Source organism: Roseobacter sp. (assembly GCF_045106495.1).
GTDB lineage: Bacteria > Pseudomonadota > Alphaproteobacteria > Rhodobacterales > Rhodobacteraceae > Roseobacter.
On the sequence record NZ_JBGCEQ010000005.1, the window covers coordinates 1 to 57671 of the forward strand.

General features: G+C 56.1%; 52 protein-coding genes (1 of these 52 running past the window's edge). 33 read left to right on the forward strand and 19 right to left on the reverse strand.

Annotated elements, in window-relative coordinates; translation table 11 throughout:
- Positions 1–166: 166 nt before the first annotated feature.
- Positions 167–403: a DUF1127 domain-containing protein gene (locus tag AB8B75_RS04900; protein ID WP_405360286.1), complete on the reverse strand. Its 237-nt coding sequence runs from the start codon at positions 401–403 to the stop codon at positions 167–169.
- Positions 404–626: 223 nt separating this feature from the next.
- On the opposite strand from AB8B75_RS04900, the gene AB8B75_RS04905 reads away from it, so the two are divergent.
- On the forward strand, positions 627–1700 hold the full coding sequence (locus AB8B75_RS04905; RefSeq protein WP_405360288.1) for an Mrp/NBP35 family ATP-binding protein: 1074 nt from the start codon (positions 627–629) through the stop codon (positions 1698–1700).
- On the opposite strand, the gene AB8B75_RS04910 is transcribed toward AB8B75_RS04905, so the two are convergent.
- A complete protein-coding gene (locus AB8B75_RS04910; RefSeq protein ID WP_405360289.1) occupies positions 1697–2467 on the reverse strand; it encodes a hypothetical protein in 771 nt (256 codons plus the stop codon). The genes AB8B75_RS04905 and AB8B75_RS04910 overlap by 4 nt on opposite strands.
- Before the next feature lie 730 nt (positions 2468–3197).
- Between AB8B75_RS04910 and mraZ the strand changes: the two genes are divergently transcribed.
- The 8 genes from mraZ to murD all read left to right on the forward strand — a co-directional run bounded on the left by mraZ (position 3198) and on the right by murD (position 12489).
- Positions 3198–3701 (forward strand): division/cell wall cluster transcriptional repressor MraZ, encoded by a 504-nt coding sequence (gene mraZ / locus AB8B75_RS04915; protein ID WP_405360291.1) that lies wholly within the window; start codon positions 3198–3200, stop codon positions 3699–3701.
- 3 nt (positions 3702–3704) lie between these two features.
- Entirely contained in the window at positions 3705–4697 is a 993-nt protein-coding gene (gene rsmH / locus AB8B75_RS04920; RefSeq protein WP_405360292.1) for a 16S rRNA (cytosine(1402)-N(4))-methyltransferase RsmH, read from the forward strand.
- Positions 4697–5059 (forward strand): cell division protein FtsL, encoded by a 363-nt coding sequence (locus AB8B75_RS04925; protein WP_405360293.1) that lies wholly within the window; start codon positions 4697–4699, stop codon positions 5057–5059. The genes rsmH and AB8B75_RS04925 overlap by 1 nt, the downstream gene beginning before the upstream one ends.
- Positions 5056–6837 carry a peptidoglycan D,D-transpeptidase FtsI family protein gene (locus AB8B75_RS04930; RefSeq protein WP_405360295.1) on the forward strand — a complete coding sequence of 594 codons (1782 nt, stop codon included), beginning with the start codon at positions 5056–5058 and terminating at the stop codon, positions 6835–6837. The genes AB8B75_RS04925 and AB8B75_RS04930 overlap by 4 nt, the downstream gene beginning before the upstream one ends.
- Positions 6838–6855: 18 nt before the next feature.
- Positions 6856–8337, forward strand: a complete 1482-nt coding sequence (locus tag AB8B75_RS04935) for a UDP-N-acetylmuramoyl-L-alanyl-D-glutamate--2,6-diaminopimelate ligase (protein ID WP_405360296.1) — start codon at positions 6856–6858, stop codon at positions 8335–8337.
- On the forward strand, positions 8334–9770 hold the full coding sequence (murF, locus tag AB8B75_RS04940) for a UDP-N-acetylmuramoyl-tripeptide--D-alanyl-D-alanine ligase (RefSeq protein WP_405360298.1): 1437 nt from the start codon (positions 8334–8336) through the stop codon (positions 9768–9770). The genes AB8B75_RS04935 and murF overlap by 4 nt, the downstream gene beginning before the upstream one ends.
- A gap of 3 nt (positions 9771–9773) precedes the next feature.
- Positions 9774–10856 carry a phospho-N-acetylmuramoyl-pentapeptide-transferase gene (gene mraY, locus AB8B75_RS04945; protein WP_405360300.1) on the forward strand — a complete coding sequence of 361 codons (1083 nt, stop codon included), beginning with the start codon at positions 9774–9776 and terminating at the stop codon, positions 10854–10856.
- A gap of 241 nt (positions 10857–11097) precedes the next feature.
- Entirely contained in the window at positions 11098–12489 is a 1392-nt protein-coding gene (gene murD / locus AB8B75_RS04950) for a UDP-N-acetylmuramoyl-L-alanine--D-glutamate ligase (RefSeq protein ID WP_405360301.1), read from the forward strand.
- A 32-nt stretch (positions 12490–12521) separates the two neighbouring features.
- On the opposite strand, the gene AB8B75_RS04955 is transcribed toward murD, so the two are convergent.
- Positions 12522–13691: an NAD(P)/FAD-dependent oxidoreductase gene (locus AB8B75_RS04955; protein ID WP_405360302.1), complete on the reverse strand. Its 1170-nt coding sequence runs from the start codon at positions 13689–13691 to the stop codon at positions 12522–12524.
- A gap of 135 nt (positions 13692–13826) precedes the next feature.
- Here AB8B75_RS04955 and ftsW point away from each other — a divergent pair, with 135 nt between their 5' ends.
- The 13 genes from ftsW (at position 13827) to AB8B75_RS05020 (ending at position 29746) form a co-directional block, all read left to right on the forward strand.
- Positions 13827–14996, forward strand: a complete 1170-nt coding sequence (gene ftsW / locus AB8B75_RS04960) for a putative lipid II flippase FtsW (protein WP_405360304.1) — start codon at positions 13827–13829, stop codon at positions 14994–14996.
- Positions 14993–16096: a UDP-N-acetylglucosamine--N-acetylmuramyl-(pentapeptide) pyrophosphoryl-undecaprenol N-acetylglucosamine transferase gene (locus AB8B75_RS04965; protein ID WP_405360305.1), complete on the forward strand. Its 1104-nt coding sequence runs from the start codon at positions 14993–14995 to the stop codon at positions 16094–16096. The genes ftsW and AB8B75_RS04965 overlap by 4 nt, the downstream gene beginning before the upstream one ends.
- The gene (gene murC, locus AB8B75_RS04970; protein WP_405360307.1) at positions 16093–17499 is read left to right on the forward strand and encodes a UDP-N-acetylmuramate--L-alanine ligase; all 1407 of its coding nucleotides are present in this window, start codon (positions 16093–16095) and stop codon (positions 17497–17499) included. Before AB8B75_RS04965 ends, murC begins: the two co-directional genes overlap by 4 nt.
- A gap of 244 nt (positions 17500–17743) precedes the next feature.
- Entirely contained in the window at positions 17744–17992 is a 249-nt protein-coding gene (locus tag AB8B75_RS04975; protein WP_405360308.1) for a DUF2484 family protein, read from the forward strand.
- Between the two features lie 9 nt (positions 17993–18001).
- Positions 18002–18919, forward strand: coding sequence for a UDP-N-acetylmuramate dehydrogenase (gene murB, locus AB8B75_RS04980; protein ID WP_405360310.1), 918 nt, complete (start codon positions 18002–18004; stop codon positions 18917–18919).
- Positions 18920–19039: 120 nt separating this feature from the next.
- Positions 19040–19960 (forward strand): D-alanine--D-alanine ligase, encoded by a 921-nt coding sequence (locus AB8B75_RS04985; protein ID WP_405360311.1) that lies wholly within the window; start codon positions 19040–19042, stop codon positions 19958–19960.
- Entirely contained in the window at positions 19948–20823 is an 876-nt protein-coding gene (locus tag AB8B75_RS04990) for a cell division protein FtsQ/DivIB (RefSeq protein ID WP_405360313.1), read from the forward strand. The genes AB8B75_RS04985 and AB8B75_RS04990 overlap by 13 nt, the downstream gene beginning before the upstream one ends.
- Positions 20824–20855: 32 nt before the next feature.
- Positions 20856–22160 carry a cell division protein FtsA gene (gene ftsA, locus AB8B75_RS04995; protein WP_405360464.1) on the forward strand — a complete coding sequence of 435 codons (1305 nt, stop codon included), beginning with the start codon at positions 20856–20858 and terminating at the stop codon, positions 22158–22160.
- 364 nt (positions 22161–22524) lie between these two features.
- Positions 22525–24156: a cell division protein FtsZ gene (gene ftsZ, locus AB8B75_RS05000; protein WP_405360315.1), complete on the forward strand. Its 1632-nt coding sequence runs from the start codon at positions 22525–22527 to the stop codon at positions 24154–24156.
- Between the two features lie 204 nt (positions 24157–24360).
- Entirely contained in the window at positions 24361–25284 is a 924-nt protein-coding gene (gene lpxC / locus AB8B75_RS05005) for a UDP-3-O-acyl-N-acetylglucosamine deacetylase (protein WP_405360317.1), read from the forward strand.
- A gap of 165 nt (positions 25285–25449) precedes the next feature.
- Complete coding sequence (locus AB8B75_RS05010) at positions 25450–26319, forward strand: outer membrane protein assembly factor BamD (RefSeq protein ID WP_405360319.1); 870 nt, start codon at positions 25450–25452, stop codon at positions 26317–26319.
- Positions 26320–26345: 26 nt separating this feature from the next.
- Positions 26346–27995, forward strand: a complete 1650-nt coding sequence (gene recN / locus AB8B75_RS05015; protein ID WP_405360321.1) for a DNA repair protein RecN — start codon at positions 26346–26348, stop codon at positions 27993–27995.
- 65 nt (positions 27996–28060) lie between these two features.
- Positions 28061–29746, forward strand: coding sequence for a chloride channel protein (locus tag AB8B75_RS05020; RefSeq protein ID WP_405360323.1), 1686 nt, complete (start codon positions 28061–28063; stop codon positions 29744–29746).
- A 4-nt stretch (positions 29747–29750) separates the two neighbouring features.
- Here AB8B75_RS05020 and AB8B75_RS05025 read toward each other — a convergent pair whose 3' ends face one another.
- The 6 genes from AB8B75_RS05025 to AB8B75_RS05050 all read right to left on the reverse strand — a co-directional run bounded on the left by AB8B75_RS05025 (position 29751) and on the right by AB8B75_RS05050 (position 36339).
- The gene (locus AB8B75_RS05025; RefSeq protein ID WP_405360325.1) at positions 29751–30095 is read right to left on the reverse strand and encodes a DUF427 domain-containing protein; all 345 of its coding nucleotides are present in this window, start codon (positions 30093–30095) and stop codon (positions 29751–29753) included.
- 77 nt (positions 30096–30172) lie between these two features.
- The gene (locus tag AB8B75_RS05030; protein WP_405360327.1) at positions 30173–31963 is read right to left on the reverse strand and encodes an aminopeptidase P family protein; all 1791 of its coding nucleotides are present in this window, start codon (positions 31961–31963) and stop codon (positions 30173–30175) included.
- A 54-nt stretch (positions 31964–32017) separates the two neighbouring features.
- A complete protein-coding gene (gene cobT, locus AB8B75_RS05035; protein ID WP_405360328.1) occupies positions 32018–33895 on the reverse strand; it encodes a cobaltochelatase subunit CobT in 1878 nt (625 codons plus the stop codon).
- The gene (locus tag AB8B75_RS05040; RefSeq protein WP_405360329.1) at positions 33892–34599 is read right to left on the reverse strand and encodes an aspartate/glutamate racemase family protein; all 708 of its coding nucleotides are present in this window, start codon (positions 34597–34599) and stop codon (positions 33892–33894) included. The genes cobT and AB8B75_RS05040 overlap by 4 nt, the downstream gene beginning before the upstream one ends.
- Positions 34600–34603: 4 nt before the next feature.
- The gene (gene cobS / locus AB8B75_RS05045) at positions 34604–35590 is read right to left on the reverse strand and encodes a cobaltochelatase subunit CobS (RefSeq protein WP_405360331.1); all 987 of its coding nucleotides are present in this window, start codon (positions 35588–35590) and stop codon (positions 34604–34606) included.
- A 122-nt stretch (positions 35591–35712) separates the two neighbouring features.
- A complete protein-coding gene (locus AB8B75_RS05050; protein WP_405360332.1) occupies positions 35713–36339 on the reverse strand; it encodes a DnaJ domain-containing protein in 627 nt (208 codons plus the stop codon).
- 74 nt (positions 36340–36413) lie between these two features.
- On the opposite strand from AB8B75_RS05050, the gene AB8B75_RS05055 reads away from it, so the two are divergent.
- Positions 36414–36671 carry a BolA family protein gene (locus tag AB8B75_RS05055; protein WP_405360334.1) on the forward strand — a complete coding sequence of 86 codons (258 nt, stop codon included), beginning with the start codon at positions 36414–36416 and terminating at the stop codon, positions 36669–36671.
- A 9-nt stretch (positions 36672–36680) separates the two neighbouring features.
- Here the strand turns inward: AB8B75_RS05055 and AB8B75_RS05060 are convergent, their stop codons facing one another.
- From AB8B75_RS05060 to AB8B75_RS05075, 4 genes are all read right to left on the reverse strand, one after another.
- Positions 36681–37154, reverse strand: a complete 474-nt coding sequence (locus AB8B75_RS05060; RefSeq protein ID WP_405360336.1) for a DUF4177 domain-containing protein — start codon at positions 37152–37154, stop codon at positions 36681–36683.
- Positions 37155–37270: 116 nt separating this feature from the next.
- The gene (gene gatB, locus AB8B75_RS05065; RefSeq protein WP_405360338.1) at positions 37271–38782 is read right to left on the reverse strand and encodes an Asp-tRNA(Asn)/Glu-tRNA(Gln) amidotransferase subunit GatB; all 1512 of its coding nucleotides are present in this window, start codon (positions 38780–38782) and stop codon (positions 37271–37273) included.
- An 80-nt stretch (positions 38783–38862) separates the two neighbouring features.
- Positions 38863–39345 carry a hypothetical protein gene (locus tag AB8B75_RS05070; protein WP_405360340.1) on the reverse strand — a complete coding sequence of 161 codons (483 nt, stop codon included), beginning with the start codon at positions 39343–39345 and terminating at the stop codon, positions 38863–38865.
- Between the two features lie 13 nt (positions 39346–39358).
- On the reverse strand, positions 39359–40651 hold the full coding sequence (locus AB8B75_RS05075; RefSeq protein WP_405360342.1) for a hypothetical protein: 1293 nt from the start codon (positions 40649–40651) through the stop codon (positions 39359–39361).
- 236 nt (positions 40652–40887) lie between these two features.
- On the opposite strand from AB8B75_RS05075, the gene AB8B75_RS05080 reads away from it, so the two are divergent.
- Entirely contained in the window at positions 40888–41526 is a 639-nt protein-coding gene (locus AB8B75_RS05080; RefSeq protein ID WP_405360343.1) for a transglycosylase SLT domain-containing protein, read from the forward strand.
- Positions 41527–41534: 8 nt separating this feature from the next.
- Here AB8B75_RS05080 and AB8B75_RS05085 read toward each other — a convergent pair whose 3' ends face one another.
- Genes AB8B75_RS05085 through pepN form a run of 3 tightly spaced genes read right to left on the reverse strand, consistent with a single transcriptional unit; the run spans position 41535 to position 45254 of the window.
- Positions 41535–41972 carry a hypothetical protein gene (locus tag AB8B75_RS05085; protein WP_405360344.1) on the reverse strand — a complete coding sequence of 146 codons (438 nt, stop codon included), beginning with the start codon at positions 41970–41972 and terminating at the stop codon, positions 41535–41537.
- The gene (locus tag AB8B75_RS05090) at positions 41962–42702 is read right to left on the reverse strand and encodes an SDR family oxidoreductase (protein WP_405360345.1); all 741 of its coding nucleotides are present in this window, start codon (positions 42700–42702) and stop codon (positions 41962–41964) included. The genes AB8B75_RS05085 and AB8B75_RS05090 overlap by 11 nt, the downstream gene beginning before the upstream one ends.
- On the reverse strand, positions 42699–45254 hold the full coding sequence (gene pepN / locus AB8B75_RS05095) for an aminopeptidase N (RefSeq protein WP_405360346.1): 2556 nt from the start codon (positions 45252–45254) through the stop codon (positions 42699–42701). Before pepN ends, AB8B75_RS05090 begins: the two co-directional genes overlap by 4 nt.
- A gap of 265 nt (positions 45255–45519) precedes the next feature.
- Between pepN and AB8B75_RS05100 the strand changes: the two genes are divergently transcribed.
- The 4 genes from AB8B75_RS05100 to AB8B75_RS05115 all read left to right on the forward strand — a co-directional run bounded on the left by AB8B75_RS05100 (position 45520) and on the right by AB8B75_RS05115 (position 49294).
- Positions 45520–45657: a DUF2256 domain-containing protein gene (locus AB8B75_RS05100; protein ID WP_405360466.1), complete on the forward strand. Its 138-nt coding sequence runs from the start codon at positions 45520–45522 to the stop codon at positions 45655–45657.
- Positions 45658–45766: 109 nt separating this feature from the next.
- Positions 45767–47908, forward strand: a complete 2142-nt coding sequence (locus AB8B75_RS05105) for a malate synthase G (RefSeq protein ID WP_405360347.1) — start codon at positions 45767–45769, stop codon at positions 47906–47908.
- A 65-nt stretch (positions 47909–47973) separates the two neighbouring features.
- Positions 47974–48399 (forward strand): heme-binding protein, encoded by a 426-nt coding sequence (locus tag AB8B75_RS05110; RefSeq protein ID WP_405360349.1) that lies wholly within the window; start codon positions 47974–47976, stop codon positions 48397–48399.
- A 118-nt stretch (positions 48400–48517) separates the two neighbouring features.
- Positions 48518–49294 (forward strand): gamma-glutamyl-gamma-aminobutyrate hydrolase family protein, encoded by a 777-nt coding sequence (locus AB8B75_RS05115; protein ID WP_405360350.1) that lies wholly within the window; start codon positions 48518–48520, stop codon positions 49292–49294.
- A 13-nt stretch (positions 49295–49307) separates the two neighbouring features.
- Here the strand turns inward: AB8B75_RS05115 and AB8B75_RS05120 are convergent, their stop codons facing one another.
- Both AB8B75_RS05120 and AB8B75_RS05125 read right to left on the reverse strand, forming a co-directional pair.
- A complete protein-coding gene (locus tag AB8B75_RS05120) occupies positions 49308–49853 on the reverse strand; it encodes an REP-associated tyrosine transposase (protein WP_405360352.1) in 546 nt (181 codons plus the stop codon).
- A 69-nt stretch (positions 49854–49922) separates the two neighbouring features.
- Entirely contained in the window at positions 49923–50675 is a 753-nt protein-coding gene (locus tag AB8B75_RS05125) for an SDR family NAD(P)-dependent oxidoreductase (RefSeq protein ID WP_405360353.1), read from the reverse strand.
- Positions 50676–50797: 122 nt separating this feature from the next.
- Here AB8B75_RS05125 and AB8B75_RS05130 point away from each other — a divergent pair, with 122 nt between their 5' ends.
- The 5 genes from AB8B75_RS05130 to AB8B75_RS05150 all read left to right on the forward strand — a co-directional run bounded on the left by AB8B75_RS05130 (position 50798) and on the right by AB8B75_RS05150 (position 56941).
- Positions 50798–51178, forward strand: a complete 381-nt coding sequence (locus AB8B75_RS05130; RefSeq protein WP_405360354.1) for a VOC family protein — start codon at positions 50798–50800, stop codon at positions 51176–51178.
- Positions 51175–51624: a methyltransferase family protein gene (locus tag AB8B75_RS05135; protein WP_405360355.1), complete on the forward strand. Its 450-nt coding sequence runs from the start codon at positions 51175–51177 to the stop codon at positions 51622–51624. Before AB8B75_RS05130 ends, AB8B75_RS05135 begins: the two co-directional genes overlap by 4 nt.
- Positions 51625–51749: 125 nt before the next feature.
- Positions 51750–53324, forward strand: a complete 1575-nt coding sequence (locus tag AB8B75_RS05140) for a Re/Si-specific NAD(P)(+) transhydrogenase subunit alpha (protein ID WP_405360356.1) — start codon at positions 51750–51752, stop codon at positions 53322–53324.
- Positions 53325–53337: 13 nt separating this feature from the next.
- Positions 53338–54771, forward strand: coding sequence for an NAD(P)(+) transhydrogenase (Re/Si-specific) subunit beta (locus tag AB8B75_RS05145; RefSeq protein WP_405360358.1), 1434 nt, complete (start codon positions 53338–53340; stop codon positions 54769–54771).
- A gap of 886 nt (positions 54772–55657) precedes the next feature.
- Positions 55658–56941 (forward strand): DUF3422 family protein, encoded by a 1284-nt coding sequence (locus AB8B75_RS05150; protein ID WP_405360360.1) that lies wholly within the window; start codon positions 55658–55660, stop codon positions 56939–56941.
- A gap of 229 nt (positions 56942–57170) precedes the next feature.
- Here AB8B75_RS05150 and AB8B75_RS05155 read toward each other — a convergent pair whose 3' ends face one another.
- A protein-coding gene (locus AB8B75_RS05155) for an ABC transporter permease (RefSeq protein WP_405360362.1) crosses the window boundary here: on the reverse strand, positions 57171–57671 show its 3' portion. It continues 486 nt past the right edge of the window; 501 of the gene's 987 nt are visible here — the last part of the coding sequence; the start codon falls outside the window, past its right edge — the gene reads right to left on this strand; its stop codon occupies positions 57171–57173.

The following is a 57671-nucleotide window of genomic DNA, read 5'->3' on the forward strand; positions in this document are numbered from 1 at the left end:
GTGCATCTGATCTGGTAACCGGCCTGCGGCGACTTGGTGTCGGAGAAGGCTGGCGCGCTGTTGAGCGCTTTGTTCAGGGCGGCGGCACTCGGGAGGAGGTGAATGCCGCCGCTATGTTACAGATACCCCAGGGAGGAGGATTGGTGCATCTGATCTGGTAACCGGCTTATTTGCCCGAATAATTTTCCGCAGCTTCCATGGCCAGGCTCCGTATCATCGAACGGGATATGCCGAGATCAGCCAGGTCGCGATCCGTCAGCTGCGCCAATTCGCTATATGTTTGACGAAACACGCGATACCGCGCATAGCGAGCCGATGTGTCTTGGAGAAGGGACGCGGATTGCAGCAATGCGCGCTCAATCAGGCTGGCGGAACTGTATTTTGTTTCTGTGTAGTAGGCCATTTTCAGTGCCTCACTTTCTTTCGTTTTCTATCTCACGGCCTATATTTAAGAATATGCTGCAGTTGCACAATACATAGATAAACAATGCTGCTATGCAGCAATTGCATAGAGGTCGTAGCGTAATTTTGTGCGTGTTGCTATAGGGTTAAGCAGTATACACCCCTGGATTATGTTAGCGGAAACAGGCGCTTAAGAATGTAGCGCATATGAGGAGAAATTGAGCATGTCTGTAACGAAGGCCGAAATAGAGGCGGTGCTGGCGCGGGTCACGCTTCCAGATGGCAAAAGTATCCTTGCGCATGATTTGATTCGTGCTTTGACGATTGATGGGGGCGTTATCCGCTTTGTCATTGAGGCTCCAAGTCCCGAAGTGGCACGGCAAATGACCCCGTTGCGCGATGTGGCAGAAAAAGTCGTGGCCGAGCTGCCTGGGGTGGATACGGTTTCTGTTGCCCTGACGGCGCATGGGCCGGTGGAAAAAAAACCCGCGCCTCCAAGTCTGAAAATTGGCGGGCATCCCAAGCCACAGGACGGTCCGAGCAAACCCAGCGGTGTTCAACGCATTTTGGCAATTGGATCGGGCAAAGGTGGTGTCGGCAAATCAACAGTGTCGTCAAACCTTGCGGTGGCATTGGCACAGGCAGGCCGCAAAGTGGGTCTGTTGGATGCGGATATATATGGTCCAAGCCAACCACGCATGATGGGTGTCAACAAACGGCCCGCATCGCCAGACGGTAAGACGATCATTCCGCTGCACGCGCATGGCGTCACATTGATGTCGATCGGTTTCATGATGGAAGAGGGTAAAGCTGTCGTTTGGCGGGGTCCGATGTTGATGGGCGCGCTGCAACAGATGCTGGGGCAGGTGGAATGGGGTGAGCTTGATGTGTTGCTCGTCGATTTACCGCCGGGAACCGGTGATGTGCAACTGACGCTTTGCACCAAGTCCGAGTTGACAGGCGCAATCGTGGTCAGCACGCCGCAGGATGTCGCTTTGATTGACGCACGTAAGGCGCTCGATATGTTTGATACGCTCAAAACACCCGTGCTGGGATTGATCGAGAACATGTCGATGTTTGTTTGCCCTGATTGTGGTTCCGAGCATCAGATTTTCGGGCAGGGCGGTGTGGCGGCGGAAGCCGAGAAAATGGGCGTGCCTTTGCTGGGTGTGCTGCCCATCGACCTTGATACCCGTTTGGCAGGCGACGGCGGCACGCCGATCGCGGCGCAAGGTGGCGCTATGGCTGAGGCTTACGCGCGCATCGCCGATGGGTTGATCAAGGGCGGCATGGCCTAGGTCAGCGACCGGCCCTGTATAAGGTGCCCATAAAGTGTGCTGAGTACGCTGACGTAGATCAGAGCTTGAATGGCATCACTCGCGACCTGGAAGAACAGTGCAGCGGAGGGCACGGCCGTCGCCAACCCGGCGGCAAGCTGCTCTACCACCGCGCTCATGAACGCCAGCAGTATGGCAATCCAGAAGATATCTCGCGAAATGGGTCGCGTCGCCTGCCAACTCTCGCCAAAGCTCATGACCTGCCCTGTGGCCGCGGCGAGCAGGATCAAGCTGATCCGCAGCAATATCCATGAGAGCGCAACAATGAAAAGCAGGCTGATTCCCATAGTGGCATATTCTCCGATCACTGGACCCGTCGCTGCCAGCAAGGCAAAAGCGCCAAAAATGACCAGCACAGCACCTCCGAACGCGAGGGCAAAGAGAATCAGCGTGATCATCAGGGCACATTTGAAATACTGACCAAACACCGCCCTTCCGGGCCGCATCACGTGCGCTCGCCGGTCCCCTTCCAACAATGCATGCCTATGCCACAGGATCGCAAAACACATCCAGGCGAGCATCACGACAACTATCGCGCCCCCAACCAACGGGTAGCTTAAGATCAAATCTGACCCGTCCGCGCCACCGCCCGTCTCGAAGCCCATGTAAGCCAAGAAGGCGGCGACCATATAAAGTGCCGCACCCGGTGCGATTACCGTCAGTGTTCTAAGGGGCTCGGCCAGAATCAGCCGAAACGATCGGCTCAGAATGTCGATGGGGATATTCACGCGACTGTCTTCTACCATTTAACTTCAACACCGCTACCATGCCGGGGCGTGGAGAATACATCAGCAACTAAAATTTTGGTTAATTTTTACGGTTGGGATTTGATGGGACCGGTTTTGGGAATTTTGAGATAGGGCGAGATTGGCGGGTAAGACTTCAGGATTCTTCGTTTGATTCGAAGCTGATGGCGTGATCTGATAAGCGCAGCTTCGAGAACAAAGAGTGAATATCTGCGCGCCCAAATCCTTAGTCGTCTTTTTTTGGGAAATCACGGGAAAAAACTTCCGAGATTGCATCTTCTATATATTGTGGTTTGGTGATCTGGTGGCACTATTTATGCAGCGATTTGGCGATTTCCTGCCATAATACTGTGAAATCTTAACGTTTCCTATCCATACTTAGGAATTTGGTAACTAAAAACCCCTTGCCAGCCCATAGTTTCCCATTGTATCCCTATTGCATCAGATGAGAACGAGCACCGGGGCACCAAACGACCCCATGTAAACAAAAACTCTAGCAGGTTCATACAGGCACCTCGCTTTCATCAGACCAAGAGATCCGGCGCGCGAGCGAGCAGACATCCCCCCAGGTGGCGCGCGCGACTGGACTTCCCCGCAAAGCGGGACGAGGGCGGCGGGTTGATCAGTGGCAGCAGATCAACCCGCCGTTTCCATTTCAAGACAGGGGGATAGGCGTCAGTTTTGAGGTGGCGCATGAGATTGGGTAAAGGCAGTGAACCGCAGGTTCAGAGGCGAAAGCCATCACAAGGTTGATGCGAAAGGGCGGGTGTCTATCCCGGCTTCTTATCGCCGCGTGATAGAAGCGGCCGACCCAAATTGGACTTCTGGTGAAGCACCTGAACTGGTTATCGTCTACGGCGACCACCGTCGAAAATTTCTTGAATGTTACACAATGAAAGCGATCAACGAGGTCGACGACCAGATTGACGCCCTGCCGCGCGGATCGCGTGAGCGTAAGATTTTGCAGACCCTTTTTCAGGGCCAGTCTTTCCCCACATCCGTGGATGAAACCGGGCGGCTCGTTCTGCCTGTAAAGCTGCGTCAGAAGATTGATCTGAAAGGCGAGGCATTTTTCCTGGCAGCCGGTGACACTTTTCAAATCTGGAAGCCTGAGACCTATGCAGAGGAAGAGGTTGCCAAGACAGAGGCCTTCCTTGATGAGCAGGACGAAGATTTCGACCCGCTGACTTTGCTGAAAGCCAAGAAAGGGGAATAAAAGATGGCTGCTGCCGCCCCCTTGGACGCGTCGACCCCCCATGTTCCGGTTCTGCTGTCAGCCATTCTTGAGGCCGTTGATCCCGTCACAGGGATCTGGCTCGACGGCACATTCGGTGCGGGTGGCTACACGCGTGGGCTGCTCGGGGCGGGGGCGGACAAGGTTATTGCGGTGGACCGTGATCCATTGGCCTTTGAGATGGCGGCGAGTTGGTCTGGTGCCTTCGGCGACAGGCTCGTACAACAACAAGGCGTGTTTTCAAAATTGGACAGTTACGCTCATGATCTCGATGGCGTGGTCCTCGATCTGGGCGTTTCTTCAATGCAACTTGATCTCGCCGAGCGTGGGTTTTCTTTCATGCGGGACGGGCCCTTGGACATGCGCATGAGCCAGACGGGGGCTTCAGCGGCCGATGTCGTCAATGAAGCCTCTGAAGAAGCCATTGCTAATATCCTCTTTCAATTTGGCGAAGAGCGCGCCAGCCGACGTATCGCCAAGGCGATCGTGCGTGAGCGAAACCTCGAAAAGATCACCACAACGTTGCGACTCGCATCGATTATCGAAGGGTGTTTGCCGCGTGCGAAGCCGGGGCAATCTCATCCTGCGACGCGCAGTTTTCAAGCCCTGCGGATCGCAGTGAACGACGAATATGGAGAGTTGTTTCAGGGTCTAATGGCAGCGGAACGTGCGCTCAAACCAGGTGGACTTCTGGCAATTGTCACGTTTCATTCCGTCGAGGACCGTATGGTCAAACGTTTTCTGACAGCGCGCGCAGGCGCTGGCGGCAATGCCAATCGTTATGCACCGCAAATCGAGAAAGTGCCGCCCGCTTTTGTTTTATCCTCGCGCAAAGCCATTACCGCCGATCCCGAAGAAGTCGCGGTCAATGCACGCTCTCGTTCGGCCAAGCTGCGTGTAGCTCGACGCACAGACGCGCCTGCGGCGACAATTGACGCAAAAGCAATTGGCATGCCGATGGTGAAGGAGGTATTCTGATGCGGACAATTCTTTACGTATTGACGGCTTTAGGCGTGATTGGCCTGGCTTTTTGGGCATATCGTGAGAACTATGCGACCCAGGAAATATTAAGAGATACCAATGCTTTACGGCACGATATTCGCCAAACACATGAACGTCTCGCTGTGTTGCGCGCGGAATGGGCCTATTTGAATCGTCCCGACAGGCTGCGAGATCTGGCAGAGATCAACTATGATCGTTTGCGCCTGTTGGAATTGCATCCAGATCAATTTGGATATGTCGATCAGGTCGCATATCCGCCGGCGCCGATTACACCGGTCACGACGCCGGTGAATGTTTCGAGCATGGACGCTACGATCTTAGAGGAGACCCGCCCATGATCCGCACGCCACTACGCCCTTTGGCCCGTATTCTGGAGGCCCGCGAAAAAGGCGAAAATCCCGATGCCATCGAGCGTGAAAACATCCGTATCCGTCACGAACAAATGCGTGACCAGTCCCGCCAGCGTGCGGAAGGGCGTCTTTTGGTGTTGGGGTTGTTCTTCGTTGTGGCCTTTAGTGTTGTGGGGACCCGTATGGGGCTTTTGGCAATTGCTGAACCGATGGAGCCGCGGGTCGAAGCACCTGGCGCGCGCATTCACGCCAGCCGTGCGGATATTGTTGACCGTCATGGTCGCCTTCTGGCCACCAATTTTGAGACCCATGCTCTTTACGCCCAGCCACCACAAATGGTGGACCCGGATCATGCAGCCTCGAGCTTGGCTCAGATCTTCCCGGATCTGGATGCGGATAGGTTGAAGAAGGATTTCACCAACGCAAGGAAGTTCATCTGGATCAAACGCAAGATCAGTCCGGAGCAAAAACAAGCAGTGCATGAGATCGGTGAGCCCGGTTTGCTCTTTGGCGCGCGCGACATGCGGCTTTACCCCAATGGGCGCCTCGCTGCGCATGTTATGGGTGGTGCGAGTTATGGACGCGAAGGGGTTCATGCGGCGGAGGTGATTGGTGTCGCCGGCGTTGAGAAGTATTTCGATGATTACTTGCGCGATCCTGCCAACGGCAATTCTCCTCTGGCGTTGTCGCTGGACTTGACGGTCCAGGCCGCAGCGGAACGCGTGCTCTATGGTGGTATGAAATTGATGAACGCCAAGGGGGCAACCTCAATCTTGATGGATGTCCATACCGGAGAAGTGATCAGCGTCGTGTCGCTGCCCAGTTTTGACCCCAACAATCGTCCGCACGTTGCTGTGAGAGGCGATGCATCGGACAGTCCGCTCTTCAACCGATCCGTTCAAGGGGTGTATGAGCTGGGGTCAACTTTCAAGATATTCACGGTGGCGCAGGCCATGGATCTGGGGCTTGTGAACCCTTCGACCGTGATTGACACAAAGGGACCGCTGCGGTGGGGAAAACACAGTATTCGGGATTTTCGAAACTATGGCAAAACGCTGACAGTCTCCGAAATCATAGAGAAAAGCTCCAACATCGGGACGGCTAGATTGGCGCAGCAAATCGGCGTTGATCGCCAGCGGGCCTTTCTCAAGGAACTGGGGATGCTGGAGGCGACGGATTTTGAAATCGTGGAGGCGGCGACTGGCAAACCGCTCTTGCCGAAAAAATGGTCAGAGCTGAGCACAATGACGATTTCTTACGGTCACGGGCTGTCGACCTCGCCCATGCATCTGGCCGCAGGCTACGCGGCGATTGCCAATGGGGGGTTCAAGGTTCAGCCCACCATTCTCAAACAGGATGGTCCGCGTATGGGCAAAAGGGTTTTTTCAAAAAGATCCGCCGCCGAAGCGCGCAAGATGCTGCGCCGCGTTGTGACTGAAGGCACGGCCAGTTTTGGCGACGTGGAGGGATACTCAGTGGGCGGCAAGACCGGAACTGCGGACAAACCGCGGCCTCGTGGAGGGTATTATGATGACAAGGTGATCGCGACTTTTGCGTCGATTTTCCCGTCACATGATCCAAAATATGTTCTGATTGTCACGCTGGACGAACCGGTGGATACCGTTGGCGATGAGCCGCGTCGAACGGCGGGGTGGACGGCGGTGCCGGTGGCTGCGGAGATGATCCGACGGGTGGCGCCTTTGTTGGGATTGCGACCAACCGTTGAACCTGTGGAATTGACCGATATAAAGCTCACCAAGAACTAAGCCGAAAAGGCCGGTGGCATGAGCGCAAGCGTTAAATCACTTTCTTCACTGGGGCTCACGGCCAAAGCCGGTCGCAACCCCGAGATTGCGGGCCTGGCGGTCGACAGTCGCAGTGTGGCGGACGGTTTTCTTTTCGCAGCCATGCCGGGCGCCAGACAGCACGGTGGGGAATTCATCGAAACCGCCGTGCGCAGAGGGGCGGCGGCAGTTCTTACGGATGCCAAAGGCGCGGAAATCGCCGCTGACGTATTGGCGACCAGCAATTTGGCTGTCGTCGTCACGTCTGAACCCCGCGAAGCTTTGGCGCGTGCCGCGTCGCTCTGGTTTGGACGTCAACCGCCCGTGGTTGTAGCCATCACCGGTACCAATGGCAAAACATCGGTCAGCACCTTCGTGCGCCAGATCTGGACCCTATTGGGGCATCAAGCCATCAACCTTGGCACGACCGGTGTCGAAGGCGCGTGGACCGCTCCACTTATGCACACAACGCCGGAACCCATCACCTTGCATCGTGCCTTGGCGAAGGCCGCCGACCATGGCGTTACCCATGCCGCGATGGAAGCTTCAAGTCACGGGCTGGACCAACGCAGGCTCGATGGCGTGATCCTCAAGGCGGCAGGTTTCACAAATTTCACGCAAGACCATCTCGACTATCATGACAGTTTCCAGGCTTATTTCGATGCCAAGGCAGGGCTTTTTGCTCGCGTTCTGCCCGAAGACGCCAAAGCCGTGATCAACATAGAAGAAGAGCGCGGCGTCGATATGGCTGCCATCGCCAATGCGCGTGGGTGCTCAGTGGTCTCGGTAGGGCGCGACATTGGCGATTTCCACATTGGCAACATACAGGTCGATCCCACGGGTCAGACGGTACAGTTTTTACATCTCGGCAAGTCTTACGTGCGCCGGTTGAACCTTATTGGCGGATTTCAGGCGGAAAACGTGATGCTGGCAGCGGCCTTGGTCGTTGCCTGTGGTGAAAAGCCGCAGAATGTTTTTGACAGTTTCGAGAGCTTGAAGACCGTGCGGGGTCGCATGCAGCTGGCTTCAACACGCCGCAACGGCGCGACAGTTTTTGTGGACTATGCCCATACGCCGGATGCGATAGCCACTGCGCTCAAGGCGTTGCGTCCCCATGTCATGGGTCGTTTGATCGCCATTGTTGGCGCGGGAGGCGACCGCGATGCCACCAAGCGACCCTTGATGGGGCAGGCGGCGGCTGAAAACGCCGATCTGGTGATTGTCACGGATGATAATCCGCGGTCAGAGGATCCTGCGACGATACGCGCAGCTGTGTTGCTCGGAGCCCCCGAGGCACAGGAAGTGGGCGACAGAGCTGAGGCTATTTTGCGCGGGGTGGATGCTTTGGGTCCGGGAGACGCATTGCTGATCGCGGGCAAGGGGCACGAAACCGGCCAGACCGTGGGCGACGATGTTTTGCCCTTTGACGACACCGAACAAGCCAGCGTAGCGGTTGCCGCGCTCGATGGGAGGATGCCGTGAGCCTTTGGAACTCAGAGGATGCTGTTGCTGCGACAGGCGGCCAAACGGTCGACGCGTGGGTCGCAACTGGCGTCTCAATCGATACGCGTACGCTGGAGCCGGGTGATCTTTTCGTGGCATTGAAAGATCAACGTGACGGGCACGATTTTGTTGCACAAGCTCTTGAGCAGGGCGCCGCCGCCGCTCTGGTGGATCATGTGCCCGAGGGCGTTTCAGAAGGTGCGCCCTTGTTGATTGTCCGTGATGTGCTTGCCGGTCTGGAAGATCTGGGGCGCGCGGCGCGTTCCCGGATGACGGGGAAGGTGGTCGCGGTAACCGGCAGCGTGGGCAAGACCTCCACAAAGGAAATGCTGCTCGAAATGTTGAGTGCGCAGGGGCGCTGCCATGCGTCGGTGGCAAGCTACAACAATCATTGGGGCGTGCCTTTGACACTGGCCCGCATGCCGCAAGATGCGGAATTTGCTGTCATTGAAATTGGTATGAACCATCCCGGCGAAATAGCTCCTTTGGCTAAAATGGCGCGGCCACATGTGGCTCTGGTCACCACAGTTGCGGCGGCACACCTTGAGGCTTTTGATGACATATTCGGCATCGCCGTGGAGAAGGCATCGATTTTCGAAGGCGTAGAACCCGGTGGTGTTGCAGTATTGAACGCAGATTTGGAAACCTCTGCAATTTTGATGGCAAAGGCGCTCGATTGCAAATTGCGCGACATTACCTTTGGTGCAGAAGGCTATGATTTTAAGTTCGAAAGTGCAGGAATACACGATGACACCACTGTGGTGCAGGCGCTCATGGGCGACGCGCCTTTGCTTTTCAAAACAGCCTCGCCAGGACGGCATTTTGCGATGAATGCCTTGGGGGCGCTGGCCGTTGTGGCCGCGTTGCGTGCAGATATTGCTCTGGCTACAGGGGCTTTGGGACGTTGGCGACCTTACAAGGGGCGCGGTCAGCGGGAACGTATCCATCTGGATGCTGTTGACACCCGCCTGACACTCGATCTGATCGACGACAGTTATAACGCCAATCCGACCTCAATGGCCGCGGCGCTGGAGGTCCTGGCGGCAGCACCGGTACTCAACGACATTGGGCGCGTCTCGAAAGGGCGACGTATTGCCTTTCTCGGAGACATGAAGGAATTGGGTTCGGATGAGATCGCATTGCACGCGGGCCTTGCGCACTTGCCCGCATTGCAAAAGCTGGATGTGGTGCATTGCATCGGGCCGTTGATGCACGCGCTTTACGATATCTTGCCCGATGCGCAACGCGGGGTTTGGTTTGAGACCTCTCAAGAGGCGTTGCCTCACCTCAAACGCGCACTCGACAGCGGTGATGTGGTTTTGGCCAAAGGGTCTTTGAGCATGAAACTGGGTCTGATCGTTGACGCGATACGCAAAATGGGACATGCCCCGCTGGACGTGGAAGAAGGATAAGGGATGCTATACTGGCTCACGCTGCTGTCGGACGGGGGGGATTTTTTCAACCTCTTTCGCTATATCACGTTCCGCGCAGGCGGAGCGTTTCTGACGGCGCTCGTGTTCGGGTTCCTCTTTGGCAGGCCGCTGATTGCCGTACTGCGCAAAAGGCAGGGCAAGGGGCAACCCATTCGCGACGACGGCCCGGAGAGTCACTTTGTCAAGGCCGGCACACCAACCATGGGTGGTCTGTTGATCGTGGGTGCGCTGTTGACGTCGACTTTGCTTTGGGCGCGCCTCGACAACCCTTTTGTGTGGATCGTTCTTTTTGTGACCATGTCCTTTGCGGCCATCGGTTTCATGGATGACTACGCCAAAGTTTCGAAACAAACTTCTGCTGGTGTTCCGGGTCGCATTCGCTTGCTGCTGGGGTTGGTCATTGCCGCGATCGCCGCCTATTGGGCCGCGCAGTATCACCCCGAAGCCCTGCAAAACAAGCTGGCCTTGCCTGTATTCAAGGACACGCTGATCAATCTAGGCTATTTCTTTGTCCCCTTTTCTATCATCGTGATTGTCGGCTCTGCGAATGCAGTGAACCTGACAGATGGTCTGGACGGGTTGGCGATCATGCCGGTTATGATCGCGGCCGGTACACTGGGTGTGATCTCTTATGCGGTGGGCCGTGTAGATTTCACCGAGTACCTTGATGTGCACTATGTGGCTGGTACAGGTGAGATTCTGATTTTCACGGCAGGTCTTTTTGGCGGCGGTTTAGGCTTTTTATGGTACAATGCACCCCCAGCGGCGGTGTTCATGGGCGACACCGGTTCACTGGCTCTGGGCGGGGCTTTGGGCGCCATCGCCGTGTCCACCAAGCACGAAATCGTCTTGGCCATAGTGGGCGGGCTTTTCGTGGTCGAAGCGATGAGTGTCATCATTCAAGTGCTCTATTTCAAACGTACCGGCAAGCGGGTTTTCTTGATGGCGCCGATCCATCATCACTACGAGAAAAAGGGTTGGGCCGAGAGCACCATCGTTATCCGTTTCTGGATCATTTCCCTGATCCTCGCGATGATTGGACTGGCAACGCTCAAGGTTAGGTAGCGCGCGCAATGGGCCAAAAATTGGCCGGGCGGAATACAGGGTGCGGCCGAGGTTTTCAAAAGGTTTTCAACGTGCTCCGCAAAATATGTAATGCGACACATGCATTTGGTATGGGCGTGACCTGCACGCGAGCCAGAACAGCCTGTCGTAACTAGGAAAGCTATGCGTTTGGTTTAAACCGCCTTGCTGCCAGCCCACCAAGACGGCAGGGTCAGTCGAAGTTGCCAAGAGGAGAAAACCGATGATTCCTGTCAGAGGTTTGGAGGGCCGAAATATCGCCGTTCTGGGTCTGGGTCGCTCCGGCTTGAGTGCGGCGCGTGCATTGCAAGCGGGCGGTGCCACACCGATTTGCTGGGATGATATGCCGGCCGCGCGTGACAAAGCCGAGGCGGAAGGGTTCCACTGCCGCCCGTTGCAGGCGGCGCGCGACTTCGAGGAAATCGCCCGTCTGATCGTCAGCCCCGGCATTCCGCATCTTTATCCTGCTCCGAACCCGGTGGTCGCGGCGGCACTGGCCGCGGGTGTTCCGGTTGACAACGACATTGGGCTCTTTTTCCAATCCTTTGCGACGTCTGAGTGGGACAATTTCGACGTCGTACCTCGCATTATTGCAGTCACAGGATCAAACGGTAAGTCCACGACTTCGGCTCTCATCCATCACATTCTGAGCGAGGTAAAGCGACCCTGCCAATTGGCCGGTAACATTGGCCGTGGCGTGCTCGATATCGATCCCGCGGTAGATGGGGAGGTCGTTGTGCTGGAACTTTCCAGCTACCAGACGGAGCTCGCTCGCAGCTTGACGCCGGACATTGCTGTTTTTACCAACCTGTCGCCGGATCACCTTGATAGACACGCCGGTATTGGCGGGTATTTTGCAGCCAAACGCCGCCTCTTCGCCGAAGGGGGCCCAGACCGCGCGGTCGTTGGTGTGGATGAGGCCGAGGGTCGCTATTTGGCAGGACAGTTGTCAGAAGCACCCGCCGATGACCGGGTAATCCGAATTTCAGTTTCCGAAAAACTAACCGGGCCAGGGTGGCAGGTGTTTGCGCGCAAGGGGTTTCTGTCTGAATACCGTAAAGGCAAGCAAGTGGCATCGATCGACTTGCGCCAAGTGGCGGGGTTGCCGGGGGCGCATAACCATCAGAATGCATGTGCGGCCTATGCCGCTTGCCGAGCGCTGGGGTTGGCTCCCAAGGTGATTGAAGCGGCCTTCCATAGCTTTGCCGGCCTACCGCACCGCAGCCAGTTGATTGGCGAAAAAGATGGCGTGCGGTTTGTGAACGACAGCAAGGCGACCAATGTGGACGCTGCGGCCAAGGCCTTGTCGGCATTTGAACGGGTACGATGGATTTGCGGCGGCTTGGAAAAAGAGGGTGGGCTGGCCGAGCTTGGCGCGGCGCAATCTGTCATCAAGGCTTATGTGATTGGTCGCGAAGCGGCTGGTTTTGCCATGAAACTGCCGGTTGAAGCAGAAGTGTGCACCACGATGGAGAAGGCCGTGTCACAAGCCTTTGCTCAGGCCGCCCCCGGCGAAGTGATCCTGCTGGCGCCCGCTGCTGCGAGCTTTGACCAATATGACAATTTCGAAAAACGGGGTGAGGATTTTATGGCCCAAGTGCAGAAACATCTATAGCCATGCACTTTCAAGCACCTAAAATGGTCGGTCTATAAAGCAGAGGCCGCTGCCATGGCTGACGACCATGCCCATTGGAAATTGTAGCCACCCAACCAGCCGGTGACATCCACCGCTTCACCAATGAAATACAAACCTGGTACTGTCTTAGCTTCCATCGTCTTGGCCGAGAGCGCGTTGGTATCAACCCCGCCCAATGTCACCTCGGCGGTACGGTAGCCTTCGGTACCTGAAGGTGTCAGACGCCAATCTGACAGCTTTTGGCAAAGCTCCCGCAGCCTTGTATCGGATTGGTCCGCCAGATTGCCGGTCAAATCAGTTTCTTGGGCCAAAAATTCTACCAGACGGTTGGGCAGGTGGTGCGATAGTTCGGTGGTTAGATTGCGCCTACCTGAGGTGGTACGTTGTAATTGCAGTGTCTCGAGCAGATCTGCCTTCGGAACCAGATTTACGGAAATCTGCGTGCCTTCGCACCAATAAGAAGAGGCCTGCAAAACCGCTGGTCCGGACAGGCCGCGATGCGTAAAAAGTATAGCTTCGTCAAAACCTACGCCGCCTGCAGCAACACGCGCATCTGTCGCGACACCTGCCAAGCCGTCAAAGCGGTCCTTGGCAAAAGTAAATGGGACAAGAGCCGGGCGTGTTTCCGTCAAGGGTAACCCAAATTGCGAGGCCAGATCATAGGCCAATCCCGTTGCGCCCATTTTGGGAATGGATTTGCCACCCGTCGCAATAACCAGCGATTTCGCCGTAACCCGTTCATCCACATCTTCTTTGGTGCAAGCGAAGGTGAAGCCGTCGGGTGATTTTGCAAAACTGTGAGCCTTTGTTTGCAAACGTAATTCAACGTTGTTTTGCTGCATTAAACAGCGCAGCATGGCGATGATGTCTTTCGCGGAAACATCGCAAAAAAGCTGACCCAATGTTTTCTCGTGCCACGCGATGTCGTGTCGGTTTACCAGATCAATGAAGTCCCATTGGGTGTAACGCGCCAGAGCCGATTTCGCGAAATGAGGGTTGCCGGATAGAAAAGTGCCTGCATCCGTATAGAGATTGGTGAAGTTGCAACGGCCCCCGCCGGAGATGCGAATTTTCTCTCCGGGAGCACGCGCATGATCTATGATCAATGTGCGCCCATTGGTATGAGCCGCACACATCATACCGGCCGCACCGGCCCCGATAATCGCTGTATCCACTTGCATGCTTGCCAACTGGCGCGAATTACACGAAATGGCAAGTCTCAGGCTAGCGTTGTTGTTGTTTTCGCGCTACTATATGCGGATCAGACCCCGAAAAGGGGCGACAAAAGGCAGTGTAGTTATCCAAGGCAGGCATCCATGACAGAGATGGTGTATGGCGCGGTTCCCGTTCGGGATGGCGAGCCGATCCTACCCAAGTGGTGGCGGACAATCGACAAATGGGCGATGTCCTGCATCCTTATCCTTTTTGCAATTGGCTTGATGCTTGGGCTTGCTGCCTCGCCCCCGCTTGCGGCCAAAAACGGTTTTGAGCCGTTCCACTATGTTCAACGACAGGCGTTTTTTGGAAGCCTTGCGCTGGCCGCGATGATCATGACCTCGATGATGTCCCCGGTTCTCGTACGACGCCTTGCGGTTCTTGGCTTTGTTGTGTCCTTTATTGCACTGGCTTTGCTGCCTTTTCTGGGGACGGACTTTGGCAAAGGGGCGGTACGTTGGTACGGTCTCGGTTTCGCATCGATCCAGCCGTCGGAGTTTATGAAACCGGGATTCATCGTCGTAACGGCGTGGATGATGGCGGCTGCATCAGAATTAAACGGCCCGCCCGGCAAATCGTGGTCCTTGGCGCTTTGCTTGGCGATCGTGGCGTTGCTCGTGATGCAGCCTGATTTCGGTCAGGCCTGTCTTGTGCTGTTTTCATGGGGCGTCATCTATTTTGTGGCCGGTGCTCCCATGACCTTGCTGGTGGGCATGGCGTTGCTGGTGGTTTTTGGTGGCACTTTAGCCTATTCCAATTCCGAACATTTTGCGCGACGGATCGACGGCTTTCTTAGCCCCGATATAGATCCCAGAACGCAGTTGGGCTATGCGACCAACGCAATCCAGGAAGGTGGTCTTTTTGGTGTTGGTGTTGGGGAGGGGCAGGTCAAATGGTCATTGCCCGATGCGCACACGGATTTTATCATCGCTGTTGCCGCGGAAGAATACGGGTTGATATTGGTGCTTGTGATAATTGCACTTTTTTCAACGATTGTAGTACGTTCTCTGCTGCGGTTAATGCGCGAGCGCGATCCTTTCATCCGATTGGCAGGCACCGGGTTGGCATGTACGTTGGGCGTACAGGCGATGATAAATATGGGGGTTGCGGTAAGGCTCTTGCCTGCCAAAGGCATGACGTTGCCCTTCGTGAGCTATGGCGGTTCGTCAATTATTGCGAGCGGGATTGCCGTAGGGATGCTGCTTGCCTTTTCGCGCACTCGCCCTCAGGGTGAAATCAGTGATCTTCTGGTACGTGGACGCAAGAAATGACGACACAGCCACTTCTTCTGATTGCAGCAGGTGGCACGGGCGGACATATGTTCCCGGCACAGGCTCTGGCGGAGACGATGCTGTCGCGCGGATGGCGGGTGAAACTGTCGACAGATGCGCGCGGCGCGCGGTACACGCAAGGGTTTCCTGAGGAGACGGAAATCGAAGAGATCAGCAGCGCGACATTCGCGCGAGGTGGCATCCTCGCCAAAGCAATGGTAGCGCCGCAGCTATTGGCCGGGTCGGTTACGGCGCTCTGGGCTTTCTGGCGGGATCGGCCTTCTGTGGTCGTGGGCTTTGGCGGCTATCCGACCATTCCCGCGCTTGCCGCCGCATACCTGATGAAATTGCCACGTATGATCCACGAGCAAAACGGAATTTTAGGTCGTGTAAACAAAGTTTTCTCCGACAAAGTTGATGCGATTGCCTGCGGAACTTGGCCAACGAACCTACCGGAGGGTATTGACGGGTATCACACCGGCAACCCCGTCAGAAGTGCCATTTTGGAGCGTGCCGAAGCAGGGTATATCTCACCTGGCGACTATCCGATGGAGCTTTTGGTCATTGGTGGCAGTCAGGGGGCGAGCATCCTGAGCGATGTGATCCCACCGGCAATCGCGGGCCTGCCCATGGACATGTTGCGCAACGTTCGCGTGAGCCATCAGGCGCGTGAAGAGGATCACGAGCGGGTCACCTCCTTTTATGCGGAAAACGGTATCACCGCGGATGTTCAGCCGTTTTTTCACGATATCCCGCGCCGCATGACCGAGGCGCAATTGGTCATCAGCCGTGCCGGTGCATCTTCGGTTGCTGACCTCACAGTGATCGGTCGCCCATCGATTCTGATCCCCTATGCGGCGGCGACGGGCGACCATCAGACCGCCAATGCGCGCGGAGTGGTCGAGGCGGGCGGGGCCATCATGGTGCCCGAAAGCAGGCTGGACATCGAAGCGGTGACAGAACTGATCCTGTCCGTGCTGAGCAATCCTGAAGGTGCAATGCAGATGGCGCGGTCCGCGGCACGTTTTGGCAAACCGGACGCCACCGAAGCATTGGTTGAAATGGTCGAATGGCTGGCAACGAAAGGGCAAGAGGAATGAGTGCAGCAACAAAACTGCCCGGAGACGTGGGACCTATACATTTTGTGGGAATTGGCGGCATCGGCATGTCGGGCATCGCCGAGGTTTTGTTGAACCATGGCTACACCGTGCAAGGGTCCGATTTGAAGTCGACCCCTATCACCAGACGTCTCGAAGAACTCGGAGCACATGTCTTTGAAGGCCAGCGTGCGGAAAACATTGCCAATGCCGAGGTTGTAGTGATTTCGAGCGCGATCAAGCGCGGCAATGCGGAATTGGACGCCGCGCGTTTGAATGGCCTACCCATCGTGCGCCGTGCGGAAATGTTGGCGGAACTGATGCGGCTCAAATCCAACATTGCAGTGGCCGGGACCCATGGCAAAACCACCACCACCACCATGGTGGCGACCTTGCTGGACGCCGGTGACTTTGACCCTACCGTCGTGAACGGCGGCATTATCCATGCTTACGGTTCGAACGCACGGGCGGGCGAGGGCGAATGGATGGTGGTTGAGGCCGACGAAAGTGACGGAACTTTCAACCGGTTGCCCGCGACCATCGCGATAGTAACCAACATCGACCCAGAGCACATGGAACACTGGGGTGATTTCGACACCTTGCGTCAGGGCTTCCTCGATTTTGTATCCAATATTCCGTTCTATGGGGTGGCGGTTTGCAATACCGATCATAGCGAGGTTCAGGCGCTCGTTGGCAAGATCACCGACCGACGCGTGGTTACCTACGGGTTCAATGCACAGGCGGATGTGCGGGCGGTCAATCTGACTTACAAAAACGGCGTCGCGCACTTCGATGTGGCGTTGCAGGCCGAAGACATCCTGATTGAGGGATGCTCGCTTCCAATGCCGGGCGATCACAACGTATCCAATGCACTGTCTGCTATCGCAGTTGCCCGACATTTGGGCATGAAAGGCGACCAGATAAGAGATGCGCTTGCCAAATTCGGTGGTGTTAACCGGCGCTTTACCCGGGTCGGTGATATCGATGGTGTGACGATTATTGATGACTATGGCCACCATCCGGTTGAAATTACGGCCGTCCTGAAAGCTGCGCGGCAGGCCACAGAGGGGCGTGTGATTGCCGTTCATCAGCCGCATCGGTATTCACGGTTGTCTGATTTGTTCGAAGATTTCTGTGCCTGTTTCAACGATGCCGATGTGGTGGGCATTGCGGAGGTCTATGCTGCCGGTGAGGACCCGATAGAGGGTGCCAGCCGGGATGACTTGGTCGCGGGTCTGATCCGACACGGGCACCGCCATGCGCGCGCTGTTGTGGGCGAGGACGATCTGGAACGCCTTGTGCGGGAACAAGCTCGCCCCGGTGATATGGTGGTTTGCCTTGGAGCCGGTACCATCAGCGCTTGGGCAAACGGGCTTCCTGCGCGGCTGCGCAAAGGGGCAGCGTAATGTTTTCGTTGGCATGTGCCTTTTGGGGTTCCAATGCCAAAGACAGTGAGGTAATTCGCACGCGGCATCAATGTATGTCCGGTGCGGCGCCCGGCGTCGCGACGCTGCTGTTGGTCCGGTGGATTGCGGTGGAAGTGGTTGGCGGAGCGGCCCTTTTGGCGGGTTTTGCTGTTTTTTTAATGGTTCGCAATTCGTTGCGTTTTTTACTGGCTCGCCTGTGCGGGCAAAGACCGGAGTTCTCCACATGAGCCTCTCACTAATACTGGCCGCGTTCTGGGCCGTGATCGCCAATGTCTTGGCCATGATGCCGAGCAAGGACAATCATTGGCGCAATGCTTATATTTTGATCATCATTGGCATTCCCATCGTCGGTCTGGTCACCTGGCAACATGGCCCTTGGATCGGGATGTTGATCATGGCAGGCGGCATGTCCGTGCTGCGGTGGCCGGTGATTTATGTGGGTCGCTGGATCAAACGCGTTACGCTGCGCTAGAGTTTGGGCATGATGAACATGCCTGACGTTCGGGGTCGCCTGACACCCAATCGAAGCTTGAGCGATTTGACTTGGTTACGGGTCGGCGGACCGGCGGATTGGTTGTTTCAACCAGCAGACCTGGATGATCTTTGCAACTTTCTGCGGAACCTTCCGTCTGATGTGGCTATTTTCCCAATGGGTGTGGGATCTAACCTGATCGTCCGGGATGGTGGTTTGCGTGCGGTTGTCGTTCGGTTAGGGCGGGCGTTTAATGCAATCGAGTTAAAAGGCACAGGCGTCACAGCGGGGGCTGCGGCGCTGGACGCGCATGTGGCGAAGAAAGCAGCGGATGCTGGTCTGGATCTGACCTTTCTGCGCACCATTCCCGGCAGTATCGGAGGGGCGGTGCGCATGAACGCCGGCTGTTACGGGAGTTACATCGCGGATGTACTGCGCGAGGTGCAGGCCGTTACACGCCATGGCGAGGTGATCACGCTGACATCGCAAGAGCTCGCGTTCGGGTACCGACAAAGTCGGCTCCCGGATGGGTATGTCCTGACCCGTGCGACTTTTGATTGTCCTGCGGGCGAACCAGCGGCGCTTCATGCGCGGATGGTTGAGCAAATCGCCAAGCGGGATGCCACGCAGCCCACCAAAGAGCGCAGCGCCGGATCCACCTTTCGCAACCCGGCCGGATATTCGTCTACCGGACAGAACGACGATGTGCATGATCTCAAGGCCTGGAAAGTGATTGATGACGCCGGTTTGCGCGGGCTGCGCAAGGGGGGTGCGCAAATGAGCGAGAAACATCCCAATTTTCTGATCAACACAGGCGGCGCCACGGCCACCGATCTGGAAGGATTGGGCGAAGAGGTGCGAAAAAAGGTTTACGCCCAAACTGGTATCACGCTACAGTGGGAAATCATGCGCATTGGCGAAAATTAAGGCTGCATTAACCAAGATACCGTCATGCTGCACGTAGAATTTATAAGTGTGAACCGGCGATAAAGTCGGACATAAAAAATTACAAATGGGCCAGAAAACGGCCCGGCAAGAGGCACCAAAGTGGGTCAGTCGAGCAGGACACCCCAGCGTGTGGCGGTATTGATGGGCGGTCCTTCGGCTGAGCGCGAAGTTTCGCTGGCAAGCGGGCAAGCCTGTGCGACCGCCCTGCGGGGAGAAGGATTTGAAGTGATCGAGGTCGATGCGGACCGCGATCTATGTGCCGTACTCGACAAGATTGCACCGGATGCCATCCTCAATTGTCTGCATGGGCGATGGGGTGAAGACGGCTGCGTCCAGGGGCTTCTGGAATGGCAGGGGGTCCCCTATTCGCATTCGGGGGTTCTGGCGTCGGCGCTTGCCATGGACAAGCAGCGCAGCAAAGAGACATTTGTGGCCGCCGGGTTGCCCATTGTCAAAAGCATTCTGGCGCCAGCCGATGAGGTGCGATCGCATCATGTTATGGCGCCGCCCTATGTGGTCAAGCCCAACAACGAAGGGTCTTCTGTCGGCGTTTATCTGGTGCATGAAGCCAGCAATGGCCCGCCGCAATTGTCCGATGACATGCCAGTCGAAGTCATGGTGGAGGCTTTTGCACCGGGGCGCGAATTGACAACCACCGTGATCGGCAACCGCGCGCTGACGGTAACAGATATCCTGACCGACGGTTGGTACGATTATGACGCAAAGTACAAACCGGGTGGCTCTCGGCACGTTGTTCCGGCTGAGATCCCACCCGACATTTTCGATCTCTGCATGGACTATGCCTTGCGTGCCCATGAGGCGTTGGGGTGTCGCGGTGTGAGCCGCACCGATTTTCGCTGGGATGAAAGCAGGGGCGCGGAAGGGCTGATCCTTTTGGAAACCAATACGCAGCCCGGCATGACGGCAACATCTTTGTCGCCCGAACAAGCGCAGGCCTGCGGGATGAGTTTTGGCGCGCTATGCGCCTGGATGGTGGAGGATGCCTCTTGCGATCGTTGATCTCGCGCGCGCCCGGTGCCTGTGACCCCGCTCCCTCCCGATGGGCCTGGCGGATGCAGCGTTTGATGCTGACGCCCACATTCTTGTTGATGATGCGGGCTGGTGTTCCGCTCGCGCTGATCGGTGCGGCGGGCGTCTGGTATCTGGCGGACGAGGGGCGCAGGCAGGCCATACTCGACACCGTTGCCGAGGCGCGGGCAAGTTTCGAAACACGTCCCGAATTCATGGTCCAACTCATGGCCATCGATGGCGGCGACCCAGCACTAGCAGAAGACATTCGAGAAGTCGTACCGCTCAATTTTCCTGTTAGCTCCTTTGATCTGGATTTGCCGGAGATCCGAAGCAAGATCGCGGCGCTGGCACCGGTCAAAACGGTCGGTGTGCGCGTACGTCCGGGCGGGGTTTTGCAAGTAGATGTGAAACCGCGCACGCCTGTGGCCATCTGGCGCAATCGCGACGGGCTGACATTGATCGACATCACAGGTGTTCATCTCGGCCAAGTGCCGCATCGTTTCGACAGGCGGGATCTGATGCTGATTGCCGGGCAGGGGGCGGACAAGCAAGCCGAAGAAGCCCTTCAGCTATATCGCGCGGCAGCACCCTTGGGTGATCGGTTGCGGGGGATCGTGCGCATGGGAGAGCGTCGGTGGGACATCGTGCTGGACCGGGATCAACGTATTTTGCTGCCCGAAGATGGCGCGGTGGAAGCGCTGGAGCGGGTGATCATGCTCGATGGGGCGCAAGACATTCTCGCGCGCGATGTGGTCCGGGTGGATCTCCGATTGGGTGCGCGGCCCACCGTACAGATGAGCGCACAGGCCAAGGCCTTGTGGCGTGAAATGAAACAGATTTCAGGAAATTGAGCTAAATGGACTTTTACGACAGCCAACGCCAAATGCGAAATATGCGTAAAGCGGCCATACAACGTGGGGTCGTGGCTATTCTGGATGTTGGCAGTTCCAAGGTTTCCTGTCTCGTGTTGCGGTTCGACGGTGCCGGAGACCTGAACGATGAGGGTGAAATCGGATCTTTAGCCGGTCAATCCGGGTTCCGGGTGATTGGTGCTGCGACCACACGTTCGCGGGGCGTACGATTTGGTGAGATTTGCGCCATGCAGGAAAGTGAACGCGCCATCCGCACGGCACTCCAGGGCGCCCAGAAAATGGCTGGAATTCGGGTTGATCATGTGATCGCCTGTTTTGCTGGCGCAGAACCACGATCCTACGGCTTGGACGCAAGGATTGCTCTTGAAGGAGAGGCCGTCGACGAACAGGATGTGGCGCGTGTTCTGGCGGCCTGTGACGTACCAGACTACGGCGTCGGGCGCGAAGTGCTGCATGCGCAGCCGGTGAACTTTGCGATTGATCATCGCTCCGGCCTCAGTGACCCCCGTGGACAGTTGGGTAACGCACTGTCGGTCGATATGCACATGCTGACCATTAACGGTGATGCGGTCCAACATCTGGCCCATTGCATCAAGCGCTGCGATCTGGAGCTGGCGGGCATCGCATCGTCCGCTTATGCGAGCGGCATTTCCGCCTTGGTTGAAGATGAACAAGAACTCGGTGCGGCCTGCATTGACCTAGGTGGTGGCTCAACCGGGGTTTCCATTTTCATCAAGAAACACATGATTTTCGCCGATAGCGTCCGGATGGGCGGGGATCATGTCACGGGCGATATTTCCATGGGGTTGCAAGTCCCTATGTCGACGGCGGAGCGGATCAAAACAATGCACGGCGGGGTTCATGCCACCGGTGTGGACGATCGAGAAATGATCGAGATTGGCGGTGACACCGGTGACTTTGAACATGACCGGCGCACGGCCAGCCGCGCCGAGGTGATCGGGATCATGCGTCCGCGTGTTGAAGAGATATTGGAAGAAGTGCGCGCACGTCTTGATGCGGCCGGGTTTGATCACCTGTCGAGCCAGCAGATCGTTTTGACGGGTGGGGGTAGTCAAATACCCGGTCTTGATGGTCTGGCCAGCAAAATTCTCGGTCAGCAAGTGCGTTTGGGTCGGCCTTTGCGGGTGCATGGGCTGCCGCAGGCCGCTACAGGGCCGGCATTCGCATCCGTTGTGGGTCTGACGCTCTTTGCGGCGCATCCTCAAGACGAATGGTGGGACTTTGACATTCCGGCCGATCGGTATCCCAATAAGTCAATCAAACGTGCGGTTCGCTGGTTTCGAGACAATTGGTGAGCAAGGCTACCGAATCACCATGACGTTTTAAGCGCATTGTGGTAAGAAATGAGAGAGGCCCGTTAGAGGTCCACAGGCGACCGAGCAGTCGTCACGACATTGATCCGCGATACGTCTTTGGACGTGACAGATGCATTGCAACTGACCGAATCTCTTACGCTCTCTCTTGCGTCAGGTGAACTAGTTTGCGCAATATCTTGCCTATGACCGCACTCTGAAGCAAGTACGGCGCTCTGAAATCCCATATTTTGTGCCGAAACTGTGTTTTTTGCGTGACGCTGCGGGGTTCAACCAGTAGTATATCTGCAGAATAAGCATCAAAAACGCTCGCAAATGCGGGAAAGCAGCACAGGCGGATATCATCATGACACTCACCCTCACCATGCCCGGACAGGCGGATTTACGACCTCGGATTACCGTATTCGGTGTGGGAGGTGCTGGGGGCAATGCTGTCAACAACATGATCGAGAAGGAGCTGGACGGGGTAGAGTTCGTTGTTGCCAACACCGACGCTCAGGCTTTGCAACAGGCGAAGTCTGACAATCGGGTGCAGTTGGGCATCAAGGTCACCGAAGGGCTTGGTGCTGGTGCACGTGCCGCAGTCGGCGCCGCTGCGGCGGAAGAAAGCATCGAACAGATCGTCGACCATTTGGCTGGCGCGCACATGTGTTTCATCGCCGCTGGCATGGGAGGCGGCACAGGCACTGGTGCCGCGCCGATCATCGCGCAAGCAGCCCGCGAGTTGGGCGTTTTAACCGTTGGCGTTGTAACAAAGCCCTTCCAATTCGAAGGTGCCAAGCGGATGCGTCAGGCTGAAGATGGCGTAGATTCGCTGCAAAAGGTTGTTGATACGCTGATCATCATCCCGAACCAGAATCTTTTCCGCCTGGCCAATGAAAAAACGACGTTCACCGAAGCCTTCTCTATGGCGGATGACGTTCTGTATCAAGGTGTGAAGGGCGTTACCGATCTCATGGTGCGCCCCGGTTTGATCAATCTCGACTTTGCCGATGTGCGTGCCGTCATGGACGAAATGGGCAAGGCGATGATGGGCACCGGCGAATCCGATGGTGAAGACCGCGCCATTCAGGCCGCGGAAAAAGCCATTGCCAACCCGCTCCTGGATGAAATCAGTCTGCGTGGTGCCAAGGGTGTGTTGATCAACATCACCGGCGGTCATGATCTGACGCTATTTGAACTGGACGAAGCGGCAAACCGCATTCGAGAAGAAGTCGATCCGGAAGCGAATATTATCGTTGGGTCCACATTGGATACCGACATGGGCGGTCTGATGCGCGTCAGCGTCGTGGCCACGGGCATAGACGCGACAGACGTGAACACGGAAATGCCGGTTCCGCGCCGCTCCCTGTCGCAACCGCTGAAACCAGCAACAAGCGTTGAAGAAGAAGTACCGGTGGCCGTGGCCGCTGCAAGTGTTGCAATGCCAGATGCGCAAGAAAGCGTTGTGGCAGAAGTGGTCGAGGAGCCATCGCTGTTTGAATCGTTGGACGTTCAGCAGGCGTCTTCCGACGACATGCAAGAAGACATTTTTGCGGACGAAATACCAACCCAAACCGACGATGGTTTGCCACCTCCTGCTTATCAGCCTCAGGTCGCAGCTTTTGAACCAAGCAGTGTGGACTCTGTTGTGGAGCCGGAGAGTTTTGTGGCACCGCGCGCGCCGGCACCTGGGACACCCTCTCCCGAAGCGATGGCGCGTCTGCGGGCTGCAGCACAAAAGACATCCCCTCGGTCTGAGCCTCGTGAAGCCACGGCGCCGCGCGAGGTGGTACAGGGAGAACGTCCGCGCTTTGGGATCAATTCCTTGATCAACCGGATGACAGGGCAGGCCGAGGGAGCAGCTCAGCCAGCGCCGCGACAGCAGCCTCCAGTTCAACAGCGCGCGCCCCAACCCGCCCCAATGCCTCAGGAGCAGGTCGATCCAGACCAAGAACGCATCGAAATTCCCGCGTTTTTGCGCCGTCAGGCGAACTGATATCATCACGAATTCTAAAAAAAGGGTTGCGATTTCGCAGCCCTTTTCTGTTTAAAAACAGGATTTTGACGGTCTGCAGGCGTCTTTGTGCTCAAATGTAACAGATGTGTTTCAGTCCGTTGCAAAGATTGAGTTGAGGGTTTGAGCTGCAATCCCTAGTTACAGTGCCAATCGGGCCAGAAGTCCGAAGAGTGTGGGGCGAAAGTGCAGACGACTATCAGATCTTCGATCAGTTTTTCGGGCTATGGCCTGCATACGGGCCAAAAGGCAACCGTAACAATTCGTCCGGCTGTAGCCGAGCACGGCATATGGTTCACGCGTACCGACGTTGCATTGGGCGATCGACTGATCCCGGCCCGCTGGGATGCGGTTTTACGTTCGCCGTTGTGCACCAAAATCGAAAACAGCTCTGGCCTTCAGGTCTCCACTGTCGAGCACATCATGGCGGCTTTGGCCGGTTGCGGTGTGCATAACGCTCTGGTTGAAATAGACGGACCCGAAGTGCCAATTCTTGATGGATCCGCCGCACCTTTCGTGCGGGGAATTATGCAACGCGGGCTGCGCACGCTGGCCGCTCCTGTGCGAGCATTTGAAGTTCTGAAGACCGTATCCGCGACTTACGGACTAGCCTCGGCCACACTTGCGCCTGCGGACACGCTGAGGATTGATTTTGAGATTGATTTTGATGATGTTGCCATCGGTCATCAGAAGAAGTCGCTTGTAATGAACAATGGCAGCTTCGCACGCGAGCTTTGCGACAGCCGGACTTTTTGTCGGCAGATTGACATAGACGAAATGCGTGCCAAAGGTCTAGCGCTTGGAGGCACGCCCGGTGAAAACGCGGTCGTATTTGACGGCGCCAAGGTTTCGAGTCCCGGTGGACTGCGCCACAATGATGAGCCCGTGCGTCATAAAATGCTGGATGCCTTGGGCGATCTTGCGCTGGCAGGCGCGCCGTTGATCGGTCACTACACCGGCGTTCGTGCGGGTCACTCCCTGACAAACACGCTGCTGCGGACGTTGTTTGCAACACCTGGTGCCGTACGGATGGTTGTTTGTGACAAGACAACCGCATCCCGGCTGCCCGGGTACGGATTGGTTTGGAATGAGATCCCCGCTGTCGCATAGCGTCGTTGCGCGAGACAATGACGCGCACAACCCGTTTTTCAGCTTTATTGCAACTGCGATCACAAACCGCTCAATGGGCGTTTTGCACCGCATTATTCTATGCTAGGACCTCTGAGACGTGATTTATATTACGGCTCGAAGGGTACGGAGCAAAGGTGGCAAGGCATGAGTAGGCTTGGGTCGCGCAAGCGGATAGTAGCGGCGGTGTTGGTGGCAGTCACGCTGGGCGCGTGCAATGACCGAGACGCGGGCCGGACGACCGGCAATTTCTTTAACCCTCAGGAAATTCCGCTTGAAACATATTCCGCGGAACAGATTTTTGAGCGTGGTGAATTTGAACTCAATCGCAGCCGCCCGGATGATGCCGCCTTCTTCTTTGCGGAGATCGAGCGCCTGTACCCCTATTCCGATTGGGCACGCCGTGCATTGATCATGCAGGCGTTTTCGTATCACCGTGACCAGGACTACCCGAACAGCAGATCAGCGGCGCAGCGGTTCATCGATTTTTATCCCGATGACGAAGATGCAGCCTATGCACAATATCTTCTGGCGCTGAGCTACTATGAGCAGATTGACGAAGTTGGTCGCGATCAAGGGCTGACATTCCAAGCGTTGCAAGCTTTGCGTGAAGTCATTGAACGGTATCCGGACAGTGATTATGCAAGTTCGGCAGTCTTCAAGTTCGACCTGGCCTTTGACCATTTGGCTGGGAAGGAAATGGAGATCGGGCGCTACTACCTTCGACGCGACCATTATACGGCGGCGATCAACAGATTTCGTGTCGTTGTCGAGGATTTCCAGACCACTTCGCATACACCTGAAGCCTTGCATCGCCTTGTGGAAGCGTATCTGTCTTTAGGCCTCACGGATCAGGCGCAGACCGCCGGGGCGATTTTGGGGTTCAACTACCAATCTACGGATTGGTACGAGGACAGCTATGCCCTGCTCACGGGGCAGGGCCTGACACTGGAGGCCGCCGGTGATGGCTGGTTGCGTCAGGTTTACCGTCAAATGGTCAAGGGCCAATGGCTCTGATCCGGTGCGGTTGACGGATAGGGCCCATGCTGCGCGGACTTGAAATTTCAGACATGCTGATCATTGATCGGCTGTCGCTTGAGTTTAAGCCGGGGCTGAATGTTCTTACAGGGGAGACCGGTGCCGGAAAGTCAATCCTACTGGATTCATTGGGCTTTGTACTTGGATGGCGCGGACGCGCAGAGCTTGTACGTCAGGGGGCGACGCAAGGTGAAGTGATCGCTTGGTTTGACTTGCCCGAGGATCACGCGGCCCGTCACATTCTGCAAGAAGCGGGTTTGCCGGATGAAGGTGAGCTGATCCTGCGGCGCGTTAACACCACTGATGGTCGCAAAACTGCGTGGGTGAACGACAAACGGTGCTCTGGCGATGTATTGCGCCAGCTATCGGAAACACTGGTGGAACTCCATGGCCAGCATGATCAGGGCGGCCTTTTGAACCCGCGTGAGCACCGCAAGATACTGGATGATTTCGCGGGGCTGGATGTGGAGAAATCCGCATGCCGGGCTGCGTGGGTCGCCAAGGGACGGGCGGCCAAGGCTCTGAGCGCCGCTGAAACAGCAATGGCTGCCATTCGCGAGGAAGAAGATTTCTTGCGACATGCCGTGGCGGAGTTGGATGCGCTGGCGCCGGAGCCGGGTGAAGAAGCGACATTGGATACGCGTCGCCGGACTATGCAGGGGGCCGAAAAGATCCGCAGTGATGTGATCCGGGCGCATGAGATGCTGGGTGCCAAAGGGGCTGAGACAGCTCTTAGTGATGCTGTGCGCTGGCTTGATGGTGCGGCTGAACAGGCGGATGGTCTGCTGGAAGCTCCGATGGCTGCATTGTCGCGTACCATGGCTGAGCTGGATGACGCAGTAGAGGGTATCGCGGGAGCAATTGACCAATTGTCTTTCAACCCTGCCGAACTGGAAGATACAGAAGAGCGTTTGTTTGCGATCCGGGGATTGGCGCGCAAACACGATGTTCTCGCTGACGATCTTGCGGAATTCGCGGTCACACTGCGTGATAAACTTGCGGCACTGGACGCTGGTGATGCGGATCTGGCGCAATTGCGCAAAGACCTCGCAGCAGCCGACGCGCGGTATCAAGAAGCCGCGTCCCGCCTGACCCAACGCCGCCAAAAAGCAGCAGAGGAGCTGGATGTGAGTGTCAGCAAAGAATTGGCGCCCCTCAAAATGGAGCGTGCGGTTTTCGAGACGCAAATCACGCCGGACACAGCAGGCCCGGATGGGGCGGATATGGTGACGTTCACCGTCGCCACCAATCCCGGCGCGCCGTCAGGTCCCCTGAACAAGATTGCCTCTGGTGGCGAACTCAGCCGATTTCTGCTGGCATTGAAGGTTTGCCTGACCAAGGATCAGTCGGATCTGACCATGATTTTTGACGAAATCGACCGCGGCATTGGTGGCGCCACCGCTGATGCGGTCGGGCGCCGGTTGGCAGCTTTGTCACTTGAAGGTCAGGTGCTTGTCGTGACCCATTCGCCTCAGGTTGCCGCTTTGGGTACGCATCACTGGCGCGTCGAAAAACGCGTCGATGCAGGCATGACAACTTCAACAGTGACGCCATTGCCAACCTCGGACCGAATTGATGAAATCGCCCGGATGCTTTCCGGCGATTCGATTACCGAGGAGGCGCGAGGCGCTGCGCGGGCGCTTCTGGCTGGATAACAGCGCCAAGAGGCTTTCCACCTATTCCCCCTTGGCTTAGACAGGACACAGCCAGAGTACGAGTTATGTCCAGCCCCAATCGATCCATTCTTTCCCAGCAGCTTGATCTTGCCTTGACCAAAGTGCAGGGCGGATTGCGCATCGTTCGGCATCGCGGACCCAACCAGATACAGTTTTGGTTCATTGCTCTTGCGGTTGGCATTGCCGCTGGTTTTGCTGCATTGTTTTTCCGTAAAGGAGTCAATGCGTTACAGACCTATCTTTATGGAACAGAAGATGTTCGTCTGCTGCATAGCTTCGCGGAATCCCTGCCTTGGTACCTGGTTTTGATCATCCCGATTTGCGGCGGGCTCGTAGTCGGATTGATTTTGCACTTTTTTACCAATGATGGGCGCGCGCGGTCGGTGGCCGATGTCATACATGGGGCGGCGATGAATGACGGCCGGGTTGAGGCGCGGGCCGGATTGGCCTCTGCACTGGCGTCTTTGATCACGCTGGGTACGGGTGGTTCAACGGGTCGTGAGGGACCGGTGGTGCATTTGGCCGCCGTGATATCGACATGGGTCAACAGACGCATCCACGCCGACGGGATCACTGGTCGTGACCTTCTGGGCTGTGCGGTTGCCGCCGCCGTATCCGCCAGTTTCAACGCTCCGATTGCAGGCGCACTTTTTGCGCTGGAAGTGGTACTGCGCCATTTTGCCGTGCATGCTTTTGCCCCCATCGTGATTGCCAGCGCGGCAGGCACCGTGATCAACAGGCTTGAGTTTGGGGATGTTACGGAGTTTGCACTTTCGACCACCGGTGCGGTTCAATTTTACCAGGAAATGCCAGCATATCTGTTGCTGGGCCTGGTCTCCGGACTGATCGCGGTCGCCTTCATGAAGGCGGTGTTCTGGGCCGATGACTTTGGCACAATGATCCAGACCAAGATCAAGCTGCCCGGCTATCTGCGACCGGCGCTAGCAGGCGCAATGTTGGGTGTGCTTGCGATATTTTTTCCGCATATCATCGGTGTAGGGTATGAGACAACCTCGCTGGCTTTGACTGGTCAATTGACCTTGTGGACGGCCATTGTCTTTGCTGTGCTCAAGGCCGTGGCCGTGGCGGTCACAATGGCGGGGCGTATGGGCGGCGGCATTTTTTCGCCCTCGCTTATGGTTGGGGCGCTGTCCGGGCTGAGTTTTGGCCTGATTGCCACAAGTGTATTTCCGGATGTCTCTAGTTCTCTCACACTCTATGCGCTGACCGGCATGGGAGCTGTTGCCGCTGCAGTTCTCGGGGCGCCGATCTCAACGACATTGATTGTGTTTGAATTGACCGGTGACTGGCAAACCGGGTTGGCGGTGATGGTTGCGGTTTCCATGTCCACGGCTTTGGCATCACGGCTGGTCCATCGCAGCTTTTTCCTGACGCAGCTGGAGAGGCGCGACATTCATCTGGCTGCAGGTCCGCAGGCCTATCTCTTGGCCATGTTCCGGGTCGGACCTGTAATGCGGAAAGTGGATGATCCCAAAGCTGCCAGCGCGGCGGACTGCGGCGAAATGATCGATGCAGGTGTTTACATTGACGCCAACGCCACTCTGGAGTCTGCCATGCCGATTTTCGACACAGGTGCCAGATTTATTCCGGTTGTCTCGCTGAGCGCGGATGGATCACCGCCGGAGCTGCGGGGTGCTTTGTTTCATGTCGATGCACTCAAAGTGTACAACCGCGCCCTGGCGGCAACCGCGGCCGAGGAGCATTCCTGAGGGTTCAGATCTCTTCGACTGTCACGTCACCATCGCTATAAAAGGCCAAATGATCCTTGATCTGCGCGACGCCTTCCTTGGGCGCTTCATAGGACCAAGCCACGTTCGCCAAAGTCGTGCTTTTTGTGACGACCGAAAAGTAGCTGGCGTCTCCTTTATGCGGACAATGTGTGGTTTTGTCGGTAGTATCCAGAAAAGCCATCGCAATGTCTTCACGCGGAAAATAGATCACTGCAGTGTAATCCCCTTCGATCAACTCAAGCGCATTTGCGCTTTCGCCCAAAACAGCACCGCCTGCCCGGACACTCCATGTGCCCGTCGCTTTGCGAATTGTGATATGGTCAGCCATACGGCGCGTCTCCCCCTCGTGACGTCAAATTCCATCTGCGCATGTTTGGTAACAAATCCATGAAACCTGCTTGGGTTTCAGATCGGCGCGGTTGCCGTATCCAACCATGTTTTTGCGGCGGGCGATAGGCGGGGGCCAATTTTTTCTGCAACCTCTGCATGATAGGTATTCAACCATGCCCGCTCGGTCTGCGTCAGCATGTCGGTCACAATCAACCGCACATCAATCGGGGCAAAGGTTAGAGTGCGCCAGTTCAGCATTTTGCGGTGAGTGTCGGCCCCGGGTAGCTCGGGTGCGATTTGCGCCACGATGAGGTTTTCAATACGGATTCCAAAAGCGCCCTCGCGGTAGTATCCCGGCTCATTTGACAGGATCATGCCCACCTCCAGGGGAACGTGGCTGATACGGCTCAACCTTTGTGGGCCTTCATGCACGCTCAGAAATGCGCCGACACCATGCCCCAACCCGTGATCAAAATCCTGCCCGGCGAGCCAGAGCGGCATCCGCCCTATGGCTTCGATGTCGCGCCCGGCCAAGCCTTCTGGCCAGCGCAGACGACTCATGGCGATCATCCCTTGCAGCACGCGTGTGAAGGCCTCTGCCGCGTCTTTGGGTGGCGTGCCGATAGGAATGGTGCGGGTGATATCGGTCGTGCCGTCAAGATATTGGCCGCCGCTGTCCAATACGATCAACTGCCCGTCTTGAAGCAGGCTGTCGGTCTCGTCGGTCACCCGGTAATGCATGATTGCGCCGTTGGGCCCAGAGCCTGCAATCGTTTCAAAACTAATATCCTGCAACGCATTATCATTGCGCCTGAACGCTTCGAGCTTTGAGACAACCTGGGTTTCCCGCACCGTTGCAATGGGCTGCGCATCAAGCCAGGCCAGCAGCTCCACAATCGCAGCGCCATCGCGCAGGTGGGCGGCGGCGGCTCCGGCAATTTCAGCATCATTCTTGCGTGCCTTGGGCAAGGCGCAGGGGTCACCGGCGAAAACGGCGCGATCGCCAAGTGTCTCGGACAGAACGAAAGGGATTGTGCCTTTATCGACGCGAACGGGTCCCGTGAGGTCATCCACGGCAGAAACCAGGTCACTTGGCGGGTGCACCTTCACATCAGACCCCAGATGATCACCCAATTCGACCAGCTTCGACGCCTCCATGAAAAGATCCACGGCGCCGTTGTCATGCAAGATCGCAAAGCCTTGCGCGATTGGGTTGCGCGGGATATCCGCGCCCCGAATGTTCAGCAGCCAACAGAGCGCATCGGGCAAGGTAATCAGCGCGGCCTTGTGATCGTCCTCGCGCAATTCCTCGGCGATACGAGCGCGTTTGCTGTCGTGGCTTTCGCCCGCGAATTCAAGGGGATGGATCTTGGCCGGCGCCAAAGGAGGCGCGGGTCGATCGTGCCATATCCGGTCCACCAGATTTTCATGTGCCCGCATCGTCACACCGGTTTTTACCAGTGCTTTTTCCAGCGTTTCGATCTGTCCGGCGCTGTGTAGCCAGGGATCGAACCCAACAATCCCGCCGTTTGGCAGCTTTTCCTCCAGCCATGTACCCAATGAAACGTCGGGCCAGGGAACAGGCGTGTAGTCTGCCGCAACCTGCGATTTCACCTGTGTGCGATACCGCCCATCGATAAAAACGCCTGCAATATCCCTAAGGGCGGCGCAAAATCCTGCGGAGCCCGTGAACCCTGTCACCCAGGCCAGGCGTTCGTCACATGGTGCGACGTATTCGCCTTGATGTGCATCGGCGCGCGGGATCAGGAACCCGTCCAGCGCGTCCTTGGACATTTCATCGCGCAAAGCGACCAGCCGGGGCGGGCCCTGTTCCGGCCGTGCGGTCACCTCAAAGGATTGAAACATGCGTTTGCCTCCAACTTTATGGTCTATTCCGCGCTGACGGATCGGCTGCAGTAATCAGCCAGCGCGCTTGATCCCCATAACGCGCGCCCGCGCCCGCGGATCATTGTCAAAAAGTGCGGCAAGCTGTTCGGTCATTGCACCGGCGAGCTGGTCTACGTCTGTAATAGTCACGGCACGGTCGTAATACCGCGTAACGTCGTGACCGATGCCAATGGCCAAAAGCTCCACCGCCCGGCGTTTTTCCACCATCGCGATCACGTCGCGCAGGTGTTTCTCAAGATAATTGGCCGGGTTGACGGACAAAGTGCTGTCATCCACGGGCGCTCCGTCGGAAATGACCATGAGAATCTTGCGCGCTTCGTGCCGCATCAGCATGCGCCGGTGCGCCCATTCCAGTGCTTCACCGTCGATGTTCTCTTTCAGCAAGCCCTCTTTCATCATGAGGCCGAGGTTGGGGCGCGTGCGCCGCCAGGGAGCATCCGCGGATTTGTATATGATGTGGCGCAGATCGTTCAGGCGACCCGGTTGTTGGGGACGGCCTTCATTCAGCCAGGCCTCGCGCGCCTGACCACCCTTCCACGCGCGGGTGGTAAACCCGAGAATTTCCACTTTTACATTACAACGTTCCAATGTGCGCGCCAGAACGTCCGCGCAAATCGCCGCAATGGATATCGGACGCCCCCGCATGGAGCCTGAATTATCGAGCAAAAGTGTTACGACCGTATCGCGGAATTCGGTATCCTTTTCGACCTTGAAGGACAAAGGCGTGGTCGGGTTGGCCACCACGCGTGCCAGCCGCCCAGCATCCAGCATGCCTTCTTCGAGATCGAATTCCCAAGAGCGGTTTTGTTGTGCTTGCAGACGGCGTTGCAGTTTGTTGGCAAGGCGGCTTACCGCCCCTTTGAGGGGCTCCAACTGCTGATCGAGATAGGCTCGCAGGCGTTCCAATTCGATCGGGTCGGCCAGCTCCTCGGCCCCTATTTCTTCGTCGTGATCGCTCAAGTAGACGAGGTAATTGGGGTCCGCATCAGAGGGTGGCGGCGGGGCGGGCGGCTCCAGCGGCGCTTCGCCTTCGGGCATTTCTGCCTCTTCACCCATCTCCTGATCTGCCATGTCATCCATGGAAACCTGAGCCTGTGCCGCGTCTTGCTGTTCTTCTTGAGATTGCTCGGGGGATCCTTCGGATTCTTCTTCATCCTGATCGTCCTGACCGGTGCTGTCGGGGTCATCCTGGTCCTCGGAGCCTTCTTCGGCTTCGTCATCCTGGTCCTCGTCGATCTGGTCGGGATCGTCTCCCAATTGATCCCCGTAGCCCAGATCGGAGATCAATTGCCGCGCCAGTTTCGCGAAAGTGGCCTGATCGCTGAGCGTTTCATCAAGGTTTTCCAACGTGCCGCCACACTGGTCCTCGATAAAGCCGCGCCACAACTCCATCACGTTTTGAGCACCAGGCGGCAAATCCCGCCCCGTTGCCAAATGCCGGATCAGGTAGCCAGCCGCAGTCGCCAAAGGCGCATCTGCGGCCTGCGTGACCTGGTCATAGCCCTTGCGCATGGCCTCATGGGCAATCTTGGCGTCAATGTTGCCCGCCGTGCCCGGCATGTCGCGCGCGCCCATCGCCTCGCAGCGCGCGGTTTCCATCGCCTCGTAAAGGTCACGTGCCATTTCGCCCTGCGGCTGATAGCGCGCGTGGGTCTGGCCGTTGTGATACCGACGGTTCAGCGCCAGAGCATCAGCCGTGCCGCGCGCCAGCATCACCTCATCGCGCGTCATCCGACGGCTGACCTGCGGCAAGCGCATGTTGTCGCCAGAAATGCCCGCCGGATCAACGGAATAGCTCACTGTCAGCTCCGGGTCATGGGCCATGACCTTGGTTGCCTCGGACAGCGCTTTTTTGAAGGCATCAGCAGGATTATCGGACGGTTTGCTCATAACTCTTTGCCTTTTGTCCCTTGCGAAAGCGCCATTTCACCCGTGGCCAGACCTGCCAAAAGCTCAATATGTACATCCAATGCATCCACCACCTTATAGCCGGGATCTTGCCCGTCAAATGCCAGGCCCAAATCTGTACCCGCCAGTACCACGGCATCGGCACCTTGGTCTTCAACCATCCGCCGCCCAACCTCGAAAAAAAAGGTGCGATCGGCATCGGTGGTTTTGCCGCGCAAAGCCATATCGAGGTACGTCTTTCCCACCATATCAAGGTTTCCATCAGGCGCGACAGCACGGGTGTTTGTCAGTTGGCCATAAAGTCTTGTGCGCATCACGACTTCGGTGCCGATCAGCCCGACCGACCGCATGCCTTGCGCTACAAAATAGTCATCCAAGGGCGCCACACCACTTACCAGCGGCAGAGGGCTGATTTCGGCGGTCTCATCATAGCAGAAATGACCCCCCAGCGATGTGATCGCCGCGCAGTCTGCGCCAGCAGCCTTCAGGCGACCAATGAGATCGGCATAGATTTCGGCCTGAGCTGCGCGATCATCTGCCAGATTGTTGGCGATGAGCTCATCCGCGCTCGCCTGGACAATCGTCATCTCCAGTTTTTTGCCACGGTCCCGCATCAGCGACGTCAGCCGCTGATAGTAAACCACAGTGGCTGCCGGGCCGATGCCGCCAATCAACCCGATGTGCATGTGTCTACCCCAAACTCACACTGGCCGCACTCTCGGGCAGTTCTTCATCAAAGAGGCGCTGGTAGAACTCGGCGACCGTTTGGCGTTCCAACTCGTCACATTTGTTCAGGAAAGACAGCCGGAACGCATAACCGACGTTGCGGAAAATCTCAGCATTCTGCGCCCAGGCGATGACCGTGCGCGGTGACATCACGGTCGAGAGGTCGCCATTCATGAAAGCGGTGCGCGTCAGGTCCGCGACCGTCACCATCTGCTTGACGATCTTGCGGCCCTTTTCCGTATTGTAATGTGGGTTCTTGGACAGAACGATCGCGGTTTCCGCGTCAATGCTCAAGTAGTTCAAGGTTGCCACCAACGACCAGCGGTCCATCTGGCCTTGGTTGATCTGTTGCGTCCCGTGATAAAGACCCGTCGTGTCGCCCAGGCCCACGGTATTGGCCGTGGCAAAAAGCCGGAAGAAGGGATGGGGTTCGATCACCTTGTTCTGGTCAAGCAGGGTCAATTTGCCGTCCACTTCCAGAACCCGCTGGATCACGAACATCACATCCGCGCGGCCCGCATCATATTCGTCGAAGACGATGGCGGTCGGATTGCGCAAGGCCCAGGGCAGAATGCCCTCTTGGAAATCCGTGACCTGTTTGCCTTCTTTCAGCTTGATGGCATCTTTACCGATCAGGTCAATACGGCTGATGTGGCTGTCGAGGTTAACCCGTACGGCAGGCCAGTTGAGGCGCGCGGCCACCTGTTCGATATGGGTCGATTTTCCGGTGCCGTGATAGCCTTGGATCATCACACGGCGGTTGTGGGCGAAGCCTGCCAGGATCGCCAGTGTCGTGTCGGGGTCGAATTTATAGGTGGTATCGACCTCCGGCACCCGTTCGCTGCGGTCAGTAAAGCCCTTGACCACCATATCCGTGTCGATGCCAAAGACGTCGCGAACATGGATCTCTTCGGTGGGCTTTGTGTTGATGTCCAGTGCGCCGTCGGCCATGAGGTTTCACCCTATCGTATGAATGTAAAATCAGGCCTCTCTGGCCCGCGTCATCTGGTGCAACATATATCGCAAAGGTGCAAGGGGAAGGGCGTGCCAGTTGGCGCAAATCGGTAGCGCCATTAATCCTTGAAGTTTCGGCTGCCCTTGATCTGGTCCCAAGCCCAGACGACTTCCTGCAATTGCTCTTCCTGGCTGCGGTCGCCCCCGTTCATATCGGGGTGGAGCACTTTGATCAGTGCCTTATAGGTCTTGCGCACCTCGGGCTTTGTCCAGGTGTCCTTGGCTTCCAAAATCTCCAGCGCGCGCCGCTCGGTCGGGGGCAGGCGGCGGCCAGCCTGCGGGCCTTTACCGGGGTTTTGCGTCGCATTGGCCCCTAGGACCTGATGCGGGTCCTCGATCCCCAATCGGGCCCATGCACGAGCCTCCGGATCGCTCATGGGCTTGGTGTTGCGCTCCCACACCTTGTCCTTTGACATCTGAGCGTTCAGCTCAGCCTCAGTGGTTCCGTCGAAGAAATTCCACTTCAAATTGTATTCACGCACATGCGCTTGGCAAAACCAAAAGAAATCATCAAGCACGTCCGGTGCCTTCGGCGCGCGATATTTGCCCGCCTCTTCGCACCCTTCGTGATCACACACGCGGGTCGATGTCTCGGACGCGCCGGACATGCCACGCCTGCCGCGTGGATTTTTCTTCTTGGAGGAAGAGACGGACATATCGAATCCGAATGGATCTGTTTTCGGCATATTGGCACCTATACGAGTCGAGGCCACTTAGTTTAGACTGCATGTGAAAAGAGGGAAGGGGCAAAGACAAAAAAATGTCGAAACGACAAGCGATTGAGGATCGGTTGCAGAAAGCTTTTGCGCCACGGGCATTGGATGTTGTTGACGACAGCGAAAGCCACCGCGGTCATTCGGGTTATCCCGAGGGTGGCGAAAGCCATTTTAATGTGACCATCCGCGCCGAGCAGTTCAAGAGCATGAACAGATTGGCGCGCCACCGGGCTGTTCACGCAGCTCTTGGCCCTCAACTTATTTCGAGGATCCATGCGCTCGCCCTTGATGTAGATGTTTAATCTTAGTCTCTAATCTTTTGATTTTTCATCTTTACGTGTGGCTGCGAGCTGAGCCAAAGAGTTCGTCATGCCGGAGACGTCACTGGGTTCCTCGACGCCGTTGTCGGTCAGCATCCGGGTGGCCCCTTCGCTTTGTGAGGCATCATCTTCTGGTTTTTGTGGGGCGGCAATAACAGGTTCTTTGCGTGCGGATTGCGTGGTTTCCGCGACAGGCGCCTGAATTGGCGGCACGGGTTGCTCAGTTGTGTCTTCGGATGCACGGCGAAAAACCAGTACGTTGCGCCAGTTGGTGGTTGACGATGTCAGTCCGGCCCTTTCAATCGATGGCAAAGTTTCAGCGCGCAGATATTCCCATCCCTCTGCGCCGTATTGGTTCATGATTTCCTCTAAAGCATGAGAAAACCGGTCTTCGGGAGACTTGATGCCCTTGGCCTTGATGCCGCGGGTAGGCGCCGCGATCACTCGGTATTCGTATTGTGTCACGGCATGTCTCCACATCTTAGAAGTGTAGTATAGCAAGCTGGCGCTCCGCGCCAAAGAAATACCCCAGCGGGTCCCGGTTAAAAAGCCGCCTTCGCTATGCCTTGGGACAACGGCATCTAGCTTTTGAGTTTTTGCGCCACCAATTGGTTGACCGTTTTGGGGTTGGCTTTGCCGCCGGTGGCTTTCATCACTTGCCCGACAAACCACCCGGCGAGCTTCGGGTTTTCACGCGCCTTGGCCACCTGATCGGGGTTTGCGGCAATGATCTCATCCACGGCAGCTTCGATCGCTCCCGTGTCGGTCACCTGCTTCATGCCGCGCGCCTCGACGATTTGAGCCGGATCACCGCCTTCGGTATAGAGGATTTCGAAAAGATCCTTGGCGATCTTGCCGGAAATGGCATCTGAAGCGATCAGATCAATGACTCCGCCCAATTGCGCAGGTGATACAGGGCTATCTGCTATGTCAGCATCATCCTTTTTAAGACGACCAAAGAGCTCATTGATCACCCAGTTTGCCGCCATCTTGCCATCACGTCCGGCAGCAACCGCCTCAAAGTATCCGGCAGAATCCAGATCGGCTGTCAAAACCGAAGCGTCATAGTCAGACAGGCCAAAATCGGCAATGAACCGTGCCTTTTTTGCATCGGGCAATTCCGGCAGATTCGCGCCGATGTCATCGACCCAGGCCTGTTCGATCACCAAAGGCAAAAGATCAGGATCTGGAAAGTACCGATAATCGTGCGCCTCTTCCTTTGACCGCATCGAACGGGTTTCGTTCTTGTCGGGATCGTAAAGGCGGGTTTCCTGGTCTACCGAGCCGCCGGCTTCGACAATCGCAATCTGGCGGCGCGCCTCAAAGTCTATCGCTGCCTGAATGAACCGCATCGAGTTCATGTTCTTGATTTCGCCTCGAGTCCCAAGATGGCTGAAATCCTGAGTCGCCTGATACTTTTCGTATTGGCCAGGGCGGCAGATCGAGACATTGACGTCGGCACGCATTGCACCGGATTGCATGTCGCCATTGCAGGTGCCCAGATAGCGCAAAATCTGGCGCAGTTTGCTCAAATAGGCGGCGGCCTCCTCGGGTCCTCGAATGTCCGGGCGGGACACGATTTCCATCAGCGCCACACCGGTGCGGTTTAGATCGACGAAAGACATGTTCGGATCCATGTCGTGGATCGATTTACCCGCGTCCTGTTCCAGGTGGATGCGTTCGACCCGCACCAAACGGGCCGTTCCGTCGCCCATTTCAACCAAGACTTCCCCTTCGCCGACAATGGGGTGGTAAAGCTGGGAAATCTGATAGCCTTGTGGCAGGTCCGGATAGAAATAATTCTTGCGGTCAAATGCGCTCTCAAGGTGGATTTCAGCCTTCAGACCTAGACCGGTGCGCACCGCCTGTTCTACGCAATACTCGTTGATCGTTGGTAACATACCCGGCATGGCCGCATCTACAAAAGAAACATTGCTGTTGGGCTCGGCCCCAAATTTGGTGGAGGCGGCAGAGAAGAGTTTTGCCTGTGATGACACTTGGGCATGAACTTCCATGCCGATGACCAATTCCCAATCATGTTTGGCGCCTGCAATGACTTTTGGATTGGGCGTGTCATATGTTAAATCAAGCATTCTGGTCCCTCGTCAGGCGTCTGATCTGACAGGGTCTTAGGCCAGTGCGCGGGGTGCTGCAAGCCCTTGGGCGCCCGCGTTCAATTGTATGACGGCAGATCCCGCCAATGGATATCATACTTACCATCGCGCCGATCCGGGAGGGCGGTGCGCGCCATGATCCGGCATTCTGCGGTAAAGCTTTGTGTGATGCGGACAACGATTAAACTGCCAAAGGGTTCTGACAGATCAATTGTGACAATGTCACTGGGCCTGTTGGGGGGCAAGGTGACAACCAGTACGTTGTTTGCTGTGTCGTCTTCGGAATTGATTTTGGAAGGGAGATCCAGTTCTAGTGATGCGTGGATTTTTGCAATGCCCTCGTAGATCGGCAGATGTTCCCCGGTGAGTTCGAAGTAAGCGCGGGCACTTTGCAACATGCGCATGTGCAGAGTGTGTAATCTGGCGCGCGGATCCTCGGAAGGGGCGGCACAGGGGGGGGTTGTGGGGTGCAGCGCGTTGCGGTGCCAGTCGATCCAGTCGCCACTGTCCCAGTGTATTGCGTCGGAAGGTATCTTGTTCATGAGATGTCCTTTCTTATGACATGGTTTCGACATGGCTGGCTTGGGCGACCGGGCCTTCATCGGTGAAAGTGATATGCTGGCCCATCTCAAGCTCACGCTCGAAGATCTGCTTGAGAATGCGTATGCCGGAAGCTCGACCGGCTTCAGCAAAATGGCGCGCGGACGGGACCCGAAAGTTGTTGTCGAACCGATGACCTGCATGCGCCCATATCATCGGGTGCATTTCCTTCATGTGGGTGCGCACAATCCAGTCGGCGCAATCGGCGATGCGGCGACGCTTGTGATCTGCGGCATCAAGCCCCTTTGTGCTCTGGCCAATTGCGACCGCGCAATAGGCTGCCAGCAGGTTGACCGTGTGTTGGTCCGGGTTGCGCGCCAAAATATCGTGCAACCCTTCCAGAAAAAACGCGAGATCAAGATGGGCACATGCGACGTCATCCTGTGGCAGTGCATCAAACATGACCCATGTATAGCCACCGGCACCCCAGGCTTCCTGACTGCGCGCTGCGGTACGCCTTGCCTCAAGCTCGAGTTCTTCGTGGCTGCCAAACCGATGCGGAGACAAAAGACTGCCAAATGTGCGCATGTGTTTGGGATTGCGCGGATCAAGGTCGATCAGGGTTTCAAAATCACGGGTCAATCTATTACCAGTTGCTTTTCCCGCGCCGTGTAAGGTGCAGACGGCCTGTGCCAGTATCGGCGAATTCGTTTCGGAAGTATGGAACGGATCGAGAATTTCGCGGGCGCGGTCAAAATGCGCGTCAAACGCCTCTCGGTTTCGCGTTGGCACTTGACGAAGACTGCCGGTGCCACGCCACGCCCAGGCGATATCCATATGAGCCTGCGCGACGACTGTTGATAAAACCACATCAGGTACAGCTTCTAATAGCATGTTTTCCAATGCTTCCACGCCGCATGTCAGGCGCGCTCCCCGAGGCGGATGCCCATCGTAAAGCGCGTGCTCGACGGCTAAAACCACGTCGGAACGGGCCCCAAAGCTTAAAAGTTCAGCGGCGGACATCCCGGCTGGAGTCAGTGTGCGTGCCTTTTCGGCAATGCGAATTTCATGCGCCAACTCGGCCCAACGGTCCTGGCGGGCGAGAAATACCCCGCGCGTTTGGTGCACGTCGCGTGCGGCTTCTTCCTGGGTCGGATCGGGACAGTCAATTGCGAGATGCCCTTTTGTGGGCCAGGAGCCAATGCTTGGATCGTCAACTTGCGAATTCTTGGCGTTCGCGCGCCGTTTGACCTTTCTCTGCCGCAGATGTGTCAAAGAGTTTTTGGCAATGCTAGGCAACAGTAACATAAAGGCAGTCCCATTTTGGTAAGCAGCTGCAATTTGTCGTCTCTTTTGGGCCGAAAGATGACTTTGAAGCGGAGATATCTCGTTGATTGGGATCAAAGACGGCGTTGAAATGGCACGTTGCCTCAATTGCGGGGAAGTGTTTGCGTTGCTGGCAAGCCAAGCTTCTTGCGCACCCTTAATGGCACCAACGCAAACCTCGCTTGAATTACCCGCGCCAAGTGTCGCATAAGAGGTTTATGATAAAGCGAATTCTGCCATTTTTTTGCCTGCTCTTTCTGCCGTTTGGCGCATCCTATTCCGAGAGTTCAAATGCCGCTGAACTGCCGCTCATGCGATGGAGCAATATGCCAAATCATCAGCTTTGGAACGAGGCGGCCTTGAAGGCGTTAAGCAGTCATGGCCAGCCTCTGACAAACATGGTGCCTGAGGACATCGCGCAGTGGTGCCCCTATTACGAAGTCGCAGATGAGCGCGCGCGGCAGGCGTTCTGGATCGGGTTTATGTCGGCTTTGGCAAAGCACGAAAGCACCTACAAGCCCGGGGCCGTGGGTGGTGACGGAAAGTGGTTTGGTTTGTTGCAAATCTCGCCGGCGACGGCACGCGGCTACAAATGTCGGGCAGGATCGGGAGAAGCGCTGAAAGATGGTGGCGAAAACCTGAGTTGCGCGATTAGGATCATGGCGGTGACCGTGCCGCGTGATGGCGTGATCTTTGCACGCGATCCGAAGTGGCGTGGTGTGGCGGCAGATTGGGGGCCAATGCGCAGCGAACCAAAACGTCGCGATATGGCGGGTTGGGTCAAACAACAGCCTTATTGCCAAGCGCCAGTTCAACCAAAACAGCGAGAAAACAGATACCAATCCCCCAACAGGTAAGGTTGCTGTTAACCGATCAGAGAAAAGTGGTGCCGTTGGGTTCGGATGCCATGTGCCTGCAAAGCGGTTTCTAATTCCTGATGCGGTGGCGTCGCTTCATAGGGGACACGGATTTTGCGCCCCGATTTCAGGACCGCTGTCGCACGAACCGAGAAATCAAGCCGGGTATCAAGTCGCACGTGATCCACCTCAGACCAGGCCAGTTCCGCCGTTTTATTGCCACTGAACCAGCGAATTTGATGGCTGTCGAACGCCATGCCTGCCGCTGGGTTGGCATAGAGATCCCACAATGCCGGCAAGGTAAACAGGGCAATACACGCCATCAGCCAAGGCGCGGCCTCGATCAAGACAATGGCCACAACCAGAACGAACCAAACGGTCAACACAGCATAGAGCGTGGCGTAGTTTCGCCCGTTTCGTTTGTAGACAAATGCCTCAGCGACCACCTGTGACGTCCAGCGTCGATCCTGTGATATAGCTCGCATCGCTCGACAGCAGCCAAACAACGGCCTGCGCAACTTCTTCGGCCGATCCTTTGCGTTTCATCGGGACCATATGAGCCAATCTATCTGCCCGACCTGGTTCGCCCCCTTTGGCGTGAAGCTCAGTCTCAATTAATCCAGGGCGCACGGCCATGACGCGAATGTTATCAGCTGCAACTTCGTCCGATAACCCTTTGGTAAAGCAATCAATTGCGGCCTTCGACGCCGCATAATCTGCATATTGGTTGCCGGACCCCAGACGCGCAGCGGCTGAAGAAATATTGACAATGACGCCACCCTGACCTTGCGCCCTCATGCGGATCACAGCTTCCTTTGCCACCAAGATTGCGCCGATCACATTGATGTCGAACATGCGCCGAAGTCTCGCGTGATCGAAATCTGTCACCTTGGCTGTCGCATCAACGACGCCCGCATTATTGATGAGTGCATCCAGGCGTCCGAATTCCTGGTCCACCTGTGCAAAAACGCGTGCAATCGCTTCCGGATCAGCGACGTCTCCCGGACATAGGATCACCGTCGCACCGGACGCCCGGCAATCGGTAGCAACAGCTTCTGCACCAGTTGTGTCTGTTCGAAAATTCAGTGCAATGTCGAAACCTTGATTTGCTGCAATGCGGGCGCAGGCCGCACCGATTCCAGCGGAGCCGCCGGTGATCAAAACAACCGGTCTCATATGCTGTCTCCTCGGATCCGTTCAAGCATTTCGGTGGTATCGCGCGACAAGTCGGATACAGCCAACATACGGTCCAGCGCCGCACGCGCGTGTGCTTGACGACCGGTATCATACCGGCGCCAGGTCTGGAAAACGGCGCACATGCGCGCGGTCGTCTGGGGATTGATCGGATCAAGCTTGATCAACCAATCGGCCAATAAGTTGTAACCAGCGCCGCTGGCACTATGAAACCCTGGGTGATGGCTCGCGAGAGCACCAAAAACCGCGCGGAACCGGTTGGGATTCTTCCAATTGAAGTCCGCATGTGCGGTCAAGGCGAGCGCTGTTGCCGAAACCTCCGCCGGGGGGGCCTGCACCACCTGCAACGCGAACCACTTATCCATCACCAAGCGATCTGAAGACCATTGGGTTTCGAAGGCGCGCAGCTCCGATGCGCCATCCTGTGCGCGGAGCAGAACGGAAAGGGCAGTTAATTGTTGGGTCATATTGTCAGCAGTTTCAAACTGCGCCCGCGCGCGATCAAGTCCATCTGTGAGGCTCAAAAGCCAGAGCGACGCATTCGCAAGGCTCCGACGACCGGATTGATCGGCGTTTGGAGCATAGGCCTCTGCGACCTGGTTTTCCTCAAAGAGGATCGGCAAAATGTCCTTCAGATGACCGGCTTGGGCATGGCCCATGGTCTCACAAGCCGTCCAAATGGCATCTGGATCTGGCACGTCTCCCGCATCAAAAAGGGCCGTGGCGAGATCAGATTGGCTTGGCAGCCCCAGCATCAATGCACGGTACGAAGGGTCAAGACTGCGATCCGCCAGAACGGTGCCAAGTCCACTCAAGTAACTTTCATCTGGCTCTGATCCATTGCGGATCATGTTCAACAGATTGGCCTTGGCCAGACTACGCCCGGCTTCCCAGCGGTTAAAAGGATCAGTGTCGTGTGCCAGCAAAAACGCAGCGTGCTCTGGGGTGAGCGTGTTCTCAAGGACCACAGGTGCAGAAAACCCGCGCAGGACCGACGGAATGGGCCGTTCCTTGAGCCCTTCAAAGGAGAACGACTGGGTCGCTTCTGTTAGTTCCAGAACCTGGTCGGAAACAGCCTCTTTGCCCGACGGAAAAAGAAGGCCAGCAACAATTGGGATGACCTGTGGTTGTGGGTCTGGTGTTGTTTCTGACGGCTTCAACTTTTGAGTGAACTGAAGGGTATAAGTTCCTTTATCCCAAGCTTCTTTCATTGTCAGTCGTGGTGTTCCTGCTTGACTGTACCACAGCTTGAACTGGTCAAGATTGCGGCCGGTTGCGTCTTCAAAAACCTTCAGCCAATCTTCAATGGTGCAAGCTTGACCGTCATGACGTTCAAAATAAAGATCTACCGCTTTTGAATAGGCGTCTGCGCCGACGAGCCGCCGCAGCATTCCAATAACTTCGGCGCCTTTTTCGTAGACAGTTGCGGTATAAAAGTTATTGATTTCCTGAAAGCTTTCGGGCCGCACCGGATGGGCCAACGGACCTTGATCCTCCGCAAACTGGCGTCCTCTCAAATCAATCACATCGCGTATTCTCTTAACCGCCGCCGATCGCATGTCTGAAGTGAACTGGCTATCGCGATAGACCGTCAAACCTTCCTTCAGGCACAATTGGAACCAATCGCGACAAGTGATGCGATTGCCTGTCCAATTGTGAAAATACTCGTGCGCAATAATGGCTTCGATGCGTTCAAAATTCATATCCGTTGCGGTCTCGGGCGAGGCCAGAACCGCCGAGGAGTTAAAGACATTCAACCCTTTGTTTTCCATGGCTCCCATGTTGAAATCATCCACAGCAACGATGTTGAATATATCGAGGTCGTATTCACGACCGTATTCTTCTTCGTCCCACGCCATTGACGCCTTCAAGGCCTGCATGCCGAAGGCGCATTTGCCCTCGTCACCAGGGCGAACATAGAGGTTCAGATCAACTTTTCGTCCGGATTTTGTGGTGAAATCATCCGGATGTGCGACCAGATCACCGGCCACCAGCGCAAAAAGGTAGGCTGGCTTGGGCCATGGATCGTGCCACTCGGCGAAACCGTCGCCGCGGGTCACAGGGTTACCATTGGAGAGCAAGACAGGATGGGGGCCGTTTATGTGCACGGTGAAAACGCTCATGACGTCCGGGCGATCGGGATAGTAAGTAATTTTGCGAAACCCTTCGGCCTCACACTGCGTGCAATACATACCGTTCGACATGTAAAGCCCCTCAAGCGCTGTGTTATGAGCCGGGTCGATTTCAACCTCTGCTTCCCAGACGAAAGGGGTTTGGGGGACCTGGCACGACAGACCTTGTTCACTCAGCTCTGGCGAGACTGGCCTCCCATCGATCTGCGCAGATATCAGTTTGAGTTGCTCGCCGTGCAAAAAGAAGGACCCATCCGCTTCCGGTTTGGGTACAAAGGCGACGCGGCTTTTCACCCGAGTGGCGTTAGGTTGCAGGTCGAAGGTCAGTTCGACTGCGTCAACATCGTACCCAAACGGTTTGTAATCACTTAGATAAATAGTCTTTGGTGCTGCATCGCGCATGGTTTTCTACGTCTTTTTTCAAGTCGAATTTCATTTCGGACGTTAGGTCCACTGGCAACAAGCTGCAAGATGCATTGATTGAGAGTAAGGAATGAGCGTTCAAGTCGTCCTTTGGCAACGCTGTGCGCGATACCTTGCCGGGGCTGCTCTTACAGATCTTCTTGGTTTTTACGCGGTAAGCCCTACTGTTTTGCAGATCGGGTGGTTGAAAACGATAATCCATTCGAAGATTACTTTTGCCTTTGCCAGACCGGAGAATATCGAAATGCGTCGCAAAGGAGACTTACCGCAAAAAATATGCGTGCATTGCGGTCGCCCTTTCTTCTGGCGCAAAAAGTGGGAAAAAGTGTGGGAAGAAGTCAAGTATTGCTCGCATCGGTGCCGTCGGGCGCGGCGGATTTAGCCGTTCAGGTTCAGTCACCAAAAGTACCTTCAACTGTTGTTGCCTATCGGAAACAAACTTCTTACACCTGCATTTCAGATTAAAGCATTGCAGACGAGGAGTTTTCCGCATGGCCGAGTTTATCCAGAGAAACGATCTTCAGGTGTCGGATGAACTGGCCCAATTTATCGAGGCGCAGGCGCTTCCAGGAACGGACGTCGATCCGGCAACGTTCTGGTCTGGCTTTTCGGATTTGGTGAACGACACGGCCGCTCAGAACCGCGCCCTATTGGAAAAACGCGAAGCCATTCAGGGGCAGATCGATGCTTGGCATGTTGAACGGCGTGGGACAGCGCATGATCACGAGGCCTATTGCGCGTTCTTGCGTGAGATCGGGTATTTGGTGCCCGAAGGTTCAGCGTTTGAGATCGACACTGCCAATGTGGACGATGAGATTGCACGGGTGCCGGGCGCGCAGCTTGTCGTACCGATCACCAATGCACGCTATGCACTGAACGCTGCAAATGCGCGTTGGGGCAGCCTTTACGACGGGTTCTATGGCACCGATGCCATGGGCAGCGCGCCTCCCGCCGGAGGATATGATCAGGGGCGCGGCGCGCGCGTTGTGGCGCGGGCACGCGTTTTTCTCGACGAGGCGTTTCCCATCGTCAAGACAAGTCACGCTGACGCCCGGCGGTACTACGTGCATAACGGGGCATTGCTAATCGATGACCAGCCATTGATCGATCCGACAAAATTTGTCGGCTACATTGGCCATCCCAAAGCGCCAGACCGCATTGTGTTGCGAAACAACGCGTTGCACGTCGAATTGGTTTTCGATCGCACGCATCTGATCGGCAGCCGGGATCAAGCCGGTCTGGCCGATGTGCAGATGGAAAGTGCTGTGTCCGCCATCATGGATTGCGAGGATTCGGTCGCCTGCGTCGATGCCGAGGATAAAGTCGTGGCCTACGCCAATTGGTTGGGACTGATGAAAGGAGATTTGCAGGAAAGCTTTGAGAAGGCTGGCAAACAAGTCACTCGGGCCCTGAACCCTGATCGCGAATATACCGGGCCAGACGGTTTAAAGGTGTCTCTCAAGGGGCGCGCTCTGATGTTGATACGAAACGTCGGGCATCTGATGACAAACCCGGCGATCCGCGACCGTGACGGGAACGAAGTCTTCGAGGGCGTGATGGACGCGATGATCACCACACTGATTGCGATGCATGACCTCAAATGCGAAGGTGGCAATTCGTTGAAAGGGTCGGTCTATGTTGTGAAACCCAAGATGCACGGCCCCGAAGAGGTGGCTTTTGCGGACAACATTTTTGGCCGCGTCGAAGATGTTCTGGGCCTGCCGCAGTATACGGCGAAGTTGGGTATCATGGACGAAGAGCGCCGCACATCTGTGAACCTCAAGGAATGCATCCGGGCGGCAAAATCCCGCGTTGCCTTTATCAACACCGGGTTTTTGGACCGGACAGGCGATGAAATCCATACATCCATGGAAGCCGGTCCCTTCAGTCGCAAAGATTTCATCAAACGCAAGACCTGGATTGGCGCTTACGAAAATCAGAATGTGGACATTGGTCTTGAATGTGGACTCTCTGGCCGGGCACAGATCGGCAAGGGCATGTGGGCGATGCCGGATATGATGGCTGCCATGCTGGAGCAGAAAATCGAGCATCCCAAAGCCGGCGCGAACTGCGCATGGGTGCCCAGCCCGACCGCGGCCACGCTGCATGCTTTGCATTATCACAAAGTGAATGTGTTTGACGTGCAGGCCAAGCTGAAAAAAGGCGGGCGCCGCGCCTATGTAGATACGGTCTTGAACATTCCTCTGGCCGAATATCAAAAATGGACAGACGCGCAAAAACTGCGCGAAGTCGAAAACAATGCGCAGGGCATTCTGGGCTACGTGGTGCGTTGGGTGGATCAGGGCGTGGGCTGTTCCAAAGTGCCGGATATGAACAATGTGGGCTTGATGGAAGACCGCGCAACCTGTCGCATTTCCGCGCAGCACATTGCGAACTGGCTGCATCACGGGGTTGTGGATGCGCAGGACGTGATGAAAGTGATGCGCAAGATGGCGGAAGTTGTGGATGGTCAGAATGCAGGTGATCCGCTCTATCACCCAATGGCGCCAGGTTATGATGGCATTGCGTTTCAGGCCGCCTGCGATCTCGTCTTCAAAGGACGCACGCAACCTTCTGGTTATACGGAACCTGTCTTGCATGCGCGTCGCTTGGAGCTTAAGGCCGCTGGATAGAGACGTCCAATCCGGAACAAACAAGTTTCGGCGTTAAAACCAAATCGCAGACTACCGAGGTGCACATGACAATTTCACTGAAAAAAGCCCGTTCGATCATACGAAAAACCATCGCCAAAGGGCGTGAAATGGAGTTCAAACCTTTGTCGGTGGTTGTTCTGGATTCCGGCGGTCATGTGCAGGCGTTTGAGCGCGAAGATGGTGCCGCGCCGGGACGCTTCGGGATTGCGCACGGCAAGGCTTATGGTGCCATTATGTTGGGCATCCCAAGCTCAGCGCAAATGGTGCGTGCGGAGGCACAGGCTTATTTTATCAACGCGGTGAACGGAGTTTATGATGGTAAGCTGGTGCCGGTTCCGGGCGGTGTACTTCTGCGCGACAAAAGAGGCCTGGTGATCGGGGCGGTCGGCATTACGGGCGACACGTCGGAAAATGACGTGATTGCGGGCATGGCCGGTATCGAGGCAGCGGGTCTGGTGGGAGACGCCTAGAAAACGTGCACAGTGTCCAACCTGCGCAATGGCGCACAGGCTTTTGCGCGGTGATGGGCTGTTAACCGTTTTCGTGCAACGCTATATCAGTCTGGACGCAACGTCGAAAGGGGCACGAATGGCGAGACCGATCGTCGGCATTATTTGCAATCACTACCTCATGCATGATCAATACCCCGTTCATGCAGGCGGGACGATGAATTCGGAAGCGATTGCCGAAGTTTCCGGATGCATGCCCTTGATGATCCCGACCAACCCCGATTACGTCACAGTCGAAGAGTTGCTCGCTTCATGTGACGGGTTTCTCTTCACCGGTGGGCGACCCAATGTGCACCCTGAAGAATACGGGGAAGAGTATACAGAAGCGCATGGCGACTATGATCGCAACCGCGACGCCATAACGCTGCCATTGGTGCGGGCCTGTGTCGAGCGCGGGCAACCGTTTCTAGGTGTTTGCAGGGGGTTTCAAGAAGTGAATGTGGCAATGGGCGGGTCGCTGTATCCCGAGATCAGGGATTTGCCGGGACGCATGAACCACAGAATGCCTCCCGATGGCACGTTGGAAGAAAAATTTGAGCACCGACACGTCGTGTCGCTTACCGAAGGTGGTGTGTTTCATCGTCTCATGGGCGCGCGGGAAGTAATGACCAATACGTTACACGGGCAAGGGATCAAATCTTCCGGGCCGCGTGTGGTGGTTGACGGTACCGCACCCGATGGCACGCCAGAAGCAATTTACATAGACGGTGCGCCTGGATTTACGCTCTCAGTGCAGTGGCATCCTGAGTATGCGGCTGCAAAAGATCCTGTTTCGAGACCGCTTTTTGCTGCCTTTGGAGATGCGGCGCGGGCGTGGTCAAAAGGCCAAATAGCCCGCCCTGCGAATGTTGCCTAGAAGCGCTTTGAATTTACAACGCTGATACTTTCGCTTTTAAGTTCAAATTGTTAAAGCGCTCCGGTCTCTCTGAGTTCACTGCAGTGTCGCAATTGGCCAAATCCCTGTGCAATGAAGTCCACGTCCAGTCTTCCGGTTTGGCGGCAAGTCCGTTCTGAACCGGTGCCGTGCGGATGAGATAGCGATGAAGCGCCAGATCTTGTTTAGAACTTATCCGATGTTCCCAAAACCTACTTTGCCAAATCCCTTTTTCTTTTCGTGACCTCTGCACTGCCGCACGGTCTTCGGGCATTGGAAGCGCTCGCGAGAAAGCGCTCTTTAGAAAATGCCACCTTGCACGGACATCCGTGTCGCTCTTTGGCAATGTCCACAATGTGTGGATGGTTGAGGGCAAAATGACAATTGCGTCAATTTCAAAAGGATAGCGCTGCATCGTCAAGCGCATGGTCTGGCGGAGCAAGTCTACGTTGTCTACAAGCAGGGTGCTCTTGCGATCAGCCAAACGCACGGTGAAGAAATGAATTGCCCCTTGGGCTTTGGATCGGGTGTGTTGTTCCATGCCGGTGTTCTATCGCCAGCGTGGTTAATGGATACTGAAGAAATGTGGCCGCAAAGCTCAATTTTTGAGCTACATTTGACCTCCTGCGATCTCAATGGCCTGGCCGTTTACGCTTTCTGATCCCGGAGATGCCAACCACAATGCCGCTGCGGACACTTCTTTTGAGTCAATCAATCGGTTGTGCCGATTTGCAGAGACCATCATCGCTTTGGCTTGGTCTGGGCTAAGATTGGCGCGCTTTGCAATGGACGCAGTATTGCGCGTGACGATTGGAGTATCGACATAAGCTGGGCAGAGTGCATTGAACGTCATTGGTTTGCCCAAATAATCTTCGCTCAATGACCGGATCAGACCAATCAAACCATGTTTGGATGCCGTGTAACACGCCGCCCCCTGCAAGCCACGCAACCCGGCGACGGAGGAAATTGCAATCACGCGGCCCCAGTCTGTTTCGCGCATGGACTTCAAGGACTCGCGGATGGTCAAAAAGGCACCGTCGAGATTTGTCGCCATCATGTTTCGCCAAAAATCCAGATCGGTTTTATGCACTGCGCGCCCTTCGGCGATGCCAGCATTGGCGACACATATCTGGACGGGACCGCGTGCTTCGACCGCGGCTGCGATGGTCGAAACAACACTCTCCTCGTCGCGCACGTCCATCACATTGCCAAAAATACGCTCCGTGCAGGCATTGTCCAAAACTTCTTGGCGCCGTCCTGTGATTGTCACTGCGCAGCCCTGTGCAGCGAAATCCTGGGCAATGGCAAGCCCTATGCCGGTGCCACCGCCTGTTACCAATGCATGCTTACCTGCCAATGACATGGAACTTCCTTTCAGGTTGATGTCCAGCTTAGTTGCAGTGCCATCAAGCGCAAGGGACCGCGGGCAATTGTTTTTGGGGCCATAAAAGGTTAAGTTCTCCCCAGTTTCAAAAGGGTGGTATCATGCAAAAAGTGACTGGCATTGGCGGCTTTTTTTTCAGGTCGGAAGATCCTAAAGGGCTGTCCGCGTGGTATGCGAAGTATCTTGGGATCAATGAAGTTCCGGACAGTTACGATGCGCCAGTATGGCAACAAGACACCGGACCAACAGTGTTTGCGCCTTTCACGGCGGAGAGCGCCTATTTTGGGGATCTCACAAAAAACTGGATGATCAATTTCAGGGTGGACGATCTGGACGCGATGGTGGCGCAACTGCGAGCCGCGGATATTGAGGTGGAGGTCGAGGGCGAAACCTATCCAAACGGGTGGTTTGCCAGATTGACCGATCCCGAAGGCAATCCCATCCAACTGTGGCAACCCAAAGACCCAACAGGCGCGTTGTGAAGTGGGTGGATTTGCCTCCTATTTGGCTGATTTTTTTCGCAGTTCTGGCTTGGATACAAGGGAGGTATTATTCGTTTAATCTAAGCCTCGCTCATCCGGTCACGTTTCTGGTGGCCGGTCTACTGGTTGGGGCAGGCATCGTGTTGGCGCTATTGGCGATGATGGAGTTTCGGCGGCACAAAACCACAATCATCCCCCATGAAACACCGACTGATCTAATCCAAACTGGCGTCTTTGAGCGCACGCGGAACCCGATTTACCTTGCGGATGTTTTGATCCTCGCCGGGCTGTGTTTGTGGTGGGATGCGGTTTTGGCCCTTGTTCTGGTCCCCATCCTGGTCTGGGTGCTCGAGAGACGTTTCATCGTCCCAGAAGAAAACCGCATGCGGCGCGTGTTCCGCGCCGAGTTTGCACGATATGCCCAGAAAACGCGCAGGTGGGTGTGAGCTCTGTGCAACCGTGAGCGCTCACTTTTCGTCATGTGCTTGTACCTCGACTGTGTAGGCGGTACTGGAAAAGCCAGTTCTGTGCACCATTTTGCGCAAAATCGCACCACACGGGGGAACTACAATTGAAGATCGGGACACCAAAAGAAACATTTGAGGGTGAAGCACGGGTGGCAATGACGCCTGCCTCAGCCAAGGACCTTCAGAAGCTTGGCCATGAGTGTGTCATTGAATCCAAAGCTGGAGAAGCAGCGGGATTTTCGGATGCAGATTACAAGGCTGCTGGCGTAACTGTTGCCAAAACCGCCGCCGCTTTGTGGAAGGCGGCAGATGTCGTGGCCAAGGTGCGTCCGCCTTCGGATGCCGAGATGAAGCGCCTGCGCGAAGGCCAGACTTTGATCTCCTTCTTCAACCCGGCGGGCAATACCGATTTGATGGAAGCGGCCGCCAAAAAAGGCTCTACCGTCATTGCGATGGACATGGTGCCGCGTATTTCGCGGGCGCAAAAGATGGATGCGCTCAGCTCCATGGCCAACATTGCCGGCTACCGTGCCGTTATCGAGGCAGGCAACAACTTTGGCCGGTTTTTCACGGGACAGGTTACGGCTGCGGGCAAAGTGCCACCGGCAAAGGTTCTCGTTGTCGGCGCGGGTGTGGCTGGTCTTGCCGCGATCGGCACTTCAACCTCTCTGGGCGCGATCACCTATGCCTTTGACGTGCGTCCGGAAGTGGCGGAGCAGGTTGAATCGATGGGCGCCGAGTTTGTTTTCCTCGATTTTGATGAAGAACAGCAGGACGGATCTGCAACAGGCGGTTATGCCGCCGTGTCCAGTCCGGAGTTTACCGCTGCACAGCTTGCGAAATTCCGCGAGTTGGCACCGGACATGGATATCGTGATCTGTACCGCGCTGATCCCGAACCGCGAAGCACCGGAGCTTTGGACCGAGGACATGGTCAAATCCATGAAACCGGGCTCGGTGATCGTGGATCTTGCAGCTGAAAAAGGCGGCAATTGCAAAATGACTGTCATGGACGAGAAGATCGTCACCGACAACGGCGTGACCATCATTGGCTACACCGACTTCCCAAGCCGGATGGCAGCCCAGGCTTCGACACTTTATTCCACTAACATCCGCCACATGATGACTGATCTGACGCCCGAAAAAGACGGTGCGATCAATCATGACATGGAGGATGATGTGATCCGCGGTGCGACCATTGCACATGCCAAGGAGGTCACCTTCCCACCGCCGCCGCCCAAAATCGCGGCAATCGCGGCGGCGCCGAAAAAGGCTGCTCCAAAAGAGCCCACAGCGGAAGAAAAACGCGCAGCCGAAGTTGCCGCGTTCAAACAGCAGACCAAAAACCAGGTCACACTGCTGGCCATTGGCGGCGCCTTGTTGCTCGCAGTTGGCCTTGTGGCCCCGGCAAGTTTCATGCAGCACTTTATCGTCTTCGTCCTGGCCGTCTTTGTCGGTTTCCAGGTGATCTGGGGCGTGGCGCATTCGTTGCACACACCACTGATGGCAATCACAAACGCGATCTCGTCGATCATCATTCTCGGTGCGCTGATGCAGATCGGATCTGGCTCCTTGCTAGTGATTTTACTCGCGGCACTTTCGGTCTTCATGGCCGGGATCAACATATTTGGTGGCTTTCTCGTGACACGGCGCATGCTCGCCATGTTCCAGAAATCTTAAGGGGACGGGCACAATGGACTTTGGATTTACAACAGCGGCCTATGTGGTCGCAGCCATCCTCTTCATTTTGTCGCTGGGCGGGCTCTCGGGCCAGGAAAGCGCAAAACGCGCCGTCTGGTATGGCATCGTCGGCATGGCGCTGGCTGTGGCCGCGACCCTGATCGGACCGGGCGCTGGGCTATGGCCTGCCTCGATCATCCTGATCGGCCTTGGTGGCGCGATCGGCTACCAACTGGCGACGCGGGTCCAGATGACGCAAATGCCCGAACTTGTCGCGGCGATGCACTCCCTTGTGGGTCTGGCGGCGGTCTTTGTGGGCTTGATTGCCCATATCGAAATGGGCCGCGTGGCGGGCATGGACGAAGAGACGCGCAAGGGTCTTGACGGCTTTGCCGCCCTTCTGGCCAAGAAAGACGGCGTTGAGATCGCCATTCTGCGGGTGGAACTGTTCCTTGGTATCTTCGTCGGTGCGGTGACCGTTACCGGATCGGTGATTGCCTATGGCAAGCTGGCGGGCAAAGTCGATACCTCTGCCAAGAAACTGCCGGGCGGACATGTGCTTAATGCAGGGGCGGCGGCGTTGTCGCTGCTCTGCCTGATTTGGTATTTCAACACAGGCGGGTTTTTCCCACTGTTCCTGATGACACTGGCTGCCCTCTTTATCGGCTACCACCTGATTATGGGCATTGGCGGCGCGGATATGCCGGTCGTTGTGTCGATGCTCAACAGCTACTCTGGCTGGGCAGCAGCAGCGATTGGGTTCAGCCTCGGTAACGACCTTCTCATCGTTGTGGGCGCGCTTGTGGGCTCTTCAGGTGCAATCCTGAGCTACATCATGTGCAAGGCGATGAATCGGTCGTTTATTTCCGTGATCCTGGGTGGCTTTGGCGGCCCTGCCGGTGAGCAGATGGCTGTTGAAGGTGAACAGATCGCTATTGAAGCCGACGGCGTTGCCACGTCGCTGAACGAAGCGGATAGCGTCATCATCATCCCCGGCTATGGCATGGCGGTAGCACAAGCGCAGCAGGGCGTGGCGGAACTGGTGCGCAAACTGCGCGCGCAGGGCAAGAACGTGCGGTTTGCCATTCACCCCGTCGCGGGGCGTCTGCCGGGCCATATGAACGTACTGCTGGGTGAGGCCAAAGTGCCCTATGACATTGTCATGGAAATGGATGAGATCAACGAGGATTTCCCAGATACCGATGTTGCGATTGTCATCGGCTCCAATGACATTGTGAACCCTGCCGCCCAGGATGATCCGAACTCACCCATTGCCGGGATGCCGGTACTGGAATGTTGGAAAGCTAAACAGGTCTTTGTCTCAAAACGGGGCCAAGGCACAGGATACTCGGGTATCGAAAACCCGCTGTTTTTCAAAGAGAACACCCGCATGTTCTATGGCGACGCAAAAGCGAGCCTCGATAAGCTGCTGCCGATGATTGACTAACTCGGCGGCTGACAATTGAGCAATGCCAAAGAGGGGCGCCCATCATGTGGTGCCCTTTTTTTATCGCCCCAAGTTGACTCTTTGCGAGGATGTAAAGTGCCAACCCAATGATGCTGGGACACGTGCTCAATCGGATGTGACCCTGACCACCAGAGGTTTATTTTGAGTTGGATTGATCCGCCAATCTCGCAGGCCCATAAGTCTCCCCGCTGTTTGTGTTCGGCGCCACGTCGGGGCGTTGACCGCTTTCCCAAAATACCTTGCCGGTCTGGTCCATAGTGAAGGTGCCGCTTCCGAATTCGAGCGGCGAGTCCGAACCCGCATAATTGCATTTGGCTGCGTAGTCGTCTGGACTGGTCAATCCACCGTCTGGTTCGAAGATTGTCTGGGATCGAGCTGGTCGCATTCATGACCTGAAGTGTGTTGTTGATATTGCTTCAGTGATCTTGAAAAGGGGATGTTTTCGTCGGGGATGCATCTTGAGGCTGCGTGGTCTGGACCGTGGTGCAGAAAACGAATTCTTGTCCTGCCTTGCAAGTCATGTGTGGGACCAATTCGCAGGCTTTTGAGCCGTCTGAGACCTTGACGGAAATGAGACTGTGGTGTGAGAAGAACTTTGAAAATTCAAAGCAGTGGGGATTTTGCCAGTCGTCGAGAGGCCAATAAATACATGGCTTCTTTGGTGTTTGCAACGAAATCTCGATGCATGGACTGGCTGACCCGAGCCTGTCTAAGTGGTTCAAATCGCGCGCATTGTGGGCTCTTTGAAGACAAACAGAGAAATTGTATACCATTGCGTTCTATTAACACATTGAAAAATATCAAAAAATAATTTGACTTAAATTGATTGTGCATTATCCCTCACTCTAAGCATGAGAGAGTTTTGATGGCACCGATCGACGATCATCCACTCCGGTATAAACTGGCAAATGAGCTGCATGCGCGCCCTTTTCCTTCCATGGAGGCGCCCTGCACCGCAGTTTACATCGCGATTAAGCAGCCTAACGATGCTGTCAGTCGGGATCGGGTGCAGGATTTGGAACATCTGACGGCGTTGCTGGACCGCCATGGTGCCCCGCATCCGCAGCCGGGGGCGACCCATTATTATGGACAGATCGGAAAATACTGGCTGAAATGGGAACAGCATACGGAATTCGTGACATATACAGCGTTTCGCGAAGGGGCTTCGGGGCGCCCGTTTGACCCCGTGCAATTTGACGTTTTTCCGGCGGAATGGCTGGCGAATGCGCCTGGTCAGCGTATCACGTCGGTATTATTGCACGTGGAGCGGTGCCCGAAGGAAATAGAAGACGTAGACGCACGTCTGGACGAGTGGTTTGTCTCTGAAAGCCTGGCTGTATCAGAGGTGCTGGACCGTGAGGCGATTGTAGCCGGTGATTTCCGTATCGATCTGAATGGCCACCTTAGGTTTGCGGTCTTTGCAAAACCTGAAACGGGAACCCGTCGCATAGGTCGAATTGTGCAAAGACTCTGCGAGATCGAGACCTATAAGACCATGTCCATGATCGGATTTGCGCGCACACGGACACTTCAGCCAAAACTGAATGATCTTGATACCAAGCTCACGGGATTGATGAGTGACATGTCCGACGAGGATGCGCTGGCGGAATGGACGTTGAACAACCTTTTGTCGATCTCGGCAGAATTGGAGACACTCTCGGCACAATCGTCGTTCCGTTTTGGCGCGACGGGTGCGTACGAAGCCTTGGTCAATCAACGCATCGCAGCCCTGCGAGAAGAACGGTTTCAAGGACGCCAGCATTTTGCGGAGTTCATGATGCGCCGTTATGCGCCCGCAATGCGCACGGTGAATTCGGCGGAGCGTCGGCTTGAGGCGATGTCGAGCCGGTCCATAAGGGCCTCAAATCTATTGCGCACGCGCGTCGATGTGGAGCGGTCAGCCCAAAACCAGTCACTTTTGGAGAGTATGGACAAGCGGTCGGATTTGCAGTTGCGGTTGCAGCGCACAGTTGAGGGCTTGTCGGTGGTCGCGATCAGTTATTACGCGGTATCTTTGGTGGGCTATCTGCTCTACCCGCTGACGCAAGCGACAGGGATGAGCAAGGGGATGCTAACAGCATTGGCGACGGTGCCCGTTGTTCTGCTTGTCTGGTGGCTGGTGCGGCGATTGAGGAAGAACGTGGAGTAGTGTATTTTGCGTCAAGGTTGTTGGCTCACGCATCAGTTCAAAAGCGCGGCGCATTTTGATCGAGCGCCGTCTAGGGTCAATTTGAAAAAGCCGACTGTCCCGCGCTTTTCTGGCGTAACGGAAAACGCCCTCGCTACCGCCCTTTACAGTGTTCAGTAAACTGCGTTGGTGTATCGAGCTGCGCCCATGCCATTCCGATTGCCACTCTATCGTCAAAAGCGTCCACGGCTTAGCGGCCGCGAATTCTGGGGTCCAATGCATCACGCAGGCCGTCGCCAAGGTAGTTCACCGATAGGACTGTAAGAGAAATCAAAATGCCAGGCAGCATGACGCGTTCTGGAAATTCTTCCATCCTCGGCACGGCGTCAGACAAAAGCTTGCCCCAGGTGGGAAAATCCGAGGGGAAGCCCACACCAAGAAAGCTCAGCGCGCTTTCAGTGATGATGGCCGTTGCAAGCCCCAGCGTTGCAGACACCATAATCGGTGAAATGACGTTGGGCAGGAGATGTCGCCGGATGATGGCGAAGGGCTTGGTCCCGATGGACCGGGCTGCAAGCACGAATTCCCGTTCCTTTAGCGCAAGGATTTCGCCACGCACGATACGCGCGGTTTGCATCCAGGAGGTGATGCCTATGACCCCAACGATCAGGATGAACATACCCGTTTCCGGTCCGAAATTCGCCCGGAGCGGTTGTCGGAACAGGGTCACCGCCACGAGTAAGAGCGGCAG

Coding starts and splice junctions, on each gene's coding strand:
- recN (WP_405360321.1), top strand. CDS start 26,346: ATGCTGCGCGGACTTGAAATTTCAGACATGCTGATCATTGATCGGCTG.
- AB8B75_RS05120 (WP_405360352.1), bottom strand. CDS start 49,853: ATGGAACAACACACCCGATCCAAAGCCCAAGGGGCAATTCATTTCTTC.
- AB8B75_RS04935 (WP_405360296.1), top strand. CDS start 6,856: ATGAGCGCAAGCGTTAAATCACTTTCTTCACTGGGGCTCACGGCCAAA.
- AB8B75_RS05145 (WP_405360358.1), top strand. CDS start 53,338: ATGGACTTTGGATTTACAACAGCGGCCTATGTGGTCGCAGCCATCCTC.
- AB8B75_RS04965 (WP_405360305.1), top strand. CDS start 14,993: ATGACGACACAGCCACTTCTTCTGATTGCAGCAGGTGGCACGGGCGGA.
- gatB (WP_405360338.1), bottom strand. CDS start 38,782: ATGCTTGATTTAACATATGACACGCCCAATCCAAAAGTCATTGCAGGC.
- murC (WP_405360307.1), top strand. CDS start 16,093: ATGAGTGCAGCAACAAAACTGCCCGGAGACGTGGGACCTATACATTTT.
- pepN (WP_405360346.1), bottom strand. CDS start 45,254: ATGCGCGATGCAGCACCAAAGACTATTTATCTAAGTGATTACAAACCG.
- AB8B75_RS04975 (WP_405360308.1), top strand. CDS start 17,744: ATGAGCCTCTCACTAATACTGGCCGCGTTCTGGGCCGTGATCGCCAAT.
- murB (WP_405360310.1), top strand. CDS start 18,002: ATGATGAACATGCCTGACGTTCGGGGTCGCCTGACACCCAATCGAAGC.
- AB8B75_RS04955 (WP_405360302.1), bottom strand. CDS start 13,691: ATGCAAGTGGATACAGCGATTATCGGGGCCGGTGCGGCCGGTATGATG.
- AB8B75_RS05070 (WP_405360340.1), bottom strand. CDS start 39,345: ATGAACAAGATACCTTCCGACGCAATACACTGGGACAGTGGCGACTGG.
- AB8B75_RS04905 (WP_405360288.1), top strand. CDS start 627: ATGTCTGTAACGAAGGCCGAAATAGAGGCGGTGCTGGCGCGGGTCACG.
- AB8B75_RS05110 (WP_405360349.1), top strand. CDS start 47,974: ATGACAATTTCACTGAAAAAAGCCCGTTCGATCATACGAAAAACCATC.
- ftsZ (WP_405360315.1), top strand. CDS start 22,525: ATGACACTCACCCTCACCATGCCCGGACAGGCGGATTTACGACCTCGG.
- AB8B75_RS05020 (WP_405360323.1), top strand. CDS start 28,061: ATGTCCAGCCCCAATCGATCCATTCTTTCCCAGCAGCTTGATCTTGCC.
- AB8B75_RS04925 (WP_405360293.1), top strand. CDS start 4,697: ATGCGGACAATTCTTTACGTATTGACGGCTTTAGGCGTGATTGGCCTG.
- AB8B75_RS05010 (WP_405360319.1), top strand. CDS start 25,450: ATGAGTAGGCTTGGGTCGCGCAAGCGGATAGTAGCGGCGGTGTTGGTG.
- cobS (WP_405360331.1), bottom strand. CDS start 35,590: ATGGCCGACGGCGCACTGGACATCAACACAAAGCCCACCGAAGAGATC.
- AB8B75_RS05075 (WP_405360342.1), bottom strand. CDS start 40,651: ATGTTACTGTTGCCTAGCATTGCCAAAAACTCTTTGACACATCTGCGG.
- AB8B75_RS05130 (WP_405360354.1), top strand. CDS start 50,798: ATGCAAAAAGTGACTGGCATTGGCGGCTTTTTTTTCAGGTCGGAAGAT.
- AB8B75_RS05105 (WP_405360347.1), top strand. CDS start 45,767: ATGGCCGAGTTTATCCAGAGAAACGATCTTCAGGTGTCGGATGAACTG.
- AB8B75_RS05125 (WP_405360353.1), bottom strand. CDS start 50,675: ATGTCATTGGCAGGTAAGCATGCATTGGTAACAGGCGGTGGCACCGGC.
- cobT (WP_405360328.1), bottom strand. CDS start 33,895: ATGAGCAAACCGTCCGATAATCCTGCTGATGCCTTCAAAAAAGCGCTG.
- AB8B75_RS05025 (WP_405360325.1), bottom strand. CDS start 30,095: ATGGCTGACCATATCACAATTCGCAAAGCGACGGGCACATGGAGTGTC.
- AB8B75_RS04900 (WP_405360286.1), bottom strand. CDS start 403: ATGGCCTACTACACAGAAACAAAATACAGTTCCGCCAGCCTGATTGAG.
- AB8B75_RS05100 (WP_405360466.1), top strand. CDS start 45,520: ATGCGTCGCAAAGGAGACTTACCGCAAAAAATATGCGTGCATTGCGGT.
- mraY (WP_405360300.1), top strand. CDS start 9,774: ATGCTATACTGGCTCACGCTGCTGTCGGACGGGGGGGATTTTTTCAAC.
- AB8B75_RS05055 (WP_405360334.1), top strand. CDS start 36,414: ATGTCGAAACGACAAGCGATTGAGGATCGGTTGCAGAAAGCTTTTGCG.
- AB8B75_RS04930 (WP_405360295.1), top strand. CDS start 5,056: ATGATCCGCACGCCACTACGCCCTTTGGCCCGTATTCTGGAGGCCCGC.
- AB8B75_RS05050 (WP_405360332.1), bottom strand. CDS start 36,339: ATGCCGAAAACAGATCCATTCGGATTCGATATGTCCGTCTCTTCCTCC.
- AB8B75_RS05030 (WP_405360327.1), bottom strand. CDS start 31,963: ATGTTTCAATCCTTTGAGGTGACCGCACGGCCGGAACAGGGCCCGCCC.
- ftsA (WP_405360464.1), top strand. CDS start 20,856: ATGCGAAATATGCGTAAAGCGGCCATACAACGTGGGGTCGTGGCTATT.
- AB8B75_RS05115 (WP_405360350.1), top strand. CDS start 48,518: ATGGCGAGACCGATCGTCGGCATTATTTGCAATCACTACCTCATGCAT.
- ftsW (WP_405360304.1), top strand. CDS start 13,827: ATGACAGAGATGGTGTATGGCGCGGTTCCCGTTCGGGATGGCGAGCCG.
- AB8B75_RS05040 (WP_405360329.1), bottom strand. CDS start 34,599: ATGCACATCGGGTTGATTGGCGGCATCGGCCCGGCAGCCACTGTGGTT.
- AB8B75_RS05090 (WP_405360345.1), bottom strand. CDS start 42,702: ATGAGACCGGTTGTTTTGATCACCGGCGGCTCCGCTGGAATCGGTGCG.
- murD (WP_405360301.1), top strand. CDS start 11,098: ATGATTCCTGTCAGAGGTTTGGAGGGCCGAAATATCGCCGTTCTGGGT.
- AB8B75_RS05080 (WP_405360343.1), top strand. CDS start 40,888: ATGATAAAGCGAATTCTGCCATTTTTTTGCCTGCTCTTTCTGCCGTTT.
- rsmH (WP_405360292.1), top strand. CDS start 3,705: ATGGCTGCTGCCGCCCCCTTGGACGCGTCGACCCCCCATGTTCCGGTT.
- AB8B75_RS05150 (WP_405360360.1), top strand. CDS start 55,658: ATGGCACCGATCGACGATCATCCACTCCGGTATAAACTGGCAAATGAG.